Raw genomic sequence first — 57,671 nt, forward strand, 5'->3', positions numbered from 1 at the left:
ATGACAAAGCTAATTATTCACTTAGTTTCAGACTCTTCCGTGCAAACTGCAAAATATGCAGCAAATTCTGCCCTTGCACAATTTACTTTCGTAAAACCAAAATTATATCATTGGCCAATGATTAGAAATTTGGAATTGCTAAATGAAGTATTAAGTAAAATAGAATATAAACATGGGATAGTATTATACACGATTGCCGATCAAGAACTCCGAAAAACTTTAACGAAATTTTGCTATGAATTAAAAATTCCATGTATTTCTGTAATAGGTAAAATTATTAAAGAAATGTCTGTTTTTTCAGGTATTGAAATAGAAAAAGAACAGAATTACAATTATAAATTTGATAAAACTTATTTTGATACACTTAATGCCATAGATTATGCTATAAGACATGATGACGGACAAATGCTTAATGAATTATCAGAGGCTGATATAATATTAATAGGTCCTTCTAGAACTTCTAAGACACCGACTTCCGTATTTCTAGCGTATAACGGTTTAAAAGCTGCCAATATTCCTTATGTTTATAATTGCCCCTTTCCTGATTTTATAGAAAAAGATATAGATCAATTGGTAATAGGACTCGTTATTAATCCAAATAGGTTAATTGAGATAAGAGAAGCTAGATTAAATCTATTACAAATTAACGAAAATAAAAGCTATACGGATTTTAATATAGTACAAAAAGAGTGCCTAGAAGTCAGAAAAATTTGTGATCAAAGAAATTGGCCGGTAATTGATGTGTCAACTAGATCAATAGAGGAAACAGCAGCTTTAATAATGCGAATATATTATAATAGAAAAAATAAATATAATAAATAAAAAGATTTTCATTATTTACAAGTAGAAGCCTGTACTTTATAATTTTATTTATAAATATAGGTGTTGTCCATATGAATCCGAAAGCAACACTATGTCATTCCTAGCTAAAAGTGACTTTGTTGTATAGATTGAAAAACCTACTCAATGTCATCCCCGCGTGTAGGCGGGGATGACATAAACGAGTCATGCAATAAGGCTGTTAAAAGCGGGAATGACATAAAAGCCATATGGACAATGCTACAAAAACATAGAGGAATTTATGGCAAATAACGTAATGGATAACTCTTTTAAAAAGGAAGTATTAGAATCGGATTTACCTGTACTGGTTGATTTTTGGGCAGAATGGTGCGGACCGTGTAAAATGTTAACACCGATAATAGATGAAATCAGTAAAGAATTACAAGGCAAAGTAAAAGTACTTAAAATGAATATTGATGAAAATCCTAACACTCCTTCAGAATACGGTATTCGTAGTATTCCAACGATAATGTTATTTAAAAATGGTGAACAAAAAGATACTAAAATAGGTTTGCAACAAAAAAATTCTCTTTTAGATTGGATTAATAAATCTATTTAATATTTATTTATGTCACTTAGCCATCCAAAAGTATTTATAGAGATAACTAATGGTTATGTTGAAGGTATTGATACTCATAAAAGAGCTCAAGGTTTAAAGCATTTCTTCTTGAAAAAAGGAGTCTCTCTTTCTCCAAATATACCTATATTAAACAATATTAATTTTTCTTGTTATGAGGGAGAAAAAATAGCTTTTATAGGGAGTAACGGTTCGGGAAAAAGTTCGTTTCTAAAGTTAATCGCCGGAATATATCCGTTAAAATCCGGTACAGTCAAAGTTCATGGAGATATTGCGGCAATTATAGATATGGGAGTTGGTTTTGAGTCTGAGCAAACTGGTCGTGAAAATATAAAAATGTTAATGCTATATAATAATATGCTGGATAAATATAGCAAAAAAATTGAAAAAGAAATTATAGATTTTTCAGAACTTGGTAGTAAAATTGATTTACCGATAAAAATTTATAGCTCCGGTATGTTATCACGTCTTGCTTTTTCTGTATCGATATTTCAAAATCCGCAGATTCTATTACTTGATGAAGTTTTTGCGGCAGGCGATAGCTATTTTATAGAAAAATCTCTTAGTTTAATGAAGAATAAATTTAAAAATACTCCTATTTCAATAATAGTAAGCCATCAAGAAGAAATTATAAAAGATAATTGCGATAGATGTATTTTATTAAAAGACGGCAATATTATAGGTGATGGTACACCATCGGAAATGTTTAAAATCTATAACCAACAACAAGGAAATTCATAAATGATAAAGTATTTTTTTTCTAAAAAATACTGGCGGGCAATAGCATTACTAGTTAAAGCTTCTATAATTAGGCAAAATAAAGATTCTTTTTTAGGTTCTTTATGGAGTTTAATTCAGCCTTTTATTCACATAATGGTAATTTCATATTTTTTCGGTTTTTTATTAAGACAGCCGAGAGAATTTATTGTAATGAACTTAGTCGGCAGTATTCCTTTGTGGAGTTTTATAGTAAGCAGCTTAACGATTTGTTCAAGTTCTTTAGTTACACGTGATCAAATAATAAAAAAAGTTAGAATTTCTAAGACTTTTTTTCCTGTTGCGGATAGTTTAGGGCAATTATATACTTTAATTTGCTCATTTTCGGCAATGTATTTTGCTTTTATTTTATTATTTCCAGAAAAATTTTCTTGGCAAATAATATTTATGCCGATATTAATTTTGCCCTTAATAATATGTGTGATTAGTGGTTCTATCGCAGTAGCATTTTTAACGCCGTATATTCGAGATATTCCGCAAATGTTGAGTGTTATTCTTGGAGTTATTTATTGGAGTATACCGATAGTTTATCCATATTCGCTAATTCCGGAGTCTAAAAAGATATATTTTGAATTTAATCCGTTCTTTTTAGTTATAAGACCCGTACAAGCGTTGGTGATTGACGGAACATTACCGGATATGATGCTGATAGTTAAGTCTATTATAGTTGCATTTGTTACTGTTTGTATCAGTTATTTAATTTATAGACAATTTTCTAAAAGAGTTATTTATTATTTATGAAACTTGGTTTTAATCTAGATTTTAATGAATTAGATTTAACCGGACTTAAAAAATTAGATCAAATATTTTTAGATTATCTCTTTAAAGCTGATAGATCTTTGCATAAAGATTTAATGTTATTTAGATCGACTCCTCTCTCCATTATTCCAAAAGATTATTCCGAATTTTTGCTAAAAATTTCCCCTCATTTAGACGATTTTTTAGCAGAGTTATTTTGTATTTCAAAAGAAATAACGATATCAAGGTTAAAACATAAAGATTTTGATATTATTTATGAATGTAAAAGAAAATTTGTTCAACGTGTTGCCGTAAAAAAATATCCACTGGAAAAAATAAAAGATATTGATTTTGAAGATGTGTATTTAAAACTAACTGATTTAATAGGTGCGAATTTTACTTCTAGAGAATTTGCCAAACAAATAATTATATGGCAACAGGCAGAAGAAAGTTTTGCAGAAGAATTAGACATAGCAGCTAGGTATGCTGCGTATAGGGTTTATTTGTGTGAGAGTATCAAGCCACAGGATAACATCCTATTCAACCTCCCACAAAAACTAGATAAAGAAAATCTAATAGACGATAAAAAAATATTAAAATATCAAAAAAATGAGAGAGTAGATTTTGACTATACAGATTCTTTTTTAAATCTAGATGAAGCTTTAAACCATTCTCATTATTGTATTTATTGCCATAAGCAAGATAAGGATAGTTGTTCTAAGGGATTACTGCAACCTCAGAATCGTCATTGCGAGGAGCAAAGCGACGTGGCAATCTCAGGAGATTTGACGAGATTGCCACGCTCCTTGCAGTTGCTTGCAATGACGGATTTAAAACAAGGTTGCCCGTTAAAACAAAAAATTTCTGAAATGAACTATGTTAAGGCACAAGGTTTTAACCTAAGTGCTCTTGCTATTATCGTTATTGATAATCCGATGGTTGCAGCAACAGGTCATAGAATTTGTAATGATTGCTCAAAAGCTTGTATTTACCAAAAGCAAGATCCGGTAAATATCCCATTAATAGAATCAAATATTTTAGAAGAAACACTTAAATTACCTTACGGCTTAGAGATATATTTACTGCTTACTCGTTGGAATCCGCTTAATATTTATGCACCGCTTCCGAAAGAACCTACTAATTATAATATTTTAGTTACCGGTCTTGGTCCTGCAGGTTTTAGTCTTAGCTATTATTTATTACGGTCAGGTCATAATGTTGTGGCTATTGACGGTTTAAGAATTACTCTACTGCCTTTTGACGTTCATAAGCCTATAAAATTTTGGCATGAATATAAAAATTTGTTATCGGAAAGAATGCCAAGAGGATTTGGAGGGGTAGCGGAATATGGAATTACTGTTCGGTGGGATAAAAACAATCTCGATATATTGCGGCTAATATTAGAGAGAAATAATAATTTCAAATATTATGACGGAGTAGCTTTAGATTTTAATATAACGAAAGAACAAGCTTTCGATTTGGGTTTTGATTATATAGCTTTTTGCATTGGAGCAGTTCAGCCGAAAGTTTTGGATATAGAAAATTTTGAAGCTAAGGGCGTAAAAACGGCTTCTGATTTCTTAATGACTTTGCAAAACGGAGGGGCATTTTTGAAAAATTCTAGTACTAATATGGTAATTAGGATGCCGATTGCGGTAATAGGCGGCGGTCTTACTTCCTTAGACGCAGCAACGGAAAGTTTATATTACTATAAAAAACAAGTAGAGGAATTTGCCGAAGATTATATAGAAAAAGATTTAGCAGAGGAAGATAAAGAAATAGCTGAAGAATTTATTGCTCATGCAAAATTGTTTAAAGAAGCTAAGAATAATGAAGAATTAAGAAAGGTTTTTAATAAGCTTGGGGGTGCTACTGTCTACTATCGTGGAAGATTGCAAGATTCGCCGGCATATAAATTAAATCACGAGGAGCTAATATATGCATTAGCACTCGGTGTTGATTTTAAGGAAAATATGCAACCTTTAAGGATTAATGTTGATAAATACGGTCATGTGGAATCTGTGGAGTTTGAGAATCGAAACCGTCATTGCGAGCAGTCAAAGACTGCGTGGCAATCTCAGGAGTTTGGCTTAACAAGATTGCCGCGTCAATGCTACGCATTTCCTCGCAATGACATCAAAACCAAAACCGTGATTATGGCAATCGGTATAGAAAATAACACTCAATTCGATGAGGATAAATATAGCTATTTCGGTGATTGTAATCCTAAATATTCGGGTAGTGTAGTGAAGGCTCTTGCTAGTACCAAAGAAGGGTACGACGCTATTAACAAAAAGCTTATAAATAATAATCCTAGCTTTAAAGGTAGTTATAAAGATTTTTGTACGCAGCTTGATTATTTGCTGACTTCTAGGGTTAATAAAATAAATATTTTAGATGATAAAACTTTTGAGTTGATAATTCATTCGCCGCTTGCTGCTAAAAATTTTAAGTTCGGACAGTTTTTTCGCTTACAAAATTATTCTGAAGATGCTGCTAAGTTAATAGAGCCTGTAGCCTTAAGCCCTATCGATATTGATGTAGAAAAAGGCTTAATTAGCTTTATAGTTTTTGAAGTCGGTAAATCTACTAGCTTATGTAAAACATTATCCGAAAATGAGAAAGTAGTTTTAATGGGACCGACAGGTTCGCCGCTAGAAATACCTCAAAATAAAAAAATAGTTATTGTTGATTTCGAAGTCGGTAATATAGGCTTATTAAAAGTTCTAAAAGAAAATAATAATGAAGTTATATTTGTTACCTATCCTGATATAAAAATCCGTAAATTAGTTTCAGTGGATATAGTAATAATTAATGCTTCTCCTGAAATAATAGAAGAATTGCAAAGTCTAAAAAATGAAATATTCAGTGAAAATACAAAAATAATAGTTAGCGTTAATTCATCGATGCAATGTATGATGAAAGGAATTTGCGGACAATGTATTCAAAAAGTTAAAGGAGAGCAGAAATATATTTTTGCATGTAGCCAGCAAAATCAAAATGCAGAAATAGTTGATTTTAAGAGCTTGAAAACTCGTTTACGCCAAAACTCTTTGCAAGAAAAAATGAGAAAATTAGTGGCTAATTCATCAATATGAGATTCTAAATTAAAACCATTTAGCTCTGTAGGAGTCAATAACAGGTGAAAAGTTGTGGGGCATCTATTAAATCTGTTGTGAAGGCAAACTGTTATACTGGGATGATTTTTATATAAATTAGATTGAACAACAACAGCGGGGTGAGGTTTACCATAATCTCCAGATATTACACCAAGCAACAATATATCTTTTTTTAATTTCTATTATTTCCATTCATCTAACCAACTTTCTTCATTGTGTTTTAACCATAAGTTGGCATCAGGATATTGTAACACAAAGTGTTACATATCGCTAGTTAAATAAATTTACTTCTCAAAACGACAAAATGCTCTACTACTATCTTGATTAAGAAAATCGATAATTTGTATTACTATAGAATTATTGTTATATTTTTCAGCAACTTGTTTTATACGCTCAGCAAAATTACCTTCACCTGAGAAGATTTCTTCGATAGCTTTTAAAGCACTTAAAGACTTTACTTTATCAAACCCTTTTCTATTCATACCGATTAGATTTAAGCCCTCAAGCACCGCACGTTTGCTACTTACAAGCCCAAACGGTATTACATCTGCTCCGACCGGCGATAGCCCGCCAATCATCGAATATTCACCGATTCTAGCATATTGATGTACGGCAGACAGTCCGCCGATTATTGCATAATCACCTACCCCAATATGACCTGCTAGGCTTACATAATTAGCAAATACTACATTATTGCCGATTTTACAATCATGACCTATATGGACGCCGACCATAAATAAATTATTATTTCCTACTCTTGTCATCATTCCGCCGCCTTGGCTTCCTGCTTGTACCGTAACATATTCTCTAATAGTATTATTAGAGCCAATTATTGTGCTTGATCGCTCATTAGCATATTTTAAGATTTGTGGAGGTTGACCTATTGATGCAAAAGGATAGATTACGGTATTTTCGCCGATTTCGGTAATCCCTTCAATTACTACATGGGATTTTAGCTCGACATTGTCATTAAGCACAACTTCAGGACCTATAATACAATACGGTCCGATTTTTACGTTTTTACCAAGCTTTGCACCTTCTGCAATTACAGCTGTAGTATGGATATTAGAATTTGACACTTGTCCCTATGTTTTATCTTTAATCATTGCGGTAAACTTACTTTCTGCAGCTATTTCACCTTCGACCGTAACCGTACTTGAAAATTTCCATACGTTAGCTCTTTGCTGATCAATAACAGCGTGGATATGCATAGTATCCCCCGGCTGAACAATTCTACGAAATTTTGCATTTTCGATAGTCATTAAAAACACTTCTTTATTCTTAGTAGAACCTAAAGATTTAGCAACTAATATAGCAGCTAATTGTGCCATAGCCTCAACCATTAGAACACCGGGCATAACAGGTCTTGCCGGAAAATGTCCTGTAAATTGCGGTTCGTTAACAGTAACGTTTTTAATACCTGTTATTGATTTGTTAGGATCGATTTTAAGTACTCTATCTACTAATAAAAATGGATAGCGATGAGGTATCCAATCCATGATTTCGGTAATATCTATGATCATTTATTTAGATCTCTTCTTTAATGTAAATTTTCCGTCATTGCGAGGAAATTATGAAATAATTGACGAAGCAATCTAGTAAAAAGTACTAAAATCAGCACTTTTTGCTAATTTTTTTGGATTGCCACCGTAGCCTATGGCTGCTCACAATGACGACTCAGGTATTCATGCAACAACAAAGCTCTTTTCAATAGCAAGCTACTTTTTTAATTTGCTATTAGAGGTCTTTAGTAATTGTTTCATAATAATAGATTGTCTATGCCAATCCATAATAGGAATTGCAGGGCTGCCGCCGACAATTTTACCTGCTTCTATATTTTGTGCTACACCGCCTTGTGCCGCTACCTGTGCCCCGTCGCCTATATTTAGATGTCCGGCGATTCCTACTTGCCCTCCAAGAGCACAATATTTACCGATCGTGCTACTTCCTGCTATACCTGTCTGTGCTACGATAATAGAGCCTTTACCTATTTTGACGCCATGCCCTATTTGTACTAAATTATCTATGCGGCATAAATCTTTTATAATTGTATCTTGAAGTGATCCTCTATCAATAGTAGTGTTTGCACCAATTTCAACATTATTGCCGATTTGAACTATTCCTATATGAAATATTTTGTGATGTACGCCTTTTTCGGTAGAAAATCCAAACCCGTCCTGTCCAATTTTTGCACCTGCAAGTATTACGACGTCGTCGCCTATAATTGCATAATTTATTGAAACATGTTGTTCTATTCTAGCGTTTCTGCCGATATTTACTCCTCTACCTATAAAACTTCCAGCTTCTATAATACTATTATCACCTATAATAACATCGTCTTCAATAACTACATTGTGACCTATATAACAATTTTTTCCGATAGTCGCCGAATCTGCAACAATAGCGGATTTCATTATTTTAGTAGGGTATGATTTAATAGGAGCATAAAAAAAATCTATTAATTTGCCGTAAGCAAAATATGAGTTCTGGGCGTGTAATAAAACAGTATTTGGATTTGCTTCTCCCGTAAAATTTTTCGGCACTATACAAGCAGCAGCTTTGGTAGTTTTTAAAAATTCGGAGTATTTAGGATTGCTTAAAAAGCTAATATCATTTGGTGATGCTTCCTGCAGAATTTTAATATCATGAATAGCTATATCTTCAATCTTAGGAGGTGCTATAATATCGTGTAAAAAATCTATAATTGCTGTTAGTTTTCGTGGCCCTAGATTTTTATAAAAATTACTACTTACCATATAACTTTAAGCAAATTAATCATTAGCGACAGTATATAAGTGATAGTTTTATTATGCAACAAAATTTACAGGTGGAATAAAATTGCTAAGTAAAGAATGATGTCGTCATTGCGAGCAGCCGTAGGCTGCGTGGCAGTCTCATGATAATAACAAACTCCTGAGATTGCTTCGTCAATTGCTATGCAAATTCCTCGCAATGACGGAAAAACCGATCCACGCAACAACGTCTACTTGATTGTAAGATCTGGGAAAAAAATAGATAAAAAGTCACAAATATTAATTTACGTTTTATTAAGAAGAATTAAATTAATGTATTGTAGTTATTTTAGTACAAATCTTATCAATTTTTACAAAAATATTAATAATGATCTAATGTCTTTTAATAAAGCCTAAATTATATTAACTAAATCAAGGTATTGAAAATGTTAGAAATAAAGAACTTAGCCTTTGTAGGTGGTGGAGTAAAAGTTATCGCGTATGCAGGGGCTCTAAATGCATTAAAAGACAAAGATTGTTTAAAAAAATATCCAGAAAGTAGTTGGAGCTTCCGGTGGTGCAATAGCTGCTTTCTCCATAGCACTAGGATATCAACCGGAAGAAATTGAGGATATACTTAAGAAAATTGATTTTAATAAATTTTCAGATCATACTAGTAAATAGCACCAAGTGTATAATCTTGTATTCTACGGAGGGTTAAATTCTGAGAAATATCTAGAAGAATTTTTAAGGCAATATTAAAAAACAAGGGATTTGACCCCGATATTACTTTTAAACAGCTACATGACAGTCAAAAAACAAATATAGATTTATACGTAGTGTGTACTAATCTCAGTACTCAATTTCCGGAAATTCTATCTTATGAAAATGCTCCTGATGAGAAAGTCGTAAAATTCGTATACGCTTCAGGGGCTTTTCCTATATATTTTCAGTCCGTACAAAAAACTGTTCAAGGAGTAGTTTCAACATATGTGGATGGTGGAGTTACGAATAATTACCTGGTTGAGATGTTTGATGATAAAATTGCAGCACGAAGCCTCCCTCAAACAGATAATAAAAATTATAAAACTCTTGGGTTTAAACCAATCAATAAAGAAATATTAGAAGCTTATCAGAATGGTACAGAACCTAAACCGTTTGTGGATACTACTACTGTTGTGGATCAACTATATGCATTAGCTGAAGTTCTCACAAGCTTTGACTTGATAAGTTGTTTTCAGAATCATGATAGAACAGTTTTTATTGATGATCATAATATATCAGCTTTAAGTTTTGATATCACAGCTGAACAAAAAGAAGCATTAATAAATTCAGGTTATTCTGCAACTTATGACTATGTGATGAGAATAGAGAATATAATGCTTGCAGGACTAGGAGTAAACGATTAATGATAGCCTTGTATTATAACAACGCGAGTGGATAACCCGCTATTCGCTTTAATCTTGTTTTACAGATAGCATAAAAGGTATTACAAAATAAAGATTGATATCGTCATTGCAAACGACTGTAAGCTTTGTTGCATGGCTCGAAAAACCCACTCGATGTCATTTCCGTGAAAGCGGGAATGACATAAAACGAGTCATGCGAGCAATACCAATTTTTGAAATCAATAATCATATTGACTTGTTTAAAGTTTTGCTTAGAATCATCTTGGAACAGCTAAGGTTGTTCTGGAGTATAGAAACCTCCATCAACAGGCGGTAAAATCACCGTTAAATTGGTTTATTCCTCGATATTTTACGGTCGGGGAGGTAGTAGTCATGTTCAGGGCTTAGAGTATTAACTTTAAGCCTAAAAACTACTCAGCTGTTCTTGTTGACGGTGTTTCTAACTCCCTGATCACCAATCGGGCTTTAACTTAGCTTCTTGGTGATCAAATTTGAATCATTTAAGTTTAACTAATGAGAACTAAGCCGTTATGAACACTAAAACAGTAGAAATAGCTATTATTGAGCCATATCTAGATTTTTTTATTAAAGACAAAGACTTAATTACATGAAATTTATCCAAAGGGTATAAATAGGGAATTAAGAATAGAATTTATTTTAGTTAAAAAACTTTACACATAATATTCTTACTACAAATTAATTAGAAATTTATTCAATTTACCATACCGAAAATTATACTTATAATCGATAAACAACTTTTAAAAGCATTGCTTGGTTTATTTCGTTCAATTATTCTTGGCACTGTATTATATCTAAACTTAGTTAAATTTTTTATCTATGATAAGAATGATTTTGTATTGAACATAAGAGCTTTAAAAAGTAATGAAATTTACTTTTTGTTATATTAAAATTAATTACTTTAAAAAACTGATTAACTGGGAGTAATTAAATAAGCAGAATTTAAATGGTGGAGGCAAGTATACTCAAATGCTTTCAAGAATTGAATTTTATTTTGAGGGGTGAGGATGCGAATCCTTGATAAAATGAAAGAGCAATTTTTGAAAGCAGAAGAGCATAGACGATTTGCTCCACTAAGCGACAGTATATTAAGTAATACTTTTGTGTATAACAAAATTTATAAGCATCATAAAAATTAAAGATGAAGGCAAAATTGTCCCTTTTTATTAAAGCGCTACTTTTTCCAGACAACTCAACATCTATCTCCCATTTTTCATTTTCTAAGTGGGTAATAAGTTTTGTTGTTTTTCTTGCAATAATTCCCTTACCTCGGCAAATGCTTTGTCCGTATCTGCGTAGCTTGCAGCCATATTCCCATTATTATCAGCACTAATAATCATCTCAGGTGGCAGCAGCTTAATAAACTCTAGAGAAACTGCTATTATGCCTTTTTTGGATGCAAGCATTAACAATGTCATTCCGAATTTATCAATAGAGTTAATATTTTCCTCAAACATTCTTGGAATAAGCTCTATACAAACATTATCTAAATCACGTCACATAGCCTTTGTTAATGCAGGCTGACCACGTATATTCTCGATCGTATTAATATAGCCTCGTCAGACATCTTGGGAATAAGTTTTAAACAACCTTCTTCTAAACCTGCATCAGCAGCTAAAATTAAGGCTGTATTACCATCCTCATCGGATTGATTAAATAAATTAGTATTTTTTATTTTATCAATTAATTTTTCAACTTCTTTTTTATCTTCATCTTTTGCGTGTATTACACACGTTAATTTTTCTAGTAAAGATATTAGTTGATTATATAATATTTCATCTGATTCTTCAGGTGTTGATTCTTTATGTATTCCAAAAATTTTTTTATACGTATAAACATAATTTATCCTTATTAACCTAAAGTTAATTAAAATTACAAAAATAAGTTTACAGATGCAATAGAAATTTAATTGAAGATATAAAATAACGTAACGGGATTTAAAGTAAGGAATAGTGGTGGCCACGGTTGGAATTGAACCAACGACACAAGGATTTTCAGTCCTTTGCTCTACCGACTGAGCTACGTGGCCGTATATACTCGATGAACTTGAAAATTTGGCTTCGTCGTTTTTGTAAGTCCTCGGATACTCACGTATTAGTATACGCTCCGCTCTTCGGCTTACAGACTCCTTGATCTTTTCCAAGTTGATCTTCGTCTATACTATTCTTTCATTTATTAGGGTATAAGGCAATATAACTTAAGCTTATAATAGATTAATCGGCTTTTGTCTATTCTTAATTAGTAATATTAGACAAAAATACTTAATTATGATATCATGAGTGTTTATTTTTATAACGGTTTTTATGATCAAAATCGGCAATATTGAGCTTTCTTCAAATATTATACTAGCTCCAATGTCGGGTGTTACGGATTTGGAATTTAGAAGATTAGTGAAAAGATTTGGTGCAGGGCTTGTAGTTTCTGAAATGGTAGCAAGTAGAGCAATGATTGTGGAATCTAGGCAGTCACTAAAAAAAAGTGCCATTATGCGTGATGATGCAACAAGTGCTTGCGTACAGCTAGCAGGCTGTGAGCCGAATGTGATAGCAGAAGCTGCTAAAATGAATGAGGGTATGGGGGCAAAAATTATCGATCTTAATTTTGGCTGTCCGGCGAAAAAAGTAGTAGGCGGTTATTCAGGCTCGGCTCTAATGAGGGATGAGCAGCTGGCAGCTAAAATTTTTGAAGCTACCGTTGAAGCGGTTAAGCTGCCGGTAACCGTTAAAATGCGTATGGGTTGGGATGATAATACGAAAAACGCTCCGACTTTAGCCAAAATTGCTGAAAGCTCAGGTGTTCAGATGATTACCGTTCACGGTAGAACTAGATGCCAGTTTTATTCCGGTAATGCCGATTGGGATTTTATACGATCAGTTAAAGAATCGGTAAAGATTCCGGTTATTGCTAATGGTGATATTACTAATTTTGCTAAGGCAAAAGAAGCCCTACAAAAATCCGGTGCAGACGGTATTATGGTCGGTAGAGGAGCATATGGCAAACCTTGGCTTATTTCACAAATTGATCATTATCTTAAAACAGGTGAAGAAAAATCTGCTCCCTCTATAGCAGAGCAGCTAGATATCGTAACCAAGCATTATGAGGCAATACTTGATTATTATGGTGAATCTGTGGGCGTACCTATTGCACGTAAGCATATTGGCTGGTATAGTAGCGGTTTACCGAATTCAGCAGAGTTTAGAGGTGCTGTTAATTTAATGAACGATCCTCTAGCTGTAAAAGAGAAAATTGCGGAATTTTATACGAGCGTTATGGAGACGAATAAATTAAAAGAATTTTAAGTTTTATTTTTGTAATATTGTTTTTTAGTTTAAGCTATGCAAGTGAAAAAGCAGTAATTATAACTGATTATAAACCGGTATTTTTGCCTGTAATTGCTGAAAATAAAAAAATAAGAATTGCTATTCGTTCTTATTTAAATAATGAAAAATCATATTTCGTTTTAGTAGATCCGAATTCTTTTAAAACTGAAATAGCCCTACAAGAGCTGGTAATTTTACCTACGAATAAAATAGAAAAAGAAAATCTTCTAAAAAAATTAAGTAAAACTCCGTATATTAAAGTTTTAAATAAATATAGCTCTACACCTTATATACAACAAAATTACGGTGCTACGAGTAGCATGTATAAAGTAAAAGGACAGTTCTTGACAATTGACATGTGTCCTTCTTCCAAAAGCTTTGAAGAAGATTTTTTTAAAAAGCTCGTAGAATTATCGATCAAACTAAATAAACCTATTCCGATTGCTATATGTGTTTCAGGATTATGGATTAATAAGCATACAGAAGAATTCTTATGGTTATTAAAACAACAAGAAAACGGTTATTTACAAATAACATGGGTTAATCATTCATTTAGTCATCCTTATTTTAAAGATAAACCTCTTGAAGATAATTTCCTTCTTTCCAATAAAGATGATTTTGAAAATGAAGTATTAGAAGTAGGGAAAATATTAGTAAGTTATAATATTGCTCCGTCACCTTTCTTTCGTTTTCCTGGATTAGTTTCCGATCAAACATTAATAGAAAAATTAAAAGATTTGGGACTTATTCCGCTTGGGAGTAATGCATGGCTTGCTAAAGGCGAAAAAGTTCAAAATGGTTCTTTTATATTGGTACACGGTAATAGTAACGAAAAAGCCGGAATAGATTTAATTATGCCGATGTTACCGGAATTAAAATTACTTCCTATTGAAAAGGCGTTTTTATTACATGACAATTGATTAGTTAGATATTAATAATACGGTAAGCTCATAGTTGTTCTTATATCACATGAAGAATATGAGAAAATTAATCAGCTTGAAGATATGTATTGGGCAATGCAAGCAAAAAATGCGAGTAAAAGTGGTTTTTTATTAGAGGAAGAGAGTAAGGATTTTTTAAATAAGATATTAAATATCTTTCTTATAGGAAAAAGAAATGATGGAGAAGTTTATAAATTAGTTAAAAGAAAAATTAAATAGTTCATAATTATAACTTAACTTTTCTAGTAGGGCTTTTATCTCTTTGAATATCAAGTTTTATATCGAATAGCGGAGAATCTTGTAAAAAATCAATAAGGGAAGATTCTTGTGAATTTTCTTTATGATTTGTTATTATACTACATAAACGTTTATTATTATCTAATACTTCTAGATTTACTTCGATTAAAGGCGGAGTAAGTAAATGCTTAATAATTTCAGACCATTCTATTAAAATTAAATTGCCGTTTAATGCCTCTTCAAATCCAAGTTCATAAATTTCTTCAGGTGATTTAAGACGATACAGGTCATAGTGATATATAGTGAAGTTAGATGCTTTATACGTTTGCAGTAAGTTAAAAGTAGGGCTTATAATGCTTGTATTTTCACCGCAAAAATATTTAATAATTTCACGACAAAAAAATGTTTTACCTGCTCCAAGGTCACCGTTAAGTAAAACTATATCATTTGGTTTTAAGCTTTGTGCTAAAAGCTTTGCAAGCTTCTTTGTCTTTTCTTCGCTATTTAGTGTATGCATTTTTTAACTTGATAAATCATTTGTAAATATTGATTCTGAAAAGTGTTGGAACCTATATTCTGCACATTCCAGTTTTCGCTATTTAATATTATTATTTTAGCGTTTAATTTGTCGTATAATCGTGAATTTTGTTCATTACTTAAAACAAGACATTTGTTATTAGACTCTTTAATTAAATCTTCTAGCTTGCTTATATATCGGAGGCTTTTTTGACTTTCGCTATATAATTTTGCAGTTTTAATATTAGTATTAAGAAAAAAATACTCGCTACTGTCAATTAATAAAATTACGTCTTTTATCGTTGCAAGCTCATTATTTTTAATCTCTTGTAGCTTATTTAATTCTTTAAGTGCTGTTGAAAGGTTATTATTAATATCGTCTTGTAGCTCAGGAAATTTTTCACTAAATATTTGTGCAAATTCCTGTAGTAAAATCACAGCATTATTAAGATCAAGCCAAATATGCCAATTATCTTTTATAGTGGTTAAAGATTTAATATCACTGATTTTTATAATGTTTTTGCTATGATTATCAATTAATTTCTCGGCAAAACCGTCAAATTGTTCATTAATATAAATTGCTATATCAGAATTTTTGACTTTTACTAAATCACTAGGTTTTAAATTATAATGATGTGGACAGTCACTACTAATAGCTAAGCTCTCGATATCCGCTTTATCCTTAACAAGCATCGAAACAATACTGCCGATTGGCGTAATACTTACAACTATCTTAGGCTTAGCATAGCTAGTAAGGCTGAGGAATGTAAGGAGTAGTAATGCTAGGTATGTCATCTCTGTGAAGGTTTGCTTGCATTGATACCAAATCGTCATTGCTAGTGACTGAAAGGAGCATGGCAATCTCAGGATTTTGGCACGAGATTGCTTCGTCAAAATTTTCAATTTTTCCTCGCAATGACGGTTTGACGTACTAGCTCTCATAATTTCGCCAACAACTCTAATTTACTAGGTTTAAAATCCTGCTCTATCCAAAAATTTTTTAGATATTCTAGTTTTGCTCCTATCTTTTTTTTTTCTATATTCATATTTAACAAATCATTACCATTTACTTGGAATTTAGGACGTAATAACGCATCATATTTAAGAATAAATTCTTTTACTTGTGAATGATTTAATTTACCGATTATTCTAGCTGCTAATAAATATTCCTTATAATTCTTTTTTTCAAACCAAATTTTTTTCATGTTAAATTTAGCGTCATTCAGAAAGTTCGTTATTGATAATATTTGCATTGCTTCATGTTTTGAGAATTTCCAATCTAGAAAGACCTTTAAATTTAAATCTTTTTGACAATATAATAAGAGTGCATATCGAGTAACTAATTCTAATTTAAAATCATTTGCCTGCTCAAAAAATTTTATTTCATAATTTTGGATAGAGAATATTAGTTCTAATATTCCTATTTCAAACATAGCTTTTAAAATTTGTGCTGCTCTTTTTGAAACAATAATTTTATCCATTTCGCTTTTAATTCGCTCTCGTGATAAAGTTTTTAAGCCGTCTTTTAAAGCTTTACATGCTTTAAAGCTGCCATCATCAAGCTGATTCGCATAATAGCTAGAAAACCGAAAAAAGCGTAGAATTCGCAAATAATCTTCTTTAATTCTATCTAGAGCTTCCCCTATAAATACAACCTTTTCCTGCTGCAAATCCTTAAACCCTTCAAAATAATCATATATCTCGTTCTTAAAGGGACAATAGCTTAAAGCATTAATAGTAAAATCTCGTCTTGCGGCATCTTCGGCAAAATCGTTGGTGAATATTACTTTGGCATGTCTGCCGTTACATTCAATATCTTTCCTAAGAGTCGTGATCTCAAATTTTTCATTATTTAAATTAGCCGTAATCGTGCCGAATTTTAAACCGGTCGGAATAGTTTTTATTTTAGCTCCAGATAAAATATTTGTTACTTCACTAGGCGTCAAATTAGTAGCTATATCTATATCGCGGCTACCTTTCTCAAGTCGATCTCTTGGATAACTTGCTTCTAAAGGTAATTTGTACGTCGATCCGGTACTCGAATCCTCACGTACGTTTATGTACATTGCGATTCTGCGTTCCGTGTCTCCTTCAAATTCCTCTTTATTAGTTTTGTTATGCAAGAGATCTAGTAACGCATCACGTACGCAGCCGCCTATAAGTCTTGCTTGTCCTTTTTCATTTAAAAGACTCAAGATTTTTCTATATCCTTTTGAGGGGATTTTTAGTATTTTGTGTGTAACTTGCATTATTCGATTTTACCTAAAGTATTGGATAGTTTTTAAAAAGACTTTGATGTCATCCTAGCTAAAAACTGGACCTTGTTATATGGCTCGTTTATGTCATTACCACTTGGCATTGTTATGTGGATACTGAGTCGTCATTGCGAGGAAAAACTGTAAGTTTTGACGAAGCAATCCAGTAAAAAATGCTAGTTTTTAACATTTTTTTATTATTTTTCTGGATTGCCACGCTCCTTACAGTCGCTTGCAATAATGACTTAGTATCCACATAACAATGCCAAGTGGTAATGACATAGAACAAAAACAGTCCGGTACTAAGATTTTACGTACATTCCTTTTTATTGCAAAAGATAAGTATAATAGGGCTTTTTTTAAAATCTTTATTAATCGTTATTAAGCTCCCGCGGCATTTAGATTTATAATTGAGATTAATATGAATTTCGGCTTTCTCACAATGATTATCTTTATTAATGACAATTTTTTGTCCGTAGTTGGTTAAAAAATATTATTCTCTAAAGGTAACACCATACTATCTTTTTGTCCAAACCAATTAGCCCAGTAAGTTCTATTGAAAGCAGGTATTTTATCAGCATGTATTACTAGTTTATTTTCTCTATCTTTAACGATATTCAGAGATGAATATGCCAAAAATAAAAGCAATAATCATTCAGTAAATAAATTGTAAAAATATATTAGAATTTCTAGTAAAGGTTAATATTAAACAAACACAAAAAATGAAAAAAATTGTTGTAAATGAAAGCTCAAAATCAAGCGAAAAATAAACAATAATACCGTAAATAAAACTAACAAAATACCAAATATTTAAATTATTATACTCTGTTTCCAAAGTTATTTTAAAATATCGCAGTGTTTCCTATCAAAAGTTAAAAATGCATTATACGTTATATCTGTTATATTTTCAATCATTAGAACAAAATTCTCTTGTAATTATAAGTTAAGATAAATTAACAAATATATTGCTTTTTATTAACTTATTTATTATAATTCCCAACGTTATGTACATGAAATTTTAATTTAAATTGAGATATTTGTAATGAATAAATTAACAGAACAACATTTACTAAAAAAATCAAGATTTTTAAAATATTCTCTGCTTACCTCTATTGCAGTAGGAGCTGCAATACCTTTTGAGGGTATGGCGATGAGTAAAGAAGCATTTCGTATCGATCTCAGTAATAAATTGTTGAATCACGTGTCACAATTAAACGGACACAAAGATACGACAAATACCCCGCAGCAGATAGGAACAGTAATTGTACCGGAACCAGAAATAAACACATATACTCCATCTGAAATAAGAGAAATGAAAATATCTAACAAACCTAAGGCATCTAATCCATTAAAAGATGTTCCTATAGAGGATCATTATAAAGTGGTAGCACGTAGTAAGTCTGATGTCGGGAAAGCAAGAAAAGTACGACCAATTACTAGATACAAAACATTTGCAGGCATTGAAAAAACAAAACAAAGTCAAAATACTTATACTCCTGAATCGACAGAACAAATGCCTCAAAAACCAGAGATTATAATAACAGCGTCTTCGCCTACTGTTAGCCCAGCTTCAAATAGTTTTATCACTGCACCTAATACACCAAATACTACCCTGACATCACCTGAACATTATACTACGGCACCTGGTACTCCATCATCAACACCGGTGACTCCGTATCAGCCTACTTCAGATTCTAAACCAAATGATAGTTTAGGAGCTAATACACCACCAAACATAAACTCAAAGGCAGCACGAAGATTATCGTTTAGCAGTAGCGACCCGCAACAACAGGCAGTGCAATCTAGCTCACAGGTTAAATCAGAAGTTCCTCCGAAGCCAACATTTGTACCGTTGCCTATAAAAAAAGGCAGTACTGAAATTGTAGCAGGAATGGTAAGTAATATATCACGCGTTAATGAGATGATAGGAATCAAGTTAGCTGAAGTAACACAGGCTATTAAAGATACCACAGGTAAAAAAGATAAAGAACGATTGCAGAAGTTGTATAGGCAGCTAACTTCAACACAAAAAACAACAGAAGTACTCAAGTCAAGAGCTGAAGAGATAGAAACAAAAATCAAAATAGGTAAAAATAAAGATAAAATAAAGAAACTTGAAAAAGAGTTAACAAGTAAAAACAATAAAGCAGATAGATTATTTCAGAAAATAGAAAAAATAGATATTCCAGCAAATAAAGTTTCGATAAAATCGCAGGAAACAGTTCCGGTTACAACGGCGTCAACTGAAGTTAGTGCGTTTCAAGCACAGCAAGCAAGAATTAATGAGGCTCGGCAAGGTATATTTAATAAAAATAAATCAAGCGGAGATAATGCAAGAAAAAGTAATGCTGGAACAAAAAGAGAAAAGAAAAAACAAGAAGCACAAAAGCAGTTATCAGAAATAAAGAAACAAGAAAAAGCTGTAAAAACGGCATCAGATAAAGCTAAAGAAGTAGCTGCTAGTGCAAAAGAAGAAACAAGTAGAACTGCATTACGAGCCATGCAAGATAAAATGAATGGTGATTCTGAACAATTAAATAAGATAGAGGAAAATCTAAAGTTATTAACTCCTGTTGTTTATAATAGTTCTACCGGTTCTACTTATAAGCAGTCGCCAAAAGCAAAGCCAACTATACCATTAAGTCATAGGGTTCAGAGAATTTTAGGTGAACAACCAGAGGATGAAGAGGGGTACTTAGTGCCAATAAAAGTTCAGCAGCAACCTTATACAGTAATGTTGCCGAATCAAGAAATAGAGGACCCTATTCCAAGTCATTCAAAAGATATTTATGAGGCTAAGGTTTCACAATACATTAATTATTTGAATAGAATACAGCCAAATCAGTCAAATCAAGCTCAAATAGATAGTGTAATAGATAGTTTAGCAACAGAAATGAGAAAGTTTAGTGCGGATCAATTTAGTCAAAAATTAGGTGAGATTGCACATCTTGCCAGTATAAAGGCATATGAAGGTTTGTTCGATAAATTATATGAAATTCAGCAAGCTAGAATTTCAGAAACTCAAAAAGTATATGAGCAAGCGGAAATATCTCAGTCTTATGCAGAGTATGAAGAGAATTCAAGAAAAAGCAGTACTCCAGTATTATCACCCTCGTCTTCAGCTAAAAGTGTAATATCATCAAATTTTGAAGAAAAATCAGCATTGTTACAAACCACAACTACAGATGAAAGCTTGAGATCTGACAACAATTGGAAAAATTCTGCACCATATTCTTCAAGTCCAAAGCTTAATAAAAGAGGATTAGAATATTTAGATTTAGCTGGCGACGCGTTCGTTCAGAATCTAAAACAATCTGATACGTTAACTATAGAAACTCTTGGTTTAATAACGCCAACACAAAATACAACTGTTGCTAAAAGTGACTCATCGAGGAAAAATAATGTAAGTGGAAGTATTCCGGAGGTACAACAACTGCAATCAGAAAAAATGCGTACAGAAACTTTAGGTGTGCAGGATGATCTAGGGCTAGATTTACATTATGCACCTCAAGAAACTTTAACTGAAGAAAGTACCTATTTAGTTTCTAGTAAGAAAAAACAAGGTAATATAATAAAGAGAGCTGTATCAAAAGTAGAGTCAATTTTGCACACAAATTATTCAGAGAACAGAAAAAGGAAAAGAGATGGAGAAACCTCAAAGCAAAGAACAGTAGATCAAGAGGGAGAATTTGGCCACGCTTGGGGAAATGAGAATCATAAGGAGTCTAGTTTAAGTGTAGTTAGTGGATTCACAAACAAGGCAACTCAGCTTATAAGCCTTTTAGATGCAAAGAGAACCGCAATACTGCAAACAACCAGTCCTTCACAAAGAAAATCACTTAGTTTAGTTTTACAGGAAATAGAAAATGATTACCGAGAAGCAATTAAAATCTCTCAAGAATTACAGCAGGTATTAATACGCAAACCGGAAGATATAAAAGCTTATAATGCAAAAGCAGAAAAAAAATTGGATGCTATTAAAAGCAGAGCAGATAAACACTTTGATAATATAGAAACAGATGTAGATATTGGATTTAATCCAAATGGGGGAAATAGTCATTCTATGCCGACTGCTAATATGGATAGCTTACCAAAAAATTTAGCTGTAACCCCACCTATAAATGTAGGGTCACTATATAACTCTCCGCAAGCTCAACAATTTCGAGAAGATCATAAAAATATTATAATAAATGATAGATCACAAGGTAGACTAAATTTGGTTGATAGTACTATTAAAAAAGGTACACAGCCATTATCTAATTTATCTACTATATATGAGTCGGTTAGTGATGAGAATTTAGCATCAGAAACAATATATAAGACAGAGCAACCTAAGCCATCTATAAGTTACACGAATACTAGTAAACGAAAATTACCTATACCATTATTCAGAAGTGCCGAGCTTGACAAGAAATTAGAGTATTTAGATTTAGAAGATAAACTATTAGAAGTAGAGGAAGCTAGAATAGTTAAGGAAAAGCAAGCTATTGCCAAATTGAATCAATATCAAGATCCAGAAAACCTAGAATTTAAGCGGTTAGCTATGGAAGCACTAGACTTATCTTTAAAAGAATCACAATTAAAAGCAAAAAGGAAAGCCATAGGAGCAGAATTTTCTTTAAATGAAAAGTCTTCAAGCACAGATGTATCAATACGTTCCTATTCAATTGATGACATAAGCAGTGTACTTAGTGGTGCAGAATCAAATCTATCCCGTTCACCTTCGGTTAGTGGCTTAGAGGATTTAAACAATTCTAATGTTATGCAATTAGGGGAATTAAAATCTAAACATGAAAAAATAGCCAATGATTATAATAAGGAATTGGAGTTAGATACTTTAAATAAAGAAAAGATTTGGTTAGATCTAGATACTGAATCTAAACCTAAGGTAACTGAGAGTAAGCCGGTATTTTCATGTTCATCTTCAGTTGGTAGCATAAACAGCTTCTCTAATGATGATGATTTGAGTAGTCGTGATGTTGTAACTCCGGTAGATACTCTAAATATAGAAATTAATAAAGATTATGTAGATACCTATATAAGAGTATTAAGCAATAAAATACAAAAAATAGAAGAATTGTCTGGCTCAAGTTCTAGAAGTGAGGAACTTAATCATATTAAAGAAGCAATGGCTTATATAAGTAATCGTATACAGGATGTAGAGGAATTAGATGAAAAAATGCTTTTAGTAATAAATTCACAATTACAAGAACATGATGAAAAAATTTCTTCGTTACTTCGCGAAGAAGCTACAGATATTCTTGCTCAGTTATTGCTACAAGAAATGTTAGTGTCGGATGGTAAATCAGAATCTACCTTACCTGCAGGAGATGAAGAACAAGAAGACACAGAAGTAAGTAGACAATTATCTTCATTACCTGCACTTGCATCAAGTAATGAGAGTGCATTAGCATTAAGTGACGATAGAGAAAAGGAATGTTTAGCATTAGGCGATGGTAGCGAAGATGAAGAAAGTTATGATTCAGGATTTGAAGAGGAAGAAGAAACAATAGGACAATTATCCGATTCCGATGGGGGTAATCTTAAAATAACGGAAGTTGATACGGTTATTCCTCTTGAACAGGAAGCAAAAAAAGAAATGCAAATGCAAATTTCAGAAAACGCTCCTACTTTAAATCAAGCGAAAGTTGTTAATACTATTGTAAATAATATGATTCGTAACAGATTAGATGTGAATATGTCTAATAATATGGCAGTGGGAGCCGGTGATGAAGAAGAGTCTCATATAAAAAGAGGTTTGTGGATGCGTGGTATGTACGGCACTAATAATCATGGACGCGTTGAGAATATGACCGGTTATAGAGGTACTAACAAAGGTGCTACTATCGGGTTCGATGCTGAAATCGACAATAATATCGTAGGTATAGCTTATAGTAATGTTCATTCAGTATTTAAATTTAAAAATAGTAAAAATAATGATAAAGAACTTATTAATAGTTATGTGGTTTCTATTTACGGACAAAAAGAATTACCGAAGAATTTTGCACTACAAGCTTTAGTATCTGCTTCTAAAAACTTTATTAAAGATAAAACAACTTATTCATATGGTGATACTAAAATTAAAAGTAATGTAAAACATCGTAATCATAGTTATAATGCGGAAGCATTACTGCATTATAATTATCTCTTGCAGGGCAAGCTCGTTATTACCCCGAATATCGGCTTAAGATACGGGAAGTCACGAGACGGGGTATATAATGAAACCGGTGTTAACGTACAAGAAATAGCTCTTACAATGAAAGAGAATAATATATTGTCCGGAATTGTCGGTACTAAAGTCACAGTACCTTTAAAAGATGCTCTAAAATTTAATAATTTAGGTCTAACATTCCAAGGAGCGGTAGAACATAATTTTAAAGAGAAAACCCAAAGAATAAATAGAGTTGTTAAAATATTTGATAATACATTCAAACATAATTATCTAATACCGAAGCAACCGAAAACATCCTATAATTTAGGAACGGGTATTATAGGCAGTATCAAAAATACTACTATTTCGTTGGATTATAATTATTATCTAAATAAACATTATAGAAGTCATCAAGGTAGTGTTAAGCTTAAGGTAAACCTATAATTTTTATACTTGCAATATTTGCAAAGGTGTTATATAAAACTTCTAACTTAATTTCATGCCGTGGTCATAGCCACGGTATGACTAACTATATTGCTTACTTTAAAATTAAGGCCCCTTCGTCTAGCGGTTAGGACACCACCCTTTCACGGTGGGAACACGGGTTCAAGTCCCGTAGGGGTCACCATTCTATATTTTCCTATAATATAAGATCTTAAATAATCAAAACTATAAAGCACCACCCTACCGACTTTGTCCATGGGTTATTTAGTTTACATGCTTATATGGATTCTACAGAAAATGATATTGTAGAGTTTGCTGTAGAAAAAGAAAATAATGAAAAGGTCAAAACCCGAAATGAACAATTAAAAGACTGGAGCCTGAAATAGGTAGATATTACGCAGTAGCATATGTAAATGAAGTAAAACAAATTGTACTTACCTATCGAGGTACTACATTTGAAAAATTAGATTTGCTCAAAACTAATTCACCGTTTAAAGCTCATTTTAAAAGTATTTTAGGTGGACAGATAGTGGCCACAGCAAGCGGCCGCATATGAAGCTACAAAGGAGATTACCAAATATGCTGAAGAGAATAATTATAATTTATCTTTCACAGGTCATTCTTTAGGTGTATGGCTCGCAGAGCTTAGTTTATATTTTGCTCATAGAGATTTTCATTATCCAAAAGCAAAGGCAATCACATTCGATAGCCCGGGTTTAGCTACAGAAAATCTTTAGCCGCAGATGTATGTATAGCCATGAAACTACCTTTGACGTAAAAATTTTAAATATAACAACTTATTTATCAGCTCCAAATTTTGTAAATGTCTGTAATCCGCATATTAATAAAGCACTTGATATTTATTACCTTTAGCAAGCAATCTAATATATAAAAATGCTACTGCAACGACATTTGGAAGCTTCTTAGAGGTAATCGATCAGCTTATAAACGGTAATATTGCAACCGGACAATTTTTAGATGTTTATAAGCATTTAGAAAATAATGCCGCACAAGGTCGCCCATCAAAAGAGATCATAACCCCTTAGGGAACATTTGAACTTTCTTACAAAGGTCATTATCGTATAAAATAGATATAGCAAATACAAATAATAAGGGCAGTAGTGATTGGTATCTAGCACAGTTGAGCAAATTGAGTATAGATAAAAAAGAAATACCAAATTTAATAAAACAATAGTTAAAAGTAATAAAAGAACTATATGAACCTCAATATGGCAAATATTATATCTTTACAAACTTACCTAAAGTTAAAGTAGATGACTTAAGAGAGCAAATTTTAAGGTTAATTGAAGTTATAATTTGATTGTCCATAATGAAATATTACAACAAATAGAAGAAACTTTAAACGAAAAACGATTTGTAACAATTAGTGCTTTCGCTGGAGCCGGTAAAACCACTCTAGCTATAAAATATGGAGATAGACAAACACAAGCGAAAAAGAAAATAGTACGTTTTATTAACGTAGATTCTGCAGACAAAGTCCTTGAAGCATATAGACAACTTGTTAAAGAATTTACTATTTACGTAATAGATGAAAAGGAAGAAAACATAATAAGATTAGTCCATGAGAGGATTGCTAATTTAAATTCAGCTATATTATTTATTTTTGATAATGTTGAAGATCATAAAGATATAGAGCCTTATCTTAACAGTATAATTAATATACTTAATGATAAGGCACAAGTGATAATTACTACTAAAAATAATAATTTAAGTGATGATATAGAAAATATTATATTAGTAGAGTCTTTTAGTAAAAAAGAAGCGATATTATATTTAAAGAAATCTCTAAAAAATAGATTAAACAAGAAAGATATTGATAAATTAGTAGAAGACTTTGGTAGTAACGATGCTGCATCACCTTATAGGCTATCTAAAGCAGTAGCATATTTAAAAGCAAATAAATTACTTAAAGTAAATGATTACATTAATTACTTTAAAAATAGCAAAGATGATCATATAGAAACCGTTTTATTACTACAATTATTAGAAAAATCACCTTTAGCTTGGCAGATATTTTACAATATTCTGCAGATTTAGACCCTGAGTTTATTAGTATAGAGATTTTCGAAGAATTATTTTTAATAGATAAAGAAAAGCTACAAGAACCTATAAAAAGGTTAGAAGCATTATCGATAATGAATCTAACATACCAAAATAGACAAGCCGGCTTACAATTACATAGATTAATGCAATTTATAACAAAGCAATATATAAATAAAATAAAGAACATGCGATAGATGAAAAAGAGATTTATACAAGACTAGCAGAAATCTTAGATGATTTATTTCCAATATTAACAGGTGTTCCAAGTGAAGACTGGGAAAATTCTAAAATATTTTATCCCCATGTAGTAAAAATATTAAATGATGATATTGAAATGGATAAATGTAGAAAGGCAAATTTATATCAAAAAATGGGTTATTATAATGAATATATATTATGTAAATTTGAAGAATCGTTAAAATATTATAAGAAAGCTTTAAAAATCGATCAAGAATTAGTTCATCCTTCTTTTATTGCTAGCTCTCTTAATAATATTGGAGTGATTTATGAAAATTAGATAATACATACGAAGCTATAGAGTTCTATAAACAATCTTATTTAATGTACGTCAAACTTTAGGTTTAGGTCACTACAAGGCTAAAAACTTATCTCAAAAAAATTGCACCAGAATTTATAAAAAATAATGAAACTAGAGAGTTTATATTATAAAGAGGCGATTTTGAGGAAGTTACATTAGAAATTAAACAAAAAATACAAAAGAATGTTTTAAATAAAATATATATTAATGTTGCTAAAGATAAGTGGAATAGTAAGTTCTCAATCTTAGGAAGGATATGTGTTAATGATGAAGCAATTTTAAATAAATTGCTAGCTAGTGGTTAGTGTGGCTATGTAGCTTTACCCTAATCCTGAGGAAAATAAGATTTATCCATTAAATTTTTAGCAATGTTGCTTTCTGAAAGCTTAACTGATTGAAAATATTCGGATACAAGTTTTATCACTTCATCACAAAATTCATCTTGTAGCTCTTTACTTGCGGTTGATTTTTGGTTTTGCATTAACTGTATAGCATCAGATTTTTTATGCTCTAAAAATTCTTCAATTTCTTTAGTTTTTTCTTGAATGATTTTCTTGGTAACTTCATTACTTTCTTCTATCAGTTGAGAGCGTAAAGTTTCTAATTTCTTTATTTGTGCGTTGGTGTGTTTAAAGAGCAAAGCAGCATCTTCTTTTAACTTTTCAGCTTGTAGAACTTTTTCTTGGACTTCTAAAATCTTAGCATCTAAAGAATTTAAAATGGCTTTTTTTGCCGGTCTATAAACTAAATATAAAAAAATTATAAAACTAACGGCAAGCCAGAAGCTCTCATCTAGGAAATTCATTATTTTACTTTTATATTTTGTAGTAAATTCATATCTGCTTTAGTGTCAACTATTTTTTCAATAATATTAACGGCAAGCTTTATGATTGCTGCGCTTTTATTAGTTCTAAATTGCTTAGCAGCTAAATTTATATCTTCAATGTTTTGATTTATAGCGTTTTTTAAATCTTGCTCTAGATTCTTTTTTTTAATTAAAAATTCTGATTCTAAAGAGTCTATTTTTTCTTTTTTTAGTCTATCTATTTCAGCATTTGTTTTGTCTATTTCCTCGTTATAATATTTATTTAGCTTTTCTACTTCTATGGTCAATGTATCGGCTTGTGTAATATTATCTTGAATATTTGTCTGTCTATTATTAAAAATTTCTTCAGCTTTTGGAGTTATAAATTTATAAACAAAGATATACAATAAGCCGAAAGTAACGATAAGCCAAAAAATTTGTGAATAATAGGTAGCAATATCAAATTGAGGCATCTTATTTAAAAATGAATTTTAAGAAAAAATAAGTAACATAGCAATTACAAAGGAAAAAAGTCCCATTGCTTCAGCAAGACCTGCACCGATCAGAGCCATTCTTTGTAAGTTTTCTGTAGCCGAAGGGTTTCGTGCTATTGAACTAAGTAGAGAGCTAAATATATTACTAACGCCTAAAGCTGCACCGTACATGCCGATAGCCATAAGTCCTGTACCAATAAATTTTAAAGAAACCATGTCCATAAAAAAACTCACTTTTAATTAATCAAAAAACTTTATCTAATTATCTGTATAATAGGCTTTTTGCACAACGAAGCTAATAAAAAGGAATTTGCAGGAAACACGAAGCACAGAACTGCAGAGTACAAAAAAGTACGTGAGGATTCAAGCATCGGATTGACGTACAAATTACCTTTAGAAGCAAGTTGTGCAAAAAGTCTAGTGTAAATTAATAGCATCATTAAGATACATACAAGATAAAATAGTAAAAATATAAGCTTGAAGTATTGCAACAAAAATTTCAAACCCAATTAGTATCACCATAATAGGGATTGGCAGAAATTTCAAGTAAATCATTAATGACACGGTAAAACCGGCTATTACTTTTAATAAAACATGTCCTGCCATCATATTAGCGGCAAGTCGCAATGATAAACTAACCGGTCTTGCTAAATATGTAAATAGTTCAATTACTATCATCAACGGTGCTAACCATAAAGGAGTACCATGCGGTAGAAAAAGGGTTAAAAAACGTAAGCCGTGTTTTACAAAACCGACTATAGTTACTATTAAAAATACTAGAATTGCCAAGGTAAAAGTAACGATAATATGACTAGTAGCAGTAAAGCTATAAGGTGTCATACCAAGTAAATTACAGAATAAAATGAAAATAAATAAACTAAAAACTAATGGAATAAATTTACGTCCTTTTACTCCTATATTCTGATTTAACATATCAGCTACAAGATTATAAACTATTTCAGCACTCACTTGTAATCTAGAAGGTACTAATTTCCGCTTATAAAAAGCTAAGTAAAAATAAGTTAGAGCTAAGATGCTAGCAAGTAACATATAGATACTCGAATTAGTAAAGCTGACGTCAAAACCGAACATTTTGATGTCTATTAATTTTTTGATATCAAATTGTGCTAAAGGGCTATGAGTCATTTCCTTACTTTTTATTATTTACTTTTTTCCTTATAATGTTAAAGCCGGCAATCATTCCTATTATTGTAAATATAATAAGAAATAAAGGTTTAGAATTAAAAATTTTATCCGTAAATATTCCAATTACGACACCTACCATTGTACCTGAAACTAAATCTACAGCGATAGTGAATGGGCTAATTTCTTGCCGAATTTTAGGATTAGAAAACTTAGGAGTTGTTAAGTCTTTAATTCTTGCTTTGATATCTTTTAGTTTTTCCGTATTCATTAGTTTATCTCCGTCATTGCGAGAAGACGCCATAGCCGTCGACGAAGCAATCTCAGGATATTTAACGAGATTGCCGCACAGTCTACGACTGCTCGCAATGACGATCTAAAAATTACAAGCTCATTTCATTTTTTGCTTTTTCTTTCTGCTCCTCTAAAGCTTTATCAATTGCTGTGGAAATAGTATCTATGCTATAACTTCCTGTTTGTACTCCGTTAACGAAGAAAGAAGGAGTACCTATAAATTGGGGTGCTTTTGCTACAAAATTGGTATTAGCAATTAGTATTGCAGTAATTTTATCATTATTTAAACATTGTTTATATTCTTCCGGCGAAATACCGCCAAGTTGTCCTATATCAGTTAATAATTCTCTGTATTTATTGCTATATGCCCACTTATCTTGTTGTATTAATATGATATTATGAAGTTGTGTAAAACTATTTGTATCCCCCTTGCAGCGGGCTAAAATTGCAGCATCTAAATCGTGTTTAGTAGCAATAAATTCACGAACCACATATGCAATTTTGTTAGTATCAATATATTTTTTCTTAAGTTCCGGAAAAATTGTTTGATGATAATAAGCACAATGTGGACAGGTAGGAGAAAAATACTCGACTACTATAACATTTGATTTTTTGTTACCAAGAACCATATCATTATCATCAACTTTAAAAGTGACTTTAACAGGTTTTATTGCAGGATTTTTTTGTTTGTGTGAAGCCGGCGTTGATACTTCATCAGTCTGATTATTATCATTAGCAGGAACTATTGATTCAGCCGTATTTTCAGAATTTACGGCTTCCTGATTCGTTTCTTTATAAGTTTCGTTATTTTGAGTTTCGTGCTCTATTATTTGTTTTTCCTCATGGTTCTTATCTTGTGCTTTTTCTTCTGAACAGCTACTCAAAAATAATAAAAATATTAGTATAGTAAAAATACTTCGCATATTTATTCCTTTAACTTATTAATATTATCTACAATAAGATCGTATCAATTTTATTTCAATAAAAATCTCTACTTTATAATAAAAGAAAAATGTGTTATGCTATAGAAAATAATAGTCTAACATTAAGTTCTTAGGCACTAAAACCACTACGGAGGAATTAATAATGGCAAATACAACACAATCCGAACAAAAACCTGAGTTTAAAATAGGCCAGAGAATTGTCTATCCTGCACATGGAGTTGGTGAAATAACAAATATAGAATATCATACTATTGCAGGTACTGAAATTAAAGTATATGTAATTTCCTTTTCGCAGGATAAAATGACATTAAAAGTGCCTGTTAGTAGAGCTGCGGTTGTTGGTCTTAGAGCGGTTGCAAGCAGAAAAGATTTAGATGTCATATATTCAACTCTTCAAGGTAAACCAAAACAAGGAAATAGAATGTGGAGTAGAAGAGCCCAAGAATATGAAGGCAAAATTAACTCAGGTAATATTGTAGCTATAGCCGAAGTATTACGGGACTTACATAAAAATGTTGATAATGATCGTTCTTACAGTGAAAGAACACTCTACGAATCAGCTTTAAATAGACTTGCAGGCGAGCTTGCTATCCTTGAAAACATCCACCCAACCGAAGCAATTAATAAGTTAGTTGAAGTATTGCGTGAAAAATTAGTAGCATAGTTATACTCGTTCAACTTGAAAATTGACTGTGTAGTCTTTGTAAATCCTCGGATGCTCACGTGTTAAAAGTATACGCTCTGCTCCTCGGCTTACAGGCTCCTTGCTCTTTTCCAAGTTGAGCTTCGTATAGCTACTCTTCATTTACTCGGATTATATTTTTTATGGATTGGCTGTAGTCTACGACTACTCGCAATAACGAAAAAGCTGATCCATTCAACAAAGCAGACTTGACACGAACATTTTAATTACTCTACTAACAGATAATTCATCCGGAATTTCTCAAGGGATGTATTAACTACATAGTCAACAAATTCTTTTAATAATTTTGGATCTGTTACTTCCTGTCCTTTATCGTCACGAGCAGTTAAAAGTTTTGAATTAATTTTTTCAAGAACGCCTTTCTTAATATCATCAATATTATGCGTACCGTCTAACATTTCTAAAATATATTTTTCATGTATCGGTATACCTACCATATCGTTAAGTCTATTAGTGACGCTAAACACGCTAGTTACATTATTAAAATATGCTTGTTTTGCTTGGTATCTTGCAAATTCGCTAGTTTTAGGTTTTTCGGTTATAGTTGCTATAGCATGAGGTTTTGTCTCAAATATTTTGAGATAACCTTGAAAAATGAATATGATAAAATGCTGTTCTAATGCTGCTAAGAAATCTTGTAATTGATATTTACCAAGCTTTTTAAAAGCTTCTTTTGCTACTTGTTCTAAGCTTATCGGATTGCTAATATTTTCGGCATATACATATAAAATAGCTTTCATGATCGGCGAAGTGGTTGAAATAAAAGGCTCAGGTAAATTTTCGTAATAGAAGCTAACATTTTCCTGTTCGTTAGTTAAATCAACAGCTTTTTCTAGAATTACCGGTCTAATATTAAGGCTAGTAAAAAACTCTTTTAAATTATTAAATTCAATTTTTCTGTTTATAGGTATGTTTTGATGACATAATAATGTCGAGCGGAACTTTCTATTAGTGATAAAATCCATATATTGCTCAGTACGAACAATATCATTAACTGCTTGTAGCTTTTCTGCTGCCTGAGTAGGTAAATTACCGATAAACATTGCAGTAAGCGACGTATCACCTAAGTAATTTAGATGATTTTTTTGAGCTTTTTCTATGAATTGGTGAAAATATATACCTGTATTAATTTCGCCTAAATATTCATGTAACACATATGAGTCCGTATATGCAGATAATAATTTTGTTTCATCTCGTAAGAAATTAGAATAAGGCGTTGTGGAGCTTTCTAATGAGTCATTGATGAACTTTAAAAGTAATTTAGCTTGCTGTAATTTATCATGGCTAGTATTAAATAGCTCTGAATGGAACATAATCATTTCACGTATTGTGCTCTGCATATTCCAGCCCGGGAGCGTATTATAGCTTACAAAAGCTATGCCGTTCGGATTTAGCAGTTTATTACAGACTTTGAGTATTTTATCTTGTACTTCTTCAGGTACCCATGAATATACGCCGTGACAAACTATGTAATCAAACTTACCGTATGACTCATCAAGGTCCAATATAGATAATGCCTTTAGTTCGGCATTTTTTATTTTCAAATCACTGATAATTTTTTTACCTAATTCTATTTGTGTTTTGGATAAGTCAACACCTAGAGATTGTGATTTAGGATATGTTTCAGCAAAGTTAAGCAGATTAACACCGATTCCACAACCGAGTTCAAGTATTTTAGCAGTTTCAAGAGGTGGAGGGTTTAGCCCGAATAGTTTGCCGATAGTTCTTAAATAAGGTGGGGAGGTATAACTGAAAGTAAATGGAGAATAAGGTACTTCATCATAGGATATTTTATTAGCTTGTTTTGTCATAGTATTTACATAAATTAAAAATCAATTTTAAGCAGTTTCAAAAGATTAAGCAATATATTTATATACAAAAAACTTTAAATTTAACTAATGCTCATATAATATGTAAGTGAAGTGCAATTTTATTTTATGAAAAATAATAATAGTTATTTTGGTTTTTTAAGAGGTGCGATAAAAATCAAGAAGGATGAAATTTTTCTTGTGAATCTGATTGGGATAGTGCTTTATTGTATGGATCAGAAAATACTCTTGATTTCATTCCCGCTTTTAGCGGGTGTTGTTACATGGTATGAGAAAAGTGTTCAATGTCATTCCTGCGGAAGCAGGAATCCAGCATAAAGCGAGATAAATCGAGCTTTTAATTTCAAAAATTTGCTGCATTTAATACTTTTTTTCTGGATTCCTGCTTTCGCAGGAATGACATTATTAAACAAACTATAACTTAATCAATTGTGCTTTAGTTGCAAAATTTTCTATTCCCTCTAGATTGGTAGTGGTAACCCATAGTTGCATGTTTAAGCCGGTCAAAAATTCGATTAAATATTGACGTCTTTTGTCGTCTAAATGCACAAAGACCTCATCTAAAAGTAAAATCGGTGCTATTTTAGTTAGCTTTATAGCATAATTCATTTCAGCAAGGATTATTGCAATTAATATAGCTTTTTGTTCACCGGTAGAACAGAATTTGGCTAAGATATTTTTCTTTTGATGCTTTACTAAAAAGTCACTTTTATGAACTCCAAAACTAGTGCGACCAAGTAGTTTATCTTTGCTTCTTGTTTGATAAAGTTCTGCAGTAATAAAACTAACAATATTTTCTTTGCCGTTTAATATTTTTTGTTCAACAATGCCGTCAATCGATAAATCGGCTTTTGGAAATTCATTTTCAAGGTCATCTATTGCTTGCTGCATAAATTCTAAGGTTTTTAAGCGATTATTAGCAATATGGTTAGAAATATCAGCCATCTTTTCTTCAATAATTTTAAGCCAATTATCATCTCTTATATCTTCTACTAGAATTTTATTTCTCTCATGCATGTAATATTCGTATTTACTCACTAGCTCTGCATGCTTTGGATCAAAATTATAAACTATTCTATCAAGAAATTTTCTTCTATCATTGCTACCGCTTGTAAAGATTCCTTCCATGTGTGGAGTCAGCCATACCATGCTAGTGAATTTACTTAACTCATTATTGGCTATTTTACTTTCGTTATACTCAGTTATCCTTCTATTAGAACTACGTTTAAATTGGGTGGTAAATTCTGCAAGTCCTAGCTTACTTTGCAATAGAGCTTTAACTAGACAATGATCTTCTGAAGTTTTGCATACATTGGCAAGTTTTGCTGATCTCAGCCCTCTTCCTGGATAAAATAGCGATATAGCTTCTAAAATATTAGTTTTACCGCTACCGTTTTCACCTATTAAAATTATTGGTGTATTATCTGTTTTTAGTTCAAGATTTTTAAAATTACGATAATTCTCAAGACTTAAGGAATGTAGGAAGATATTTTTCATTTTATGAAAGAATAATAGTTAAATTATTGATACGTTGCATTTATACCGTCTAGAAATTGCCATAGTAGTTTTGCTCCTTGATATGCTAATGTTTGTTCTTTTGAGCTTAAATTATTAATCAAATTTGCACATTCTTGTGTATGCCATTGATCAACTTTACTATGAACAATGAAAAACTGTAAAGTTCTGTAATCTGAATTTCCATAAAATTTTTGTAATCCTTGAATTTTAGAGTCAGATACTTTAGGAGTCTGACGCTCATAAGCATAAAGTACTCCAAGACCTATAGAAAAAGATTCCTCTGTTAATTTAATAATCTTGAACAAGTTTTTGAGTTGAGTCTAATTTAGGTTCTGAAGTGTGTTGGCTTCTTAAACATCCAAGTCCTTTAGCAAAACGTTTCCATAGTTCCGGGTGATTCACCTTGTTCTTCTTCTATAAGATTACCAAGTAATATTTGTCTAGCTTGTATATCACTACATTTGGAATGTATTGCACTTAATATAACGTGGGAAAGCTGTAACGTGATGATAATATTCTTTTGTGTAAATTTGTAAAGTAGAATGAGTAAGTTTTCCCATATGCCATAATTGAAAAATGGATGATTTAAGAGGTTATATTGCTCAAGATTTTTATATTAAGCTGTTCTAAAAATTTCATCTTACCTCCTCTTAGTAAATTTATAAATCTGATAATTGTTTGTTTTATCTATTATTACAGAATGCCATTCTGCTAAAAGATTAAGAGGCAAAAAAGTATCTCCATCATAATTTTTATTTATTTTTGTAAGTAAAAATTCATCAATAAGATTTTGTTCTAGGAAAAGAGTTGCTATTTCTGTCCCTCCAACCATAAAAATTTTTTTATCAGTAAAAGGTTTTATTACCTGCCAAAAATCATCTAAGGATTTAATAAAAAATATATTATTATAAGATTGTAATGGTGTATTTCTTGAAAAAACAATACAAATACAATTTTTTAAAATCTTTGTGGGTATAGAGTCAAAGGTTTTTCGTCCCATGACTATAATATTATTTTTTACCGTCTGATAAAAATATTCAAACTCCTTAGTATAAGACCAAGGCATCTGACCTTTATTACCTATCACCCCTTGTGGGTCACATGCCATTATACCGATGATTTTTCTATTTTTCATAAGATATAGTTAATCATATGGTCTGCTACAAAAAATTTTTTATGCTCTATAACATTATGCACTCGTAAATAATCAACTACGTTTTCCATAAATATTTTGATATTGCTATTATTTCTAAGTCTCTTTCCGATGCTTTGGAATTATAAAAAGCGGAAATATAAGATTTTCGTGAGTGTCCTAACAATATCTCACATCCTAGATTTTTAAATTCTTTAATATATTGTAATATATAAATTTTGATAAACGGATTTTCCAAAACCAATTCCAGGATCAAGAATGATATTTTTTCTATCAAATCCACATTTTTCTAATTTTGTTATTTCTTGCTCTGTCTATATATTTAAGCTAGCAAGCGGAGATTTATCGAAATCAAGACATTTTTGTTTTTGCGGTGGAACAGTTAATGAATGCATAGTAATAATTTTACAATTATAATCGGCAATTAATCGTAATGTATAATCATCTAGATTATTTTTAACCAAGTTGATATAGGAAATAGGGTATTTTTTTAAAACACGTTTAATTACTTCAGGAGTAAAACTATCAATACTGACTATAACTTCTTTTTCCTTTATAACTTCCTTAAGCTCTTCAAGAACATTATTGAGCCTTGCATATTCTTCATCTTCATTAATAATTAAAGCAGAAGGACGTGTTGATTGTGATCCAAGCTCAATTATTATAGCCCCTTCATTATGAAAACTCAATCCTCCATCAGAAAAAGAATCAGGAGTAATGTTTAAAATACCGACAAATTGAGGATTTAAAACAAGAGAGCCTATAACTCCTTGATTTTCAATTAAATGTGCTATTTCTGCAAAGGTTTTATTGTTGTAAAAATTATTGATCGGACATGAATAACGACATTCCAAGCTTAAACCTGCAATTAGATGAATAAGAAACGGTTTGTTTAATAATTCAGGATGCGGTTTAAATCAGGTAAATCTATATGGCAATTATTCCAAAGTAGGATATCTAAATCAATAACTCTTGGAGACCATTTATCGTAAGAGCTTGCTCGACCTAGTTGTTTTTCAATCTTTTTAAGCTCAATTAGAAGTTTACTAGGCGTTAAAGTACTTTTGCCCTGCACCACCATATTTAAATATGATTTATCCCAAGCTTTATCTGCATCAGGTTGTAGAATAGCTTGTGTTTCAAAAATAATAGATTGCTTAAGCGATATAAAATTACAACTTTTTAGTGAATTTAGAGCTTTTTTAATATTTAAAAGTTTATTACCTAAATTACTGCCTATAGAAATATAAATCATAGTGTCTCCTTTCCTGAATAAGAAAAAGAAACGCCGCCATGCACTCCTGAAACCGGTGATTTTAATTTAGTAACGGTTACGTTTAGAAAAATCTTTTCTAATTTAGATTCGATAAAATTTTGATAAATAATATCACATATATTTGTGCGGCTAAATACTCGATAAGATTAAAGTGATTTTCTTGAGAAAGTTTTTGTACTAGCCGTACGATTTTTGCATAACAAACAGTATCGTTTATATTATCCGTTACAGTAGCAAGGGGAGGAGTTGAGAGAAAGAGTTTTATGTTAATTTTTACAGGTTGAGCGTGGTGTTTTTCTTGAGTACTGCAGCCAAGATGTACCCAAGTTATTAGTTCCGCAATATTAAGTTTACATGAATAATTTAAGTTGAAAGCTTGATACCTATCATAATATTAATGTTAGTTTAGTATAAGCTCTGTATAAAAAGATACAATAGTTAAATTGATATACCGCCACTTTTTTTAAAGCCGACATGAGCTTTTTCAAGTTTTTTAATAAGTCTAGGTGAATATGATTTAATTTCTTTTTCCTTGCCGCCTTCATATTTTTTAGCGAGTTTCATGCCCCCTTTGATCATATTATAGGCGAAGTTCATTAGCTTCGTTTCGCCTGCTATTCTTTTTGGGTTCATAAACATATAAATTTGGTAAACGGCAAAGCTTTTTAATAAACGTTTTAAGTCTATTCTAGCTTGTTTGGTTAAACCTTGTAATTTGTCTTTTGGGTTTGTAAGGTTTTTATTAGCATCTCTAACTATTTTAGAATGCTGATGCATTAAATAATTACTGACTTCGGCAACATTCTTGTTAATGAGCTTCTCATCCATTTTAAGCTTTAAGTTTTTAGTTTTACCTAAATACTTACGGATTAATAAGATAATCCGACTTTGCAGTTGAGTTAAATCCATAGTTTGTTCATTTAAGATAGAAAGCATTCGTTCCATCTCATACTCAAATTCTTCATTTTGGCTTAATTCTTCAAAAATTTCCTCTACCTCTTTACTTTCAAGTACAAGATCGTCACTAATACCCATTAATGCATCTTTTATTTGATCAGCAATTTTTTTGGTATCTTCGGAAAATTGATTATTTGTCATAATCTAATTCATCGTTAAATATAGCTATTTTTATACTAGCACCACATTTCTGCTTGTCTATTAAAATTGTATTAAGAGATATTAAATTTTTCTCATTGAGGCTAACTCTGAGGAATTATAACAAGCACCTAACATATTGCTAGAATCTTCATTATTATCATAATATGGTCTAAATGAAGAATTAAGGTGTAAATAATCGAACTTAAGTAAAGGTTCTTTAAAGTATGAATCATGTGACCGGCTTGTCGTAATATTCGTATAATTAGTTTCTAGTTTTTCTTCTTTAAATTTTTCTGCTAAATTTTTATATTTTTCAGTTTTTTGTATAAATTTAAGTTGACTACACGGTGAAGAAATTATTGATGTTAACTCTTTAGACAAATCATATAATATTCCATAAGGTTTAGGTCTTCCTTGTTCTTCTATGAGAGCTTTCGTATTAAGACAAAATACTTTTAGTGAATCTTGCAGACTTTTTTCTGATATATCTAGATTATATTGGTTATAAAAATCACCTTGGCTTGAATATAATTCAATTATTTCTGATGCTAATTTAGCTTCTTTTGCTGTATTTTCTTTTTTAGTTCTGATTCTTTTAGATGTAATAATTCATTAAAAGCTTCTTTTGCATAAGATATATGAGTAGTATTTTTAAAATATTCTAAAGCTTTTACATAATTTCCGCTCTTAAATTCAATCTTCCCAAGTTTTATATTTGCCTCTTCAGAACCAAGGTTAGCAGCGTTTTCATACAATCCTATTGAGTCTTTAGATAGTTTTGTTGAGCCATTAGGTGTACAGATTTGTGCTTGTTGACAATAAATTTTTGCTAATTGATGTGTATATAAGTTTTCGTTTTTATAACAATCATTAATAGATTTGTGAGTTTCTTTTAGTAATTTTTCTAATAAATTATAAATAGGTAGCGCTTGATCAGGTAACACAGGCTGATGTAAAAGCTTATCATATATTACTTTATCGAGATTTTGAGATATTGCTGTAATAGATTTAGAGGCGGTAATATACTTCCAAAGAGATTTAGCTTCTTGCTTGCTGACTGAGCCTATTAGTTTTTCTAAATTACTAATGCTATTATTTATAGTTATACCTAATATATTATTAAAATTCTTAAAACTCTTTGTTAAAAATAATTTAATATTATCTAAATTTTCAACATCAGTGCTAGAATTGTTAATATGCTGTAAAAAGTTTTTTAAGTTATATATATATTATTGATTGCTTTTAAGTCTAAAACATCGTTATTTTTGATATCTTCATAAAATTTTTCAATAGTCTCATTTAATTTGTTATAAAATGAATCTTTATCTTTGCATATTGTATGCTTAAATGATTCTAATAACTTTTCTTTTATATTATATGCCCCGAGGTAAATAAATCGTTAAACCATTTTGCAGAATTAAGTGTAACCAAATTTTCTTTTTTGGAAAATTTGATGTTAGATAAATATTTAAGGTAATTTAGAAGATTCTCTAATTTATTTTCTGATTTCGGTGTTTCTAAAGGCTGATTTAATTTTTTAATGGTTTTTAAGAAATTGCCTATAGTTTTGGCATTGTCTTCTAACTGTTTATAATAATTTACTATATCTATTAATTGTTTCAATTTGTCTGTTTTAGGCAAAACATCTTCAAAACTTAAATTAATTATTTTCTATATATGTCTTAAGCTCATTGATACTAATTGGTACTTCTTTATTAATTATATTTATAGAATTTAAAATATATGTTAAATTTTCGCCGTCGATTGTTATTTTATTATATTCATCTAGAATGATATAATTATCATCTCTAATCTTTAATAGCTTTGTATAGTCTTTTGCTTGCTCGCTAGCTTGAAGTAAAAATAGAATCTTTTATTTTATTAATGATACTCTTTTGTTCATCGCTAAAATTACCGAGTTTTATAGTGTCATCAATAATTTTAGATATACGAGTATGATTATTGCTTGCTTGGGCTATCAGTCACTACTATAGATAAATTACCTTCATTTATATCAATATAATTTAGTAAATTGTTCAAATATACCGACAAGTTTTTCTAGATTGGTTTTGACAAGGGAAAAGTTAGAGTTTTTGGTTTCAATATTTTTTATTACTAATATAAATTTAGTAGGAGTCGTACTTAGAATTTTTTGTAGGAAAAATTTGTCAATAGTAGATTCAGAGGATGAATTAGCAGCATCCAAATAAGAACTGTTATATGTTAAATATTTTGCGTTTTTTATATAAAAACTATCTAAAATATTTGAACTTGTGGTTAGACTTTTTTTGAGCAGTCCCAATCTCCATACTCATTACTTTCTAATATTAATTCACTGTCTTTAAGAAAATTAGCTATGAGCTTTAAATCTTCTTTCTCTTGCCCTAATATAATTATAGCTTTATTACTCCTATCAATAATAGATTCATATTTCTCACTATCTTTATTAATTAAGTCGATAAAATTTTTATCCTTTACATATTGGATATAAAATGTTCCATTTCTGCTTCCTTTATTTCTTCTTTTTTCAACATCATTATATCCCTCATATTTTCTGCTTTATTGTGTTCAATATTATTTGTTATTTCAAACGAATTTTGATTTAGGAGTGTTTGTATCAGTTGAGTTGCATTGTTGTTGTCATTTAGCATTTGAAATAGTACTATCTACTATTTCCGTATGTTCTTGTTTTTTAAAGTTATCATTTAAACGTTTTACATAAACGGTATAATTGTACATAATTAATCCGTTTCTTAGTTGTTTTTTATTTAATAATCTTAACTCAAAAAATTTCAATTTAGTTAATAAATTAATTAATTTTAACTAAAAATATCACAATTTAGATATTACGATATTTAATATACTGTAAAGATGATTTTTATTGCATATATGATAAGAATAAGTTTTATTATAAATAAATATTAATAATTACTTAGGTTATGAGAAATAATAAAAACCAAATGTATATTATAAAAATTTTTATAGCCCTAGCTATGATTACGGGCATAATATTTTTATGTTTATTGTATTCTTCATTAACTCCGTCTAAGCTTAAGATTGGTGCGAAAACTAGTAATATGGACGATTCGCCTAAAATTAAGTTTACTCTTATAGATCAAGAAGGAAAGAAATTTGATAGTACCCATTTGCAAGGTCATTTAAGTTTGATTTATTTTGGTACTACCTATTCCTTATATGACAATCAAACACTAAAAAGAGTAGAAGATATTATTAAGATTTTGAAGAAAGAGAATATTTTAGTACAAGTAGTTTTTATTACTCTAGATTCTGAGCATGATACAAGTGAAGTATTAAAAAAATATTTAGAAAAAATAGATGATAATTTTATAGGTTTAACAGGGAGAGTCCAAGATATTGAACAATTAGCAGATCAATTTAAGGTCTTCTATAAATCCAAAATATTTGATGTAAAAACAAACAAATATGAATTACAACATTCTAATTTTGTGTATTTAATTAGCAGTCAGGGAAAATTTTTAAAGCATTATTGCTTAGGCTTACCGAAAAATGGTTAACAAATAATCTCTAAGCATTTCCTATTTGTGATGAGAAATGTATTTCATCAATGCCTAAGTGTTTTAATGCATTATGCCATTTACTTTCAGGATTATCGGCAAAAATAAATTCTTTATTACAATCCATAACCAGCCATAGATTTGTCTCTAATTCTTCTTCAAGCTGCCCTGGTTTCCATGCTGTATAACCGACAATGAATAAGCTATTTTTAGGTCCTTTACCGAAAGCTATATCTTCTGAAATTTCTAAATTAGAGCTTACTGCTAAATCATTATGGAAATCCAATAACAAATTTTTATTATAATCGCTAGAATGAAGAAAAAACCCTTTTTCATGTTCTACGGGTCCGCCAAGATATATAGGAACCATAACCGGGGTTGTTATTTCGTCATTTTTTATTTTAAAAAACGATTTTAAATCTATATGATTTACTAAGCGGTTAAATATTAATCCTATTGCTCCTTCTTCCGTGTGTGATAACATATAAATTAAGGATTTATGGTAAATGCCTTTTGTAATGACATGCGGTGTAGCAACTAGTGTTTTACCGGATAAGTTATGAAAAATTTTATCGCTCATAAATTAAACTTTAATTATATAATATATAAGATTTAAATCCAATTATTCAATAGAAGTTAACAATAATGATCACATTTTTTGATATTACTATTTTTGCTATTATTACTCTTTTCTCATTTTGCGGCTTATATCAAGGCATAATCGGGTTTGCAACTAGAATACTCGGTTTTATTACTTCTATAATGTTAGGATATTTTTTATATCCATATATTTCTGACCTAATCGGGAAATATATGGATAATGAGGTTATAAGCATAATTATTGCCGGTGTTATATCTTATGTTATTGCTTTAATTTTATGTGTTTTTATAGTTTATAAATTTCTTGCTATAATTTCATTTATGAGAAACGGTTTTATTGACAGATTCTTAGGGTTATTAGCAGGATTTGCCGTAGGTACTACTATCTCGTTAGTACTATTTTTTATAACAATGATCTTTACTTCTGAAAACTATTTTAAAAGTAAATCTTTAAAAGATTTTGTAGTAAGTAGCAAACAGAGCAAATATGGAGGAGTACTGAAAGTTGCCGTTACCACTGATTATTTAGATAAATTAAGTAAAAATATTATAGTTATAATTCCAAACGAGACTTTAAAATCCATTGAAATATTTGAAAATAAAGACCTAAATAATTTCAAAAACTCTCTTAAGAAATCTAATGATTCTAACGATGATGAGGATGTATTTTCTCGAGAATTACAAGATGAGCTTTCTAATATAGATGATGAATAGGATGTTATTTTGACGTCATTGCGAGGAAATTACGACATTATTGTGCGGATCGAAAAACGCACTCGGTGTCATCCCGTGGTTTGACCACGGGATGACAACGGAAAACTGATCCACACGGGCAATGCCTGCTCGCAATGACGATTACCTACCAAACAAACACCATAACCCCTACCTTTCATTAAACCAGCCTATTTCCCTTAAATTTCATAAATCACGCCATCGTAAATAATTAATAAATATTAACTAATAGTAAATTTATTTATTAATTATTGTGCGTCGTAAATAAATGCGTCGTAAATAAATAGTGTATAATGACCGATAAGTTAAGTGGTAAAATCATTAAAAGCAATAAATTATAGGGGAAATTATAACTAATAAGAACAAAATTTTTTTAATAAACTTTTACTAGCAACCAGTAGGGCTGCTTGCAAGCATGGGAGGCTTTGCGGTGGATATTATTCCGGCGGGAAATCCATCTTCTAATATAGGTACGATGCATGATTGAAGATATAATCACAACCATTATCTTCCACAAGATAATGACAATATTATTATCGCAGAAAATAACCATATGGTTAATGTTGCCCAAAATATTAATATTAATGATATTAATCTTTATGGTTTTAATGGGGTATTTACTATTATTGAAGGCAATCCAACTACAAGAGTTAGTATTAACAATATAACTAACGTTGACAATCTGCAAACTCAAAGGGCAGTTCAAAATGCTTTAGTAGCACCTCTTGCATATGGCGCTAATAATAATGCAGAAGCAAAGCTAAAGCTTATAAGCGGTAATGGAACAGGTTCTGAGCTAACCATTACCGGTAATGATATTAGTGCCGTTGAATCTATTGAGCTTGTATTTAAAGAAAAAGTTGATATGAAACATCGCAACGGCAGTGTAATAGATACAGGGAATTTAGAGTTTATAAGTTTTGGGAAGGTAAGGGTTAATAAAGGTTTTACCGGTAATATTACTACTACTAAAACTATGAGAGGAGAGGTAACTTTCGTAAAGATTCCTGATATTTATGAAATCGGCTCACAAACCAAACAAGTTTCTAAAGTGATGTTTGAAGGTAATCATGAACACAAATTGCATAATGATATTCATTCTAGACAAACTAATTTTGATTCGGGAACTTATAATATTCGCACTCAGGACATTACAATTAACGGTAATGCTAACGTTAATGGCTCGACATTCGATCTTAGACGTAACGTAATTCTTATCGGTGATGTAGTACTTGAAGGTAATATTACTATAAATGCTTTAGGAGAAAGCGGTATAGTTTTTCACAATCTCCCTAGGGCATTCTGTACAAATATTGTGATTAATATTAATAGGGCTCACACGGCGAATGATGTAGCCGCCCTATCAATTTTGAGGATGAGTAATGGAGATGGATTGGTTCCTAATGGATATACTTATACTGCAGCAAACCGGTACAGGTGTGAATAATATGTATGTCGCTGGTAAGTCCGGTAACTTAACTACAGGGATTGCAGGCATAAAATTAACCGCTCCTAAGAGATTATCAAACGATACTCAAATAGTACCGGGACTACATGCTTCTGTAGAAAATAGCTTTAGCAATAAGCAACCTAAGATGAAAGCTAGATTTATTTGGGCAGATAATTACTTTGAGAACACTACAATTAGCAGCACACCGAAAGTCGGCTATAATGTAGGTGCAAGTTTACTTACCGCTCATAAGAATATTGAGCTATTTGCAACGTATAACTGTAATTTACGCAGCAAATATAATAGCCACCAAAGGTTCATAAAGTTAAAGATATTGTTCTAAAAATATCATTCCTGTGCGGGATACCAAATCGTCATTGCGAGCAGCCGTAGGCTGCGTGGCAATCTCATGAAATAATAACAAACTCCTGAGATTGCTGCGTCAAATTACTTTGTAATTTTCCTTGCAATGACGAAAAAACAATATCCACGCCAATGCCTCATCGCCTTGTGAATTCCTTGCTCTTTTTGAAGTTAATCTTTGTCTACCATTCTTCATTTCACATCAGTATACTCATAATTCCCTAACCGGTTTTAGTACTAACTTTTTGTTACTAAAGATATTGATTTTAGAAAAGAAATTACTTTTTGGCTTTTTAAAATCACGTTGATAATTTTCACCGGTGATAGCATTATAGCTAGTAATTAAAGAAGGTATAACCTCGTTATAATATATTTTATACAGGTCATGCATAGTTTCTTTGGTAGTTAAATATCCCCATTTTATGGTTTGTTGCGGTACTCTTGCTAAGGCTTCAATGCAGGCTATCGCTTCTTCAATTTCAGGGTTTTTATTTTTATACACGTCAGCTGCCGGTGATAAATTAGCTTGCATATCTTTAAACATAGCATCAATCATTAATGCCATATATTCATCGGTTTTAAATTTTCTTACAAATATTAGATTATTCCTACTGCTATAATTTAAAAGCCGAAATTTATATATAAAAATCATGAATTTTATAGCATAAACTTTTAAGCCGCTAACTTTATTTGCATTATAAAATTTAAGTTTCGTTTCATAATCTAATTGCTTTTTCATACCTGCTTTAAGGAGCTTGCTCAGCAAATTATGACAATGTATTATATCATTTTTTCTAGCAATTCGTACTTTATCGGTAGCTTTAGTACCGGAAAAATTAGCCGAATGGCGAGTTATTTGCCTGCCTTTATCATCTCTCTTTATATCGGCAAAATGCCCAAGCTCTTGGGCTGCGATAATCTGAAGTCTTGCTGCTGCAGCAAAGCCGTTGCCGTAAGTCGGATGATCTTTATTGTTTTCAGCAAAAGGATTACCGCCGCATGAAACAAAAATAGCTACGTCCTTGCCGTTAGTGCTTTGCATACCGCTATTACCGCCTACTCGTTGCCAGCTAACCATATCCATCATATCGCCGATATTATGTGAGTAGGTAAGAAATACTTCCGTCTTATTAAGAAGAAGCCACCTTATTACGATCGGATGAGCCGACTGAACAAAAATACGTGCTAGCATTTCGGTTACTTCTTTCTTAACCGGCTGTAGCTTTTGTATTTGCTTTTTTAAATTATCGAAAATTGATTTTATTTTTTGATCTGAAGCGGAATTTCTGTATAAATTTTGAAAAAGCTTGGTAGTTTCAGGGATTAAATGCGGGCTTGTTAGCTCTTCTTGACTAACCATTAAGCTTATATTAAGAGCAGGTTCGGTAAACCTTGCAAAATTGCAGCAATCATCGGTATCTATCCGTAATTTACCGGACTTAATTAATTGCATAGCCAAATGCTCATACTCTATTTCCATGTCCTGCTTATAAATAGCAGGAACACGGTCAAGAATGTGATATATGCTAGTCATTTTAAAAATTTAGTGGTTATTTTCTACATTACTTGTTGGTAGTACATCATCATTTTCGTCTATATTTAAAGGTATGAGCTCTAAGTTAAATACAAGCTCAGGTTCATTAGGTACGTGCTTCGGTTTAGGTTCTTCTTCAAATATGAGGTTTACAACAACATCTACCTTAGGGAATACTGAAATTTATCTGACGATTTTAACTTTAGTGCATCTAATGGTTTTTGTCTACCATCTTTATTTTTAATACATATGTTAATTGCCTCTCTCCTAAAAAATAAATGAGGATAATCATCGAAAATTTTTGTAATTAGCTCCGGCTGTTGCTCGCTAAAATATTTGCGACATACCTTATTACCATATCTAAATATTTTATATGCTAAGAATAAGACAAAACAACCTTGTTCTTCTTCAGTAAATTTATCAGCAAAATATTTTTGATTAAGAAAATCTTCAACTCCTCTTCTGATGCCGGTTGAAGAAATCGCTATTTTTTTTAAAGTGGTTTTAAGCAATCAACCGAAAAGCAAGATATCTTTATACTTCGCAGCTGTCCGCTTTTTGCTTTTTCAGTTATTATTTCAGATTCAGGTACTTGCTTTTCCATTTGCCATAAATCGTACTCTACATTGCCGGGAGTAGTTTTCTTTATATCATCCCATGATGTGCTTAATACTTCTTTTGTAGTAGTTAAAATTTGATTTAACAACGATTTAGAACTCTTTAATATATCCTCTGCATGATGATACATATAACTAATCAAAGAAATAGTATCTTGAAACGCTAATTTTTCCATAGGATTACTATTATTGTTTATTAATCATTTTACAAAATTTAGTAAGTACATCTCATAGCTTTTTTTCTTCCTTAGAGTTAAACATATTATCACCGGCATCATGCAGAACTGCTATTAGAGCAGTGGCAATAGAATTTAAAAAACCGGACGCTGCTATGTCGCCAAGATAACAAACCCATTTTATAAGAGAAGAGGCACTCACACGTTAAATACCCTGCATCATGAACTACTAGGCCGCTACTTACAGCACTAGCAGCAATACATACATTGTTGTAAAGCCATATTAAAACATTTATAATATTCTTCTAATTTAGGGTTAATGACTTTCAATTCTTTAATTTGGTTGTTTATATCTGCAGTATACCCAAAATTTGCAGATTGTAACATTTTTTTATGTCTGCAATTGCTTGCGCATGTCGAGCTATATCGTGGTCATGTTTAGCTATTATGCTTATTAATGCATTTAATGTTTGACTCACTTCTATTATATCATGCGAATCTTTATTATTAAACGAAGTTAATTGACTACTATCTCTCGATAACATTGGTGAATTATTAGTTTTATTAAGTTCTGGAGTTATTTGACTGAGAATTTCCTGAAATTCTTCCTCATTCTCTGGACAAGATATATATATTTCTTAAGTACAGTACCAGCTTCGCTTAATTTGCCTCCTTTATAAAAAGCTTTTCCTAATAAAACATCAGTATCTTTAGGTTTAGATGTATATAGAGCTGTTTGTCGTAATGAAGCTACTGCCTTAAGGTAAAGGTTTGTTTGTTCCACATTATTATAATACTCTCCCCAACACAAGTAAGTGATGTCTTCATAATAATAGATATTTAGAAAACCTTTATATTGTTTAATTTAAGGTAAATATATTAAGTGCTTCCTTATATTCATTTTTACTTAAAAGTTCTCTTCCTTTAGAGATTCGATCTCTTTCATATTCTAATCTATTATTAGTTAATTGTTTAAATCATATTATGGCCGCCGTTGATAGAAATAGTCTCACCTGTGATAAATCCGGCATTTTCATCAACTAAAAATGCCACGGCTCTAGCTATTTCTTCCGGCTGTCCTAGTCTTTATTTTGGGGATAATATTAACGATTTTAACAAGCACGTCTTCGGGTACTGCTCCTACCATTTCGGTTGCAATATACCCTGGAGCTATATAGTTAATGGTGATATTTTTAGAAGCAGTTTCACGAGCAAGGGCCTTAGTAAAGCTGATAATTCCAGCTTTAGCAGCAGAGTAATTAGTCTGCCCAACCTGCCTTGCTTGAGCATTAATTGAACTGATATTTATTATACGACCGTAATCTTGGTTTCGTATCTGCTCCATTACGCTACTAGACATATTAAAGCAAGAATTGAGATTAACGTTAATCACATCATTCCAATCTTGATTACTCGTTCTATGTAGCATTTTATCTTTGGTAATACCGGCATTATTTACAAGAATACTTACCGGTTTTTTAAACTCCTCTTCAATTTCCTTTACTGCTTTTCTACATTCTTCAAAATCCGCAATATTCTAGCGTTTGGTTTTTATACCGTATTTTTCTTCTATTTCTTTAGCAGTGTCGTAATTGCTGAAAAAATTAGCAACTATCGTAAGACCCTTATTTTTTAATTCTAAAGCGGTAGCTTTACCTATTTCTCTAGTACCGCCTGTTACAATTGTAAGTTCTGACATTATTCCTCCATACCTATATTTTGACTTTTATTAAATTTAACCGGTGGGGTTATACTTAGTTTAAGCTATGATACTGAATTTAGTTAACGGTTTAACAACTTTCCTATCACTGCGTATTGCGATAGATTCTCTAGGGTGATTTTTTTCATATTCTGCATCTATCTTTTATCCACCTTTTTTTTTGTCTGCAATTTTATTAGTTTTAGCAGTTAATGCCATTATAGCAGCAAGTGTTTCTTTTCTACTTTTTGGAATGACTCTTTTATTTTCTTTTTTAGTGCCGTAACAACCTATTGTTGCACCGCTTGCATAAATACTACCTGCTTGCTGAGTAATATGACAGTTTTTAAGTAATTGTTTATCGATGTCTGTTTCTTTTTATACCGGTATATTTTGATACTGCTTGAGATATTTTATTATGTTCATTAAGCCCTTCTCTATCTTTACCGCTGGCACACATTGTGCATATTTCTTCCTTATTAAACTAGTGGTTTTAGTTTCTTGTTTATTTTGTCTTATTTTCGCTGTTAAATTACTTAAGACATCTGATATATTTAGATTAATATTTTCTTTATCAAAAGATATAAAAGGAAGTTTTGTCTCGAAGGATACTCTAAAAGGAATATCTGCTTGTTCAATATTTTTTCTTAATGTTACAGCTTTTTTTAATATTTCTTTTTCCTGATCCGTTAAATTTGCATTGTTAATTGTTTCTGCTGCATTTCCTGTAGGTTTATTTATCCTAAAAAAATGTTCAAATTTGCTTCTCGGTTTAATATGTGCTTTTAATTCATCAATTCCTTTTTCAGTCGGTAAATTTTTTGCTATTTTGTTTAAAGTATCACTCACTCCTGCAAAGTTATTTGTTACTCCTATAAGCCTAAATAAATTAAGAGGAGTATTAGTATTTTTCCCACCGACATTTTCCATAGATTTTTTTGTCTGATCAACAATTGTGGGATCATTGCCAGCTCCTATAGGACCTGAGTTTAATTTATTAGTATGAAGAGTAAAGCCGTCTTCAAGCCATTCTTGAGCTTGGCGTGCATTTAAGTCGGTAATTTTTTGTCTAGAATCTATATCATTTGAAATCGAGGCTAATGTATCTGCATATTTAGATGTAAGCAATGTTTCAAAATTTTTACCGTCTTTGTCGGTTATTGTCCCAATTTTCTCAAAGGCGTTTTTCATGCCAATAATTTGTCGTAACTGGGTTGGGATAACATGCCTACCGTTTTAAATTGTATCAGTATACTGATCAACAAGCTTCCTCTCGCATTCAGGCATTACATTATACCAGTTTTTACCGTCTCTATTTTGATATTCTTGCTTTTGTTCTTCTGTCAAGCCTTTAAAAGCTACTTCCGCTTCGACTACAATATGCTCTTTTCCCTCATCATTGATGACTTTTGACAAAGTGACTATATTACAATGCTCATCATTGAAATTTTGAAAATCTTTAGCAACATTTAATTTTTTATGAGCATTTTTAATACCACTTTTTCCTAGCAATTCAGCAACACTGTCAATTTCAGCTTGCCTATTTTTTGAGATGTTTTCTTGTGATTTTTCCATATTCAAAGCATTAAAACTATTAATAAATTTTACTGTTTCTTTATTTAATTTCAGCACAAGCTCGGGTTTATTTTTGCCCTTTGCTATGTTTATCGCTCCTCTGATAGCATTTAAATATTGCATTTCAAAAGCTTTAGTGCCTAAAACAATTTTTTCATTGGGATTGTTACGACCGTCACGTATTAATATTGGAGTTTCACCTTTTTCCCTTCAATTTTCGCTCTATTTGTTTCTAAAGTAACGCCTATTCTGGGTGTGGTTAAAAATTCTTTTGTATGATTTAATAAAAATTCCTTATCGTTATCAAATTGTTTTTTTAATGATGAAAGCATTATAAAATTCTATATGTAGTTGTGCATCTCTTGTTATTTTAATTAAAAATTATTATATAAAAATAGTCTAGTTAAAAATATTTAACTTTATTAATTAAGATATATTATTTATATGAATATTGATAAATTTACTGCACATGCTAAATCATTGATAGCTAGTAGCCAATCACTTGCTGCTAAAAATGATCATCAGCAAATATTACCTTTGCATTTATTATCTAGTCTTTTAAGTGAAGAAACAGGTATAATTCAAACCCTTATTAATAATACTGGCGGTAATATAAACTTATTAAAAGATCAAGTTCAGCTAGAACTAAATAAAATCCCAAAAGTTCAGGTTGAGGGAGGAGGACAAGTTTATTCTTCTGCTGAAGCTTTTAAAGTTTTAGAAAAAGCTAGTAGCATTGCTAAAGACAGTGGGGATAGCTTTGTAACCATAGAGCGTATATTTGAAGCATTAACTTATGATAATACTATAGCCGGTAAAATTTTAACGAATAATGGAATTAATAATAAAAAAATAGCAACAGCTATTTTACAGTTTCGTAAAGGCAAAAAAGCAGATACCGAATCGGCAGAAAATAGTTATGATGCTTTAAAGAAATACGGCAGAGACGTAACAGAGCTTGCAGAAAGCGGTAAGCTTGATCCGATCATCGGACGTGATGAAGAAATAAGAAGAACGGTGCAGGTACTATCACGACGTATGAAAAATAATCCTGTATTGATTGGAGAACCTGGAGTTGGTAAAACTGCTATAATAGAGGGGCTTGCACAACGAATATTTAGTAAGGACGTACCTGAATCGCTTATTAATTGCCGTATTATTGAGCTTGATATGGGAGCTTTAATAGCGGGAGCTAAATATCGAGGCGAATTTGAAGAGCGTCTTAAAGCAGTGCTTAGCGAAATCAAAGAATCAAGCGGTGAAATTATTTTATTTATCGATGAATTGCATCTATTAGTCGGTACGGGAAAAACCGACGGTGTTATGGATGCCTCGAATTTACTAAAGCCGATGCTTGCTCGTGGTGAGCTGCATTGTATCGGTGCTACTACGCTAGATGAATATCGTAAATATATCGAGAAAGATGCAGCACTTGCTCGTCGTTTTCAGCCTGTTTACGTGAGTGAGCCGACGGTTGAGGATACTATATCAATACTTAGAGGAATTAAAGAAAAATATGAGCTGCATCATGCAGTGCGAATTTCCGATAGTGCAATAGTTGCAGCAGCGACGTTATCAAACCGTTATATTACCGATCGTTATTTACCTGATAAAGCTATTGATTTGATTGATGAAGCTTGTAGCCGTATGAAAATAGAGCTATCAAGTAAACCAGAAGAGCTTGATGAGCTGGACCGTCGTATTGTTCAGATAAAAATAGAGCTTGCAGCACTTAAAAAAGAAAATGACGAGCATTCTAAAAAGAAAATAGAGCATTTAACTACAGCATTAGAAAAATTAGAGTCTAAATCCTATGATATGGGAGCTAAATGGCAAGCTGAAAAGTCTAAACTACAGCAAACACAAAAGCTCAAAGAAGAACTAGACCGTAGCCGAAACGAGCTTGAACGTGCCGAACGTGATGCTAATCTCGCTAAAGCTAGTGAGCTAAAATACGGAATTATACCTGAGATTATGAAAAAGATTCAGGAAGCCGAAAGTATGGATAATAAAGGGCTGTTAAAAGAAATTGTATCGGAAAGTGATATAGCAAGTATTATCTCTCGTATTACTGGTATTCCAATTGATACGATGCTATCAAGTGAACGTGAGCGTCTGCTTGTGATGGAGCAGAAATTACGAGAATCGGTAATAGGCCAGGATAAGGCAATTAAAGGTGTTAGTGATGCGGTAAGAAGATCACGTGCAGGGATTCAAGATATTAACCGCCCGCTTGGTTCGTTCTTATTCTTAGGACCGACCGGAGTCGGTAAAACCGAGCTTACCAAAGCCTTAGCTGGTTTTCTTTTTGATGACCGTAATGCAATACTTCGTATAGATATGTCGGAATATATGGAGAAGCACGCTATTTCTCGCTTGATAGGAGCTCCTCCCGGCTATATCGGATATGATCAAGGCGGAGTGTTAACGGAGGCAGTAAGACGTCGTCCTTATCAGGTAATATTATTTGATGAGGTTGAAAAAGCCCATCCCGACATATTTAATATTATGCTGCAAATACTTGATGAGGGAAGATTAACAGATAGTCAAGGTATAACAGTTGATTTTAAGAATACTATAATAGTTTTAACGTCTAATTTAGGTGCTGAGATACTCGTTAATCAGAAAAAGGACGAAGATACATATAAAGTAAAGGATGAGGTTATGGAATATGTAAAAGCAGTATTTAAACCTGAGTTTTTAAACAGATTAGACGAGATTATATTATTCCATCGCCTAAATCGTAATAATATTCATGATATAGTTAAGATACAGCTTGAAAGTTTAAAGAAAATTTTACTAGCACAAAATATTATTCTTGAATTTGATGAATCTGCATTAAATTATTTAGCCGAAAAAGGTTATGATCCAAGCTTTGGAGCAAGACCATTAAAACGTCTTATCCAGCGGGAAATACAAAATAATTTAGCCAAAATGATTTTAGCAGGCGAAATAAGTAGCGGTAAAACGGTTAAAATAAATGCAAAGGATAAAGAATTGAAGGTAACAATAAGTTGATTAATTTTTTCCGAATAACGAATTATCGCATAATCCACTATTCTTGTTAAAGGCACTGTTTAATAATTATTGATTTTGTCATTGCGAGCTATTAAAAGATTTGTTGCATAGCTCAAAAAACGCGTTTGATGTCATTCCTGCGGAAGCGGGAATGACACAAAACGAGCAATGCAACAAGACCATAACTAAAAGGAGTATGGTCATCTAGAAAAAGTAATAAAAAATTCTATTAATTAGTATTAATAATATTCAATTTCAGCTAATGTTATACTTTCAGTACCTGATAATTTATAATAATCACTACTAGTAGAGTTAGGAATTTGTAAGTCAAATAATAGTGCTTTTTCTTCTTTATACGGATCAACTAAGTAAGAATTTGTAATATCTGTAACTATTGGCGATAAATAGGTTGTTGTTTCAATAAGCTTATCAATAGCATTCTGTCCGTCTTTTAATATTTTATCGACTAATTTTTTATCTTTATAAAAAGTATTTACGGCCCCTATTAAGGCTGTTGATATCTCATATATAATAACACCGTTTTTAATTATATTGGTTATATTAGAGTCTAATTTTGCTGTTTTAGAAAAAATTAAAGAAATAACAGTAGTATATTTATTAAATACATTAGGTAGTGCTAAAAAAGTATTTACGGCTGAATAGGCAGAATTGGTTGCTTCTGAAAGACAATTAAATGCTTTGTATATGTTTTCATAATTGCTATTGCTCATAAACTTACCTCTTTTTTATATACATAATTGCCATGTTTCATGGTAATTATGTATCATACTACTAAATTAAGAAGTGTCAATATTAAAAAATTATATTTCTTCTTAGAGGATATCAGTAAATAAATTTTAATTACTAATATCCTCTAAACTCCACCTAGCTTTTGGAGAGAAATTCAAAGGAGTAAATAACTTATTATTGTAACGCTCAAGTCCTGCATATGCAATCATTGCAGCATTATCGGTGCATAAGTGGATAGGTGGATAAATAAGCCGATAACCATATGTTTTAGCACAGCTACTTAATATTTTTTGTAAATATTTATTAGCAGCGACACCGCCGGCAATAACTATATTCTTCTTATCAAAATTATTTGTTATTTGTTCATATGCTCTAATAGCATCTTGTACCTTACTACTTAGAATTTCTCCTATAGTAAATTGAAAACTTGCTGCTATATCATTGATTACAGTGTCATTAATTTCCTTTAAATTCATTATTAAAGTACGCACGGCAGTTTTAAGTCCTGAAAAGGACATATTGCAATTACCGCTGTTAATTATAGGTTTTGGAAATTTATATTTATGAGGATCGCCAAGTTTTGCTCTTTTCTCAATTTCAGGTCCTCCGGGAAAAGCTAAGTTTAGCATTTTGGCTACCTTGTCAAAGGCTTCGCCTACGGCATCATCTATAGTAGATCCTAGTATTTTATATTTTCCGAGACCTAAAACTGCTACAAATTGGCAATGTCCGCCTGAAGCTAACAAGAGTAAATAAGGATAAGGAATATTATCGGTTAGTCTTGCGGTTAAAGCATGACCTTCTAAATGATTAATTGCAATAAAGGGTTTTTTTAAAGCACTGCTTAGTGATCTTGCAAACATTGAGCCAACTATAATACCGCCGATTAAACCTGGACCGGAAGTTGCAGCAATTGTACTAATGTCCGTTAATTTAGTGTTGCTTTCTTTTAAAACATTTTTTAATGCTTTATCTAGATGCGATAAGTGAGAACGTGCAGCAATTTCAGGTACTACCCCTCCAAAAACTGCATGTTCTGTATTTTGTGAAATGATTATATTAGATAAGATTTCTCGATTTTCGGTGATTATAGAAACAGCTGTATCATCACAGCTTGATTCTATACCTAAAATTTTTATCATTCAAATTGAAACTAATTAGAGGCGTTGTTAAGTAAAAAATGATAGTTTGCGTCATTGTGAGAAGGTGTTGTCCACGTGGATACTGATGTCATTCCTGTGTAGGCGGGCATGACATAACAGGACCCATGTGAAAACACCAACACCCGCTTGCAATCACGATATCTATCTTTATTTAATAATGCCTAATTAGATACCTTTAAGGTATTTAATTGATTATACAGCTTATAAATAGATTGTTCGGCATCAATAATTTTTTTATTAACTATTTTTAATAGTTTTTCCGAAGATTTTTCTGTTATTTGCTTTGCAGCACTTACTTGCTCCGCTAAATTTTTAAGTGATTCTTGTATTTCTACAAAAGATTTTTTAAATTGTTCTTTGATAGTAATAGATGATTCTTCAAGCTCTTTAATTTTTAAGCATAGATTTTCTAATAAATGATCTATTTTAGTTTGCATTAAAGTCAATTTTTGCTTTTGTTTTTCACTAAGATAGCTTAAAGTTTCTTGCATTTTTGCCTGTATACGTACTTTTGTAGTACGTTCAAGTTCTGAAGCTAAACCGATTTTACTCATTAAAAATATTATCCATTTGTGAACGTCCAAATGATACCATTTTGCACCGTTACGATAATCTGAAGGAAAAGCATGATGGTAATTATGCCAATTTTCACCGAGTAAGAATAATGCCATCCACCAAATATCTCCGGCAGTGCCTTTGTAATATTTTTTACTACCGGCAAAGTGGCATAAAGAATTAACGCAGAAGGTTGCTTGCTGCTGTAGGAATCTACCGAGCCCCATAAATAAAAATCCTGCATATGCCGATTGCACAGTACCACCGACTAAGTAACCGATAAATAAAGGCACGACAATATTCATAAAAGCTGCTATTTGCCAATAATATTTTAGCTGCCATTTTAATAAATTGTTTTTCCCGTGCTTAGCCCAAGTAATGCGATCAATAGACTTATAGCTACCGCTTCCGACTAGCATCCATCCTATATGAGACCACATAAAGCCTAAAAATTTATTATCAAATTTTAAAGGAGTATGCGGATCTTGGTCTTGGTCCGTATATCTATGATGTTTATAATGATTCGATGCCCAAGATAAAGCTGGTCCTTGTAATGTTCCTGCAGACAGCATAATTAAGACAAACTCGGCATATTTATTTATTTTATAGGCATTATGAGACCATAACCTATGCAAACCGATCCCAACGGTAATATTATTAATATAATAACTAGCAATTATAAAAATAACTTCAGTTAGCCCTATTCCATAATCAAACGAATATTTAACTACAAGAGATATAATAAAAATAGGATAAAATATTAAAGCAAATAAAGCGGGCTTATTTAGTTTACTTAACATAAAATTTACAGTTTTTAGTTATAAAATATATAAATCGGCAACGAATAAAATCTTAATTATATTATACACCAATATTAATAGATATTAACATACTTAATGCATAAATACAAAGAAAATTTTGACAATAAAATTCTAGTTATCCTTATTGAGACAATAACCGATAAACGAACGGTTGTAATAATTAAATTGTCTTGCCCTAAGACCTCTCTAATCCTATTTATATGAACATCTATAGAGACGTTCATTGAAGGTCTCTTCACTTTCCCATAAATATTTTATTATTTCTTACGCAAAAATACTTCATTTGGGACCTGAAAAAAAAGTTGTAAAATTTTAAACTCAGTAGGACCTAGAGGAATATTCAGTCCGTCTTTGTATACTTTTTTAGTATTTAAATCAATATTTAGATTCTTAAATTTAATAATATTATCTTGTACAACTGACTTGAAACGTCTCAATAAGCTCTTTAAAGTACCTACTATTTGCTCAGATAAGAAGGGCTTATAAAAAAATAGCACGTTATCGTCTATTTCTGTTAGTTATTTATTGTTATTAAAGGATTTTCTTGTAATTCTGCACTAATAATCATGATAACAAGCAGCTGACTAAAAAAATAAGTTAATGCTTTTTCTAGAGTTGAAGCCCTCATTATATTAAATCCTGCTCTCTCTTATATCATTACTTAAAGAAATATTAACACTTTTTTATTTTTTTCTTCTATAATTAAAACTTCAGGTAATAGCTCATCAAACACTGCATTAATCTTAATTAATATTTAGTAAATAATTAAAAATTTTTGTAATCTAATTTATTAGAGTTTATAGCAAACTTTTTATAAAAAGAAACAAAGAAATAATAATTTTTTAAAGATAATACTTGAACTTAATAGTTTTAGTTGCTATAAATACTTTATTTTAAAGTTTGTTGGAGATTCTTATATATCATGAGCTTTTATGAGTCAGTTTTTATTATACGTCAAGACGTATCATTAAACGATATAGATAAAATCGTTGATGATTTTGCTAAAATTATTAAAGATAATAATGGCACTATCATAAAAAAAGAATATTGGGGGTTAAGAACTTTAGCTTACAAAATCGGTAATAACAAAAAAGGACATTATTATTTTTTAGGTCTAGATATTACTGGTAATGTAAAAGAAGAGCTAGA

At 31.3% G+C, this 57,671-nt stretch carries 64 protein-coding genes, 2 tRNA genes and 4 pseudogenes (1 of these 70 running past the window's edge); 25 read left to right on the forward strand and 45 right to left on the reverse strand.

Annotation, left to right across the window (positions count from 1 at the left end):
• The 5 genes from RSA_RS00005 to RSA_RS00025 all read left to right on the forward strand — a co-directional run bounded on the left by RSA_RS00005 (position 1) and on the right by RSA_RS00025 (position 6,030).
• On the forward strand, positions 1-822 hold the full coding sequence (locus RSA_RS00005; protein WP_014364319.1) for a pyruvate, water dikinase regulatory protein: 822 nt from the start codon (positions 1-3) through the stop codon (positions 820-822).
• A gap of 259 nt (positions 823-1,081) precedes the next feature.
• On the forward strand, positions 1,082-1,399 hold the full coding sequence (gene trxA, locus RSA_RS00010) for a thioredoxin (RefSeq protein ID WP_014364320.1): 318 nt from the start codon (positions 1,082-1,084) through the stop codon (positions 1,397-1,399).
• Positions 1,400-1,408: 9 nt separating this feature from the next.
• Positions 1,409-2,158: an ABC transporter ATP-binding protein gene (locus RSA_RS00015; RefSeq protein WP_012150227.1), complete on the forward strand. Its 750-nt coding sequence runs from the start codon at positions 1,409-1,411 to the stop codon at positions 2,156-2,158.
• Positions 2,159-2,935, forward strand: a complete 777-nt coding sequence (locus RSA_RS00020; RefSeq protein WP_014364321.1) for an ABC transporter permease — start codon at positions 2,159-2,161, stop codon at positions 2,933-2,935.
• A complete protein-coding gene (locus RSA_RS00025; RefSeq protein ID WP_014364322.1) occupies positions 2,932-6,030 on the forward strand; it encodes an FAD-dependent oxidoreductase in 3,099 nt (1,032 codons plus the stop codon). The genes RSA_RS00020 and RSA_RS00025 overlap by 4 nt, the downstream gene beginning before the upstream one ends.
• Here the strand turns inward: RSA_RS00025 and RSA_RS09155 are convergent.
• The 4 genes from RSA_RS09155 to lpxD form a co-directional block, all read right to left on the reverse strand.
• A complete protein-coding gene (locus RSA_RS09155; protein WP_014364323.1) occupies positions 5,928-6,209 on the reverse strand; it encodes a type II toxin-antitoxin system PemK/MazF family toxin in 282 nt (93 codons plus the stop codon). The two genes, RSA_RS00025 and RSA_RS09155, sit on opposite strands and share 103 nt — an antisense overlap.
• A gap of 126 nt (positions 6,210-6,335) precedes the next feature.
• On the reverse strand, positions 6,336-7,130 hold the full coding sequence (lpxA, locus tag RSA_RS00030) for an acyl-ACP--UDP-N-acetylglucosamine O-acyltransferase (RefSeq protein WP_012150231.1): 795 nt from the start codon (positions 7,128-7,130) through the stop codon (positions 6,336-6,338).
• 6 nt (positions 7,131-7,136) lie between these two features.
• Positions 7,137-7,574 (reverse strand): 3-hydroxyacyl-ACP dehydratase FabZ, encoded by a 438-nt coding sequence (gene fabZ / locus RSA_RS00035; RefSeq protein WP_004997000.1) that lies wholly within the window; start codon positions 7,572-7,574, stop codon positions 7,137-7,139.
• A gap of 195 nt (positions 7,575-7,769) precedes the next feature.
• Positions 7,770-8,807, reverse strand: coding sequence for a UDP-3-O-(3-hydroxymyristoyl)glucosamine N-acyltransferase (gene lpxD, locus RSA_RS00040; protein ID WP_014364324.1), 1,038 nt, complete (start codon positions 8,805-8,807; stop codon positions 7,770-7,772).
• 573 nt (positions 8,808-9,380) lie between these two features.
• Here lpxD and RSA_RS10395 point away from each other — a divergent pair.
• Together RSA_RS10395 and RSA_RS06870 are read left to right on the forward strand one after the other, a co-directional pair.
• Entirely contained in the window at positions 9,381-9,467 is an 87-nt protein-coding gene (locus tag RSA_RS10395) for a hypothetical protein (protein WP_350223204.1), read from the forward strand.
• A gap of 101 nt (positions 9,468-9,568) precedes the next feature.
• Positions 9,569-10,192: a patatin-like phospholipase family protein gene (locus tag RSA_RS06870; RefSeq protein ID WP_231284275.1), complete on the forward strand. Its 624-nt coding sequence runs from the start codon at positions 9,569-9,571 to the stop codon at positions 10,190-10,192.
• 1,238 nt (positions 10,193-11,430) lie between these two features.
• Here RSA_RS06870 and RSA_RS00060 read toward each other — a convergent pair.
• The 3 genes from RSA_RS00060 to RSA_RS00070 all read right to left on the reverse strand — a co-directional run bounded on the left by RSA_RS00060 (position 11,431) and on the right by RSA_RS00070 (position 12,239).
• A complete protein-coding gene (locus RSA_RS00060) occupies positions 11,431-11,667 on the reverse strand; it encodes an ankyrin repeat domain-containing protein (RefSeq protein WP_014364326.1) in 237 nt (78 codons plus the stop codon).
• Between the two features lie 53 nt (positions 11,668-11,720).
• The gene (locus RSA_RS06880) at positions 11,721-12,173 is read right to left on the reverse strand and encodes an ankyrin (RefSeq protein WP_231284235.1); all 453 of its coding nucleotides are present in this window, start codon (positions 12,171-12,173) and stop codon (positions 11,721-11,723) included.
• Positions 12,164-12,239, reverse strand: a tRNA-Phe gene (locus RSA_RS00070). Before RSA_RS00070 ends, RSA_RS06880 begins: the two co-directional genes overlap by 10 nt.
• A gap of 274 nt (positions 12,240-12,513) precedes the next feature.
• Here RSA_RS00070 and dusB point away from each other — a divergent pair.
• The 3 genes from dusB (at position 12,514) to RSA_RS08720 (ending at position 14,690) form a co-directional block, all read left to right on the forward strand.
• Complete coding sequence (gene dusB, locus RSA_RS00075; RefSeq protein WP_012150239.1) at positions 12,514-13,509, forward strand: tRNA dihydrouridine synthase DusB; 996 nt, start codon at positions 12,514-12,516, stop codon at positions 13,507-13,509.
• Positions 13,494-14,450 (forward strand): polysaccharide deacetylase family protein, encoded by a 957-nt coding sequence (locus RSA_RS00080; RefSeq protein ID WP_155813313.1) that lies wholly within the window; start codon positions 13,494-13,496, stop codon positions 14,448-14,450. The genes dusB and RSA_RS00080 overlap by 16 nt, the downstream gene beginning before the upstream one ends.
• A gap of 96 nt (positions 14,451-14,546) precedes the next feature.
• Positions 14,547-14,690, forward strand: coding sequence for a hypothetical protein (locus RSA_RS08720; RefSeq protein ID WP_193385864.1), 144 nt, complete (start codon positions 14,547-14,549; stop codon positions 14,688-14,690).
• Between the two features lie 7 nt (positions 14,691-14,697).
• Here RSA_RS08720 and tsaE read toward each other — a convergent pair whose 3' ends face one another.
• The 4 genes from tsaE to RSA_RS08725 form a co-directional block, all read right to left on the reverse strand.
• Positions 14,698-15,225 (reverse strand): tRNA (adenosine(37)-N6)-threonylcarbamoyltransferase complex ATPase subunit type 1 TsaE, encoded by a 528-nt coding sequence (gene tsaE, locus RSA_RS00085; protein ID WP_014364329.1) that lies wholly within the window; start codon positions 15,223-15,225, stop codon positions 14,698-14,700.
• Positions 15,213-16,166 carry a metal ABC transporter solute-binding protein, Zn/Mn family gene (locus RSA_RS00090; protein ID WP_041472311.1) on the reverse strand — a complete coding sequence of 318 codons (954 nt, stop codon included), beginning with the start codon at positions 16,164-16,166 and terminating at the stop codon, positions 15,213-15,215. Before RSA_RS00090 ends, tsaE begins: the two co-directional genes overlap by 13 nt.
• Positions 16,163-17,473, reverse strand: a complete 1,311-nt coding sequence (locus RSA_RS00095; protein WP_014364331.1) for a palindromic element RPE1 domain-containing protein — start codon at positions 17,471-17,473, stop codon at positions 16,163-16,165. Before RSA_RS00095 ends, RSA_RS00090 begins: the two co-directional genes overlap by 4 nt.
• Before the next feature lie 489 nt (positions 17,474-17,962).
• Positions 17,963-18,115, reverse strand: coding sequence for a hypothetical protein (locus RSA_RS08725; RefSeq protein ID WP_014364332.1), 153 nt, complete (start codon positions 18,113-18,115; stop codon positions 17,963-17,965).
• Positions 18,116-18,521: 406 nt separating this feature from the next.
• Between RSA_RS08725 and RSA_RS00100 the strand changes: the two genes are divergently transcribed.
• The 6 genes from RSA_RS00100 to RSA_RS00120 all read left to right on the forward strand — a co-directional run bounded on the left by RSA_RS00100 (position 18,522) and on the right by RSA_RS00120 (position 26,655).
• Positions 18,522-24,074, forward strand: coding sequence for an autotransporter domain-containing protein (locus RSA_RS00100; RefSeq protein ID WP_014364333.1), 5,553 nt, complete (start codon positions 18,522-18,524; stop codon positions 24,072-24,074).
• A 109-nt stretch (positions 24,075-24,183) separates the two neighbouring features.
• A tRNA-Glu gene (locus tag RSA_RS00105) sits at positions 24,184-24,258 on the forward strand.
• A gap of 385 nt (positions 24,259-24,643) precedes the next feature.
• A complete protein-coding gene (locus RSA_RS09160) occupies positions 24,644-24,811 on the forward strand; it encodes a lipase family protein (RefSeq protein ID WP_230455944.1) in 168 nt (55 codons plus the stop codon).
• Between the two features lie 580 nt (positions 24,812-25,391).
• Positions 25,392-26,132, forward strand: coding sequence for an NB-ARC domain-containing protein (locus RSA_RS00110; protein ID WP_012150251.1), 741 nt, complete (start codon positions 25,392-25,394; stop codon positions 26,130-26,132).
• Positions 26,099-26,332: a hypothetical protein gene (locus RSA_RS00115; protein WP_012150252.1), complete on the forward strand. Its 234-nt coding sequence runs from the start codon at positions 26,099-26,101 to the stop codon at positions 26,330-26,332. Before RSA_RS00110 ends, RSA_RS00115 begins: the two co-directional genes overlap by 34 nt.
• Positions 26,333-26,472: 140 nt before the next feature.
• Positions 26,473-26,655, forward strand: a complete 183-nt coding sequence (locus RSA_RS00120) for a tetratricopeptide repeat protein (RefSeq protein ID WP_010976710.1) — start codon at positions 26,473-26,475, stop codon at positions 26,653-26,655.
• 346 nt (positions 26,656-27,001) lie between these two features.
• Here the strand turns inward: RSA_RS00120 and RSA_RS00125 are convergent, their stop codons facing one another.
• Genes RSA_RS00125 through RSA_RS00135 form a run of 3 tightly spaced genes read right to left on the reverse strand, consistent with a single transcriptional unit; the run spans position 27,002 to position 28,197 of the window.
• Positions 27,002-27,481 (reverse strand): F0F1 ATP synthase subunit B, encoded by a 480-nt coding sequence (locus RSA_RS00125; RefSeq protein ID WP_014364334.1) that lies wholly within the window; start codon positions 27,479-27,481, stop codon positions 27,002-27,004.
• Positions 27,481-27,954: a F0F1 ATP synthase subunit B family protein gene (locus RSA_RS00130; protein WP_014362683.1), complete on the reverse strand. Its 474-nt coding sequence runs from the start codon at positions 27,952-27,954 to the stop codon at positions 27,481-27,483. Before RSA_RS00130 ends, RSA_RS00125 begins: the two co-directional genes overlap by 1 nt.
• 18 nt (positions 27,955-27,972) lie before the next feature.
• On the reverse strand, positions 27,973-28,197 hold the full coding sequence (locus tag RSA_RS00135; RefSeq protein ID WP_010976714.1) for a F0F1 ATP synthase subunit C: 225 nt from the start codon (positions 28,195-28,197) through the stop codon (positions 27,973-27,975).
• 60 nt (positions 28,198-28,257) lie between these two features.
• Here RSA_RS00135 and RSA_RS06900 point away from each other — a divergent pair, with 60 nt between their 5' ends.
• Complete coding sequence (locus tag RSA_RS06900) at positions 28,258-28,401, forward strand: palindromic element RPE1 domain-containing protein (RefSeq protein WP_081498196.1); 144 nt, start codon at positions 28,258-28,260, stop codon at positions 28,399-28,401.
• Here RSA_RS06900 and RSA_RS00140 read toward each other — a convergent pair.
• From RSA_RS00140 to RSA_RS00150, 3 genes are all read right to left on the reverse strand, one after another.
• The gene (locus RSA_RS00140) at positions 28,393-29,121 is read right to left on the reverse strand and encodes a F0F1 ATP synthase subunit A (protein ID WP_012150256.1); all 729 of its coding nucleotides are present in this window, start codon (positions 29,119-29,121) and stop codon (positions 28,393-28,395) included. The two genes, RSA_RS06900 and RSA_RS00140, sit on opposite strands and share 9 nt — an antisense overlap.
• 4 nt (positions 29,122-29,125) lie before the next feature.
• On the reverse strand, positions 29,126-29,389 hold the full coding sequence (locus RSA_RS00145) for an AtpZ/AtpI family protein (RefSeq protein WP_012719316.1): 264 nt from the start codon (positions 29,387-29,389) through the stop codon (positions 29,126-29,128).
• Between the two features lie 112 nt (positions 29,390-29,501).
• Positions 29,502-30,335: a DsbA family protein gene (locus tag RSA_RS00150; RefSeq protein WP_014364335.1), complete on the reverse strand. Its 834-nt coding sequence runs from the start codon at positions 30,333-30,335 to the stop codon at positions 29,502-29,504.
• A gap of 163 nt (positions 30,336-30,498) precedes the next feature.
• Between RSA_RS00150 and RSA_RS00155 the strand changes: the two genes are divergently transcribed.
• Complete coding sequence (locus RSA_RS00155; RefSeq protein ID WP_014364336.1) at positions 30,499-31,020, forward strand: CarD family transcriptional regulator; 522 nt, start codon at positions 30,499-30,501, stop codon at positions 31,018-31,020.
• A gap of 245 nt (positions 31,021-31,265) precedes the next feature.
• Here RSA_RS00155 and RSA_RS00160 read toward each other — a convergent pair whose 3' ends face one another.
• Positions 31,266-32,870 carry a methyltransferase regulatory domain-containing protein gene (locus RSA_RS00160; RefSeq protein WP_014364337.1) on the reverse strand — a complete coding sequence of 535 codons (1,605 nt, stop codon included), beginning with the start codon at positions 32,868-32,870 and terminating at the stop codon, positions 31,266-31,268.
• A gap of 126 nt (positions 32,871-32,996) precedes the next feature.
• On the opposite strand from RSA_RS00160, the gene RSA_RS00165 reads away from it, so the two are divergent.
• Positions 32,997-33,206, forward strand: a complete 210-nt coding sequence (locus RSA_RS00165) for a hypothetical protein (RefSeq protein WP_014364338.1) — start codon at positions 32,997-32,999, stop codon at positions 33,204-33,206.
• A 96-nt stretch (positions 33,207-33,302) separates the two neighbouring features.
• Here the strand turns inward: RSA_RS00165 and recF are convergent, their stop codons facing one another.
• The 13 genes and pseudogenes from recF to RSA_RS08730 all read right to left on the reverse strand — a co-directional run bounded on the left by recF (position 33,303) and on the right by RSA_RS08730 (position 40,584).
• Positions 33,303-34,385, reverse strand: a complete 1,083-nt coding sequence (gene recF / locus RSA_RS00170; protein WP_012736443.1) for a DNA replication/repair protein RecF — start codon at positions 34,383-34,385, stop codon at positions 33,303-33,305.
• A 23-nt stretch (positions 34,386-34,408) separates the two neighbouring features.
• Positions 34,409-34,711 carry an iron-containing redox enzyme family protein gene (locus RSA_RS00175; protein ID WP_014364339.1) on the reverse strand — a complete coding sequence of 101 codons (303 nt, stop codon included), beginning with the start codon at positions 34,709-34,711 and terminating at the stop codon, positions 34,409-34,411.
• A 335-nt stretch (positions 34,712-35,046) separates the two neighbouring features.
• Complete coding sequence (locus tag RSA_RS00180) at positions 35,047-35,541, reverse strand: dihydrofolate reductase (RefSeq protein WP_004996932.1); 495 nt, start codon at positions 35,539-35,541, stop codon at positions 35,047-35,049.
• Positions 35,538-35,797, reverse strand: a pseudogene (locus RSA_RS10165) (dihydropteroate synthase). The gene RSA_RS00180 and the pseudogene RSA_RS10165 overlap by 4 nt, the downstream one beginning before the upstream one ends.
• Positions 35,754-36,413, reverse strand: a pseudogene (locus RSA_RS09165) (dihydropteroate synthase). The pseudogenes RSA_RS10165 and RSA_RS09165 overlap by 44 nt, the downstream one beginning before the upstream one ends.
• A 38-nt stretch (positions 36,414-36,451) precedes the next feature.
• Positions 36,452-36,814 (reverse strand): 2-amino-4-hydroxy-6-hydroxymethyldihydropteridine diphosphokinase, encoded by a 363-nt coding sequence (gene folK / locus RSA_RS09170; protein WP_231284236.1) that lies wholly within the window; start codon positions 36,812-36,814, stop codon positions 36,452-36,454.
• 97 nt (positions 36,815-36,911) lie between these two features.
• Positions 36,912-37,178, reverse strand: a complete 267-nt coding sequence (locus RSA_RS06915; protein ID WP_228368905.1) for a dihydroneopterin aldolase — start codon at positions 37,176-37,178, stop codon at positions 36,912-36,914.
• Between the two features lie 95 nt (positions 37,179-37,273).
• On the reverse strand, positions 37,274-37,933 hold the full coding sequence (locus RSA_RS00195; RefSeq protein WP_012150266.1) for a DUF5394 family protein: 660 nt from the start codon (positions 37,931-37,933) through the stop codon (positions 37,274-37,276).
• 81 nt (positions 37,934-38,014) lie between these two features.
• Positions 38,015-38,314 carry a hypothetical protein gene (locus tag RSA_RS00200; protein WP_041472313.1) on the reverse strand — a complete coding sequence of 100 codons (300 nt, stop codon included), beginning with the start codon at positions 38,312-38,314 and terminating at the stop codon, positions 38,015-38,017.
• Between the two features lie 167 nt (positions 38,315-38,481).
• A complete protein-coding gene (locus RSA_RS00205; RefSeq protein WP_041472314.1) occupies positions 38,482-38,877 on the reverse strand; it encodes a hypothetical protein in 396 nt (131 codons plus the stop codon).
• Between the two features lie 424 nt (positions 38,878-39,301).
• Positions 39,302-39,574: a hypothetical protein gene (locus RSA_RS00210; protein WP_014364340.1), complete on the reverse strand. Its 273-nt coding sequence runs from the start codon at positions 39,572-39,574 to the stop codon at positions 39,302-39,304.
• Positions 39,575-39,947: 373 nt separating this feature from the next.
• On the reverse strand, positions 39,948-40,235 hold the full coding sequence (locus tag RSA_RS00215) for a hypothetical protein (RefSeq protein ID WP_012150270.1): 288 nt from the start codon (positions 40,233-40,235) through the stop codon (positions 39,948-39,950).
• A gap of 172 nt (positions 40,236-40,407) precedes the next feature.
• Positions 40,408-40,584 (reverse strand): hypothetical protein, encoded by a 177-nt coding sequence (locus RSA_RS08730; protein ID WP_012150271.1) that lies wholly within the window; start codon positions 40,582-40,584, stop codon positions 40,408-40,410.
• 288 nt (positions 40,585-40,872) lie between these two features.
• On the opposite strand from RSA_RS08730, the gene RSA_RS00220 reads away from it, so the two are divergent.
• On the forward strand, positions 40,873-41,469 hold the full coding sequence (locus tag RSA_RS00220) for an SCO family protein (protein ID WP_014364341.1): 597 nt from the start codon (positions 40,873-40,875) through the stop codon (positions 41,467-41,469).
• Positions 41,470-41,479: 10 nt separating this feature from the next.
• Here RSA_RS00220 and RSA_RS00225 read toward each other — a convergent pair whose 3' ends face one another.
• Positions 41,480-42,049 (reverse strand): YqgE/AlgH family protein, encoded by a 570-nt coding sequence (locus RSA_RS00225; RefSeq protein WP_012150274.1) that lies wholly within the window; start codon positions 42,047-42,049, stop codon positions 41,480-41,482.
• A 65-nt stretch (positions 42,050-42,114) separates the two neighbouring features.
• Here RSA_RS00225 and RSA_RS00230 point away from each other — a divergent pair, with 65 nt between their 5' ends.
• The 3 genes from RSA_RS00230 (at position 42,115) to RSA_RS00240 (ending at position 44,594) form a co-directional block, all read left to right on the forward strand.
• The gene (locus tag RSA_RS00230; protein WP_014364342.1) at positions 42,115-42,783 is read left to right on the forward strand and encodes a CvpA family protein; all 669 of its coding nucleotides are present in this window, start codon (positions 42,115-42,117) and stop codon (positions 42,781-42,783) included.
• Between the two features lie 571 nt (positions 42,784-43,354).
• Complete coding sequence (locus tag RSA_RS00235; RefSeq protein ID WP_014364343.1) at positions 43,355-44,248, forward strand: hypothetical protein; 894 nt, start codon at positions 43,355-43,357, stop codon at positions 44,246-44,248.
• The gene (locus tag RSA_RS00240; RefSeq protein ID WP_014364344.1) at positions 44,205-44,594 is read left to right on the forward strand and encodes an autotransporter domain-containing protein; all 390 of its coding nucleotides are present in this window, start codon (positions 44,205-44,207) and stop codon (positions 44,592-44,594) included. Before RSA_RS00235 ends, RSA_RS00240 begins: the two co-directional genes overlap by 44 nt.
• A 231-nt stretch (positions 44,595-44,825) precedes the next feature.
• On the opposite strand, the gene RSA_RS00245 is transcribed toward RSA_RS00240, so the two are convergent.
• The 10 genes and pseudogenes from RSA_RS00245 to RSA_RS09195 all read right to left on the reverse strand — a co-directional run bounded on the left by RSA_RS00245 (position 44,826) and on the right by RSA_RS09195 (position 50,547).
• Positions 44,826-46,148 carry a DUF2748 family protein gene (locus RSA_RS00245; RefSeq protein WP_014364345.1) on the reverse strand — a complete coding sequence of 441 codons (1,323 nt, stop codon included), beginning with the start codon at positions 46,146-46,148 and terminating at the stop codon, positions 44,826-44,828.
• Positions 46,149-46,157: 9 nt separating this feature from the next.
• Positions 46,158-46,660 (reverse strand): annotated as a pseudogene (locus tag RSA_RS00250) (hypothetical protein).
• Complete coding sequence (locus RSA_RS09175) at positions 46,642-46,941, reverse strand: hypothetical protein (protein ID WP_041472316.1); 300 nt, start codon at positions 46,939-46,941, stop codon at positions 46,642-46,644. Before RSA_RS09175 ends, RSA_RS00250 begins: the two are co-directional and overlap by 19 nt.
• 52 nt (positions 46,942-46,993) lie before the next feature.
• Positions 46,994-47,143 (reverse strand): hypothetical protein, encoded by a 150-nt coding sequence (locus tag RSA_RS09180; protein WP_231284237.1) that lies wholly within the window; start codon positions 47,141-47,143, stop codon positions 46,994-46,996.
• A 145-nt stretch (positions 47,144-47,288) separates the two neighbouring features.
• Positions 47,289-47,486 (reverse strand): hypothetical protein, encoded by a 198-nt coding sequence (locus RSA_RS09185; protein ID WP_014364347.1) that lies wholly within the window; start codon positions 47,484-47,486, stop codon positions 47,289-47,291.
• Between the two features lie 32 nt (positions 47,487-47,518).
• Positions 47,519-47,752, reverse strand: coding sequence for a hypothetical protein (locus RSA_RS10170; protein WP_331270648.1), 234 nt, complete (start codon positions 47,750-47,752; stop codon positions 47,519-47,521).
• 161 nt (positions 47,753-47,913) lie between these two features.
• Positions 47,914-48,640, reverse strand: a pseudogene (locus tag RSA_RS08220) (SDR family oxidoreductase).
• Positions 48,641-49,018: 378 nt separating this feature from the next.
• Positions 49,019-49,831, reverse strand: coding sequence for a hypothetical protein (locus RSA_RS08735; protein ID WP_231284238.1), 813 nt, complete (start codon positions 49,829-49,831; stop codon positions 49,019-49,021).
• Positions 49,832-49,876: 45 nt separating this feature from the next.
• Positions 49,877-50,338, reverse strand: a complete 462-nt coding sequence (locus RSA_RS09190) for a hypothetical protein (protein WP_231284239.1) — start codon at positions 50,336-50,338, stop codon at positions 49,877-49,879.
• 59 nt (positions 50,339-50,397) lie between these two features.
• On the reverse strand, positions 50,398-50,547 hold the full coding sequence (locus RSA_RS09195; RefSeq protein ID WP_014364350.1) for a hypothetical protein: 150 nt from the start codon (positions 50,545-50,547) through the stop codon (positions 50,398-50,400).
• Positions 50,548-50,659: 112 nt separating this feature from the next.
• On the opposite strand from RSA_RS09195, the gene clpB reads away from it, so the two are divergent.
• The gene (gene clpB / locus RSA_RS00300; RefSeq protein ID WP_014364351.1) at positions 50,660-53,233 is read left to right on the forward strand and encodes an ATP-dependent chaperone ClpB; all 2,574 of its coding nucleotides are present in this window, start codon (positions 50,660-50,662) and stop codon (positions 53,231-53,233) included.
• 239 nt (positions 53,234-53,472) lie between these two features.
• Here clpB and RSA_RS00305 read toward each other — a convergent pair whose 3' ends face one another.
• The 3 genes from RSA_RS00305 to RSA_RS00315 form a co-directional block, all read right to left on the reverse strand.
• Complete coding sequence (locus RSA_RS00305; protein WP_014364352.1) at positions 53,473-53,964, reverse strand: DUF5424 family protein; 492 nt, start codon at positions 53,962-53,964, stop codon at positions 53,473-53,475.
• Positions 53,965-54,090: 126 nt separating this feature from the next.
• Entirely contained in the window at positions 54,091-55,125 is a 1,035-nt protein-coding gene (gene tsaD, locus RSA_RS00310; RefSeq protein WP_014364353.1) for a tRNA (adenosine(37)-N6)-threonylcarbamoyltransferase complex transferase subunit TsaD, read from the reverse strand.
• Positions 55,126-55,307: 182 nt separating this feature from the next.
• On the reverse strand, positions 55,308-56,501 hold the full coding sequence (locus tag RSA_RS00315) for a fatty acid desaturase (protein ID WP_014364354.1): 1,194 nt from the start codon (positions 56,499-56,501) through the stop codon (positions 55,308-55,310).
• A 943-nt stretch (positions 56,502-57,444) separates the two neighbouring features.
• Here RSA_RS00315 and rpsF point away from each other — a divergent pair.
• A protein-coding gene (gene rpsF / locus RSA_RS00325) for a 30S ribosomal protein S6 (protein ID WP_012150292.1) crosses the window boundary here: on the forward strand, positions 57,445-57,671 show its 5' portion. The gene runs 139 nt beyond the window's last position; the window shows 227 of its 366 coding nt (coding positions 1-227); its start codon is at positions 57,445-57,447; its stop codon lies beyond the right edge, outside the window.

It is taken from the genome of Rickettsia philipii str. 364D (genome assembly GCF_000283995.1).
GTDB lineage: Bacteria > Pseudomonadota > Alphaproteobacteria > Rickettsiales > Rickettsiaceae > Rickettsia > Rickettsia rickettsii.

Excerpts from the sequence above, each read along its gene's own strand:
- RSA_RS00005 (WP_014364319.1), top strand. The coding sequence starts at position 1 with ATGACAAAGCTAATTATTCACTTAGTTTCAGACTCTTCCGTGCAAACT.
- trxA (WP_014364320.1), top strand. The coding sequence starts at position 1,082 with ATGGCAAATAACGTAATGGATAACTCTTTTAAAAAGGAAGTATTAGAA.
- RSA_RS00015 (WP_012150227.1), top strand. The coding sequence starts at position 1,409 with ATGTCACTTAGCCATCCAAAAGTATTTATAGAGATAACTAATGGTTAT.
- RSA_RS00020 (WP_014364321.1), top strand. The coding sequence starts at position 2,159 with ATGATAAAGTATTTTTTTTCTAAAAAATACTGGCGGGCAATAGCATTA.
- RSA_RS00025 (WP_014364322.1), top strand. The coding sequence starts at position 2,932 with ATGAAACTTGGTTTTAATCTAGATTTTAATGAATTAGATTTAACCGGA.
- fabZ (WP_004997000.1), bottom strand. The coding sequence starts at position 7,574 with ATGATCATAGATATTACCGAAATCATGGATTGGATACCTCATCGCTAT.
- lpxD (WP_014364324.1), bottom strand. The coding sequence starts at position 8,807 with ATGGTAAGTAGTAATTTTTATAAAAATCTAGGGCCACGAAAACTAACA.
- RSA_RS00060 (WP_014364326.1), bottom strand. The coding sequence starts at position 11,667 with ATGTTTGAGGAAAATATTAACTCTATTGATAAATTCGGAATGACATTG.
- dusB (WP_012150239.1), top strand. The coding sequence starts at position 12,514 with ATGATCAAAATCGGCAATATTGAGCTTTCTTCAAATATTATACTAGCT.
- RSA_RS08720 (WP_193385864.1), top strand. The coding sequence starts at position 14,547 with ATGCAAGCAAAAAATGCGAGTAAAAGTGGTTTTTTATTAGAGGAAGAG.
- tsaE (WP_014364329.1), bottom strand. The coding sequence starts at position 15,225 with ATGCATACACTAAATAGCGAAGAAAAGACAAAGAAGCTTGCAAAGCTT.
- RSA_RS00090 (WP_041472311.1), bottom strand. The coding sequence starts at position 16,166 with ATGAGAGCTAGTACGTCAAACCGTCATTGCGAGGAAAAATTGAAAATT.
- RSA_RS00095 (WP_014364331.1), bottom strand. The coding sequence starts at position 17,473 with ATGCAAGTTACACACAAAATACTAAAAATCCCCTCAAAAGGATATAGA.
- RSA_RS00100 (WP_014364333.1), top strand. The coding sequence starts at position 18,522 with ATGAATAAATTAACAGAACAACATTTACTAAAAAAATCAAGATTTTTA.
- RSA_RS00120 (WP_010976710.1), top strand. The coding sequence starts at position 26,473 with ATGGATAAATGTAGAAAGGCAAATTTATATCAAAAAATGGGTTATTAT.
- RSA_RS00125 (WP_014364334.1), bottom strand. The coding sequence starts at position 27,481 with ATGAATTTCCTAGATGAGAGCTTCTGGCTTGCCGTTAGTTTTATAATT.
- RSA_RS00130 (WP_014362683.1), bottom strand. The coding sequence starts at position 27,954 with ATGCCTCAATTTGATATTGCTACCTATTATTCACAAATTTTTTGGCTT.
- RSA_RS00135 (WP_010976714.1), bottom strand. The coding sequence starts at position 28,197 with ATGGACATGGTTTCTTTAAAATTTATTGGTACAGGACTTATGGCTATC.
- RSA_RS00140 (WP_012150256.1), bottom strand. The coding sequence starts at position 29,121 with ATGACTCATAGCCCTTTAGCACAATTTGATATCAAAAAATTAATAGAC.
- RSA_RS00145 (WP_012719316.1), bottom strand. The coding sequence starts at position 29,389 with ATGAATACGGAAAAACTAAAAGATATCAAAGCAAGAATTAAAGACTTA.
- RSA_RS00150 (WP_014364335.1), bottom strand. The coding sequence starts at position 30,335 with ATGCGAAGTATTTTTACTATACTAATATTTTTATTATTTTTGAGTAGC.
- RSA_RS00155 (WP_014364336.1), top strand. The coding sequence starts at position 30,499 with ATGGCAAATACAACACAATCCGAACAAAAACCTGAGTTTAAAATAGGC.
- RSA_RS00160 (WP_014364337.1), bottom strand. The coding sequence starts at position 32,870 with ATGACAAAACAAGCTAATAAAATATCCTATGATGAAGTACCTTATTCT.
- RSA_RS00165 (WP_014364338.1), top strand. The coding sequence starts at position 32,997 with ATGAAAAATAATAATAGTTATTTTGGTTTTTTAAGAGGTGCGATAAAA.
- recF (WP_012736443.1), bottom strand. The coding sequence starts at position 34,385 with ATGAAAAATATCTTCCTACATTCCTTAAGTCTTGAGAATTATCGTAAT.
- RSA_RS00180 (WP_004996932.1), bottom strand. The coding sequence starts at position 35,541 with ATGAAAAATAGAAAAATCATCGGTATAATGGCATGTGACCCACAAGGG.
- folK (WP_231284236.1), bottom strand. The coding sequence starts at position 36,814 with ATGATTTATATTTCTATAGGCAGTAATTTAGGTAATAAACTTTTAAAT.
- RSA_RS00195 (WP_012150266.1), bottom strand. The coding sequence starts at position 37,933 with ATGACAAATAATCAATTTTCCGAAGATACCAAAAAAATTGCTGATCAA.
- RSA_RS08730 (WP_012150271.1), bottom strand. The coding sequence starts at position 40,584 with ATGCTAAATGACAACAACAATGCAACTCAACTGATACAAACACTCCTA.
- RSA_RS00220 (WP_014364341.1), top strand. The coding sequence starts at position 40,873 with ATGAGAAATAATAAAAACCAAATGTATATTATAAAAATTTTTATAGCC.
- RSA_RS00225 (WP_012150274.1), bottom strand. The coding sequence starts at position 42,049 with ATGAGCGATAAAATTTTTCATAACTTATCCGGTAAAACACTAGTTGCT.
- RSA_RS00230 (WP_014364342.1), top strand. The coding sequence starts at position 42,115 with ATGATCACATTTTTTGATATTACTATTTTTGCTATTATTACTCTTTTC.
- RSA_RS00235 (WP_014364343.1), top strand. The coding sequence starts at position 43,355 with ATGGTTAATGTTGCCCAAAATATTAATATTAATGATATTAATCTTTAT.
- RSA_RS00240 (WP_014364344.1), top strand. The coding sequence starts at position 44,205 with ATGGATATACTTATACTGCAGCAAACCGGTACAGGTGTGAATAATATG.
- RSA_RS00245 (WP_014364345.1), bottom strand. The coding sequence starts at position 46,148 with ATGACTAGCATATATCACATTCTTGACCGTGTTCCTGCTATTTATAAG.
- RSA_RS09175 (WP_041472316.1), bottom strand. The coding sequence starts at position 46,941 with ATGGAAAAATTAGCGTTTCAAGATACTATTTCTTTGATTAGTTATATG.
- RSA_RS09185 (WP_014364347.1), bottom strand. The coding sequence starts at position 47,486 with ATGTTATCGAGAGATAGTAGTCAATTAACTTCGTTTAATAATAAAGAT.
- RSA_RS08735 (WP_231284238.1), bottom strand. The coding sequence starts at position 49,831 with ATGAAAAACGCCTTTGAGAAAATTGGGACAATAACCGACAAAGACGGT.
- RSA_RS09190 (WP_231284239.1), bottom strand. The coding sequence starts at position 50,338 with ATGCAATATTTAAATGCTATCAGAGGAGCGATAAACATAGCAAAGGGC.
- RSA_RS09195 (WP_014364350.1), bottom strand. The coding sequence starts at position 50,547 with ATGCTTTCATCATTAAAAAAACAATTTGATAACGATAAGGAATTTTTA.
- clpB (WP_014364351.1), top strand. The coding sequence starts at position 50,660 with ATGAATATTGATAAATTTACTGCACATGCTAAATCATTGATAGCTAGT.
- RSA_RS00305 (WP_014364352.1), bottom strand. The coding sequence starts at position 53,964 with ATGAGCAATAGCAATTATGAAAACATATACAAAGCATTTAATTGTCTT.
- tsaD (WP_014364353.1), bottom strand. The coding sequence starts at position 55,125 with ATGATAAAAATTTTAGGTATAGAATCAAGCTGTGATGATACAGCTGTT.
- RSA_RS00315 (WP_014364354.1), bottom strand. The coding sequence starts at position 56,501 with ATGTTAAGTAAACTAAATAAGCCCGCTTTATTTGCTTTAATATTTTAT.